Below are 55,031 nucleotides of genomic sequence, written 5' to 3' on the forward strand. Positions count from 1 at the left end.
TGGCGTTTTAATCAAGTTTTCTGTTAAGACGGTCGTCACCCTGAATTTATTTCAGGGTCTTTCACGCTAAAAAGATGCTGAAATAAATTCAGCAGGACGATAAAGCGGGATTAGGCGTAAATAAGATATAATTTTCAGCAAATAATTATCGAACTCAGGTTATTAATAAACAGCAGGTATTTATTTTTCGCATCAGGTATTTTTCCCCAATTTTCAACACTTGCAATTACATAATCAGTTCCTTCAACTTCTGTCAATTTATTGAAATGAGTATAATTGTTTTTGTCCTGACCGTAAGAGTTCAGGGTGAAAATGCTTAAGATCGTTATGAATATTTGCTTCATTCTTATTAGACCTATAATGTTTTATAGTTATTTGTTTGTTTCGCTTTTCCATTCATGCTCAACATTTGTCATAAGCAGCGCATTGTCAAAAGTCACCGACCCTGGGGGGAAAAGATCTTCGTTTTCAAAAAAACTTGATTTTACTTTCAAAACCTCAAGTGGTCTAACTTTCCAATGGTATGCTTTTAATCTCAAACCATCAAATTTGTCTTTATTTGGTGAATATCCAAGGTCGCCGTTTTCAAAAAAGTCAGATGCATTTGCTAGTGTTTTAAAAATTGATTTATTGTTAAACAAAGGAGTCTCAATAGCATCAATTAATGTCTCGGTATTGTCTGAGCTCTTAAACCTAATTTGGTAATTTCCGTTTTCTTCTTCTATGTTGAATTTTGCATGAAAGTGTTTGCCTGGAAATATTCGTCCACCAACGAGCGCATTTAATTTTAGCGAGGTATCCCGACGTGGTATATAAACTCCTGATTTTGTTACACCGTCCTCATCCCATTCAACTGCAATTCGATGAGCACCATTTTCAGAATTTACACCCATAAAGTTTGGTAACCCCTTTGGTTTTATATTTTTTAGTCTGATTAAGCATATTCCAACAATGGCCTTTTCCATATAAACTTTTGGTCTAAAAGGAAAGGGAATCAGCTCTTTCACAATCTTTGGGTCGGCTGTGAAGTTAATTAAGATTCTTCTGTCAATATATCCATGTATTGTTGGGATTCTCATTCCGTTTTGATTTTACGCTAACTAAAGTAAATATAGTCGAAATCACAATAAAATAATGTTGTTCAATTAAGAGAATAGGTATTAATAATTCTTTCTGGAAATAATTACCTTAAAATTGTTTTGCTGATGATCGGCCGCCTCTAAGCTTACAAACAAAATACGCCTTTAAGTTGAACTTAAAGGCGTATAAAATACTAAAAATGAATTTTACGATTTTATCGCTTAAAACGAATACGTTAATCCTCCGAAAATATTAAATCCGTTTACCTGGTAGTACAAATATTTGCTGTAGTTTGTATTTAAGATATTGTTTGCTTTAGCAAAAACAGAGAATTTTTTGTTGATGCGGTAATCAGCACCAAGACCTAAATCTACATAACCTTTAACCGTTTTAATTTCCTCTATCAATGGATTTGGAATTAGATACTGAGCAGGCTTAACTGGGTTAGCAATGTTTACTTTTGCTTTTATATCATCCTGAATCACCACACCAGCGTTAAAGCTTAGTTTTTTATTGTAGGTATAAACCAAGTTCGAGCTTACTTTTAAACCTGGTTTAAACCAAGAGTAAGTCTCTGCTGCGGGCTTCCAATCATCGAGGTTTAATTTACCTGTCCATTTTAAGGCATCGCTTACCTGAACAGAAATTTCACCTTCTAAACCTGTTAATTTCGTTTTACCGAAATCGTATATCACATCAAATTTGTTAAAATCAGTAAAGTTGTTGATGAACAAAGGCATATCGTCAAACTGTTTTACATATACACGCGCTTTGTAACCAAAACCTGGCCCACCAGTACCTTTAATACCAGCACTGAAACTTAACTTTTCAACCGTGTTTCTAACTACAATATTGCTGTTTAACCAAGGGTTTTCATCGGTAAAGCCTTTTAGCGAGTTTCTGTTTACATCACCTTTAACTTCTCCAAAAACCTGCAAGTAATCTGGAATTAAAGTGAAATCGGCGGTTATGGCAGGGAATATTCTAGAGCTGCTAACAGCGCCAAATTCTTGTACAAAATTAATACCCGCTGTAATTTTAGCGCCTTTAACCTGTAAACGGATATACGGATTTAAGCGCAACAGGTTATTGCCAACGCTGGTTAAAGCATCTTTGCTGTTACCAAATTCGGTTGATGCGGCCAAACCTAAGTTTAACGAGTTAATACGTTTGTTTACATAACCGTTTAAGCTCAGGTAGTTTTCTTTTGCGCTGAATTTATCATTCCAGATATAACCATTGGCTTTTAAAGCATAACTAAAAGCATCTTCATCCTCTGTAAAGTTTTTTACCAGCTCACCTTCCAGTTCAATGGTGGTTAAGGCCTGTTTATCAGGGTTAGGGTTAAGCGTAGGTCTGGCATCATCTATACCATAAAAGTAGGTGCCATTACGTTCAAAATTGATGCGGCCACTAACGGTATTCTGCTCTAAAATACTGCGACCAAAAATGCTTAACTGTTGGTTACTGCTATTCTGTTTGTTCAGCTTTCCTTCCTGACTAAAATGTTTAAAGTATCCACCAACCTGTAAACCTTCATCTTTACCGGTGTTAAAATAAGCTTCGCCCAAAAGGGTAGCCAACGACCCGAATGCACCTTTTACATAATTGTTAACCAATATGCTTTCTTTTTCTTCTGCCAAAGCTTGTGCCTGTAACTTTTGGATATCGCTGTTCAACTCCAGCTTTCTGTCCAAAATGCTGTAGTTCAATTTGGCCTTGTAAGTTTTAACATCATCTAAATTTGGGCTTCTTCTCAGCTTTACAGCCTCTGCCAAAATTGGTTTATATGGGCGCACTACCTCAATCTCTTCGTTTACAACCCCTTTTTCTTCCGTTTTTTTATCCTGCGCCTGTGCAGTCATTAATCCAGCAGCTAAAAAAAACAGTGAACTATATATATATTTAATCGATTTCATAATGCTACTTCTTCTGGTTTAGTTTTTCTAGTTTTTCTTTGGCTGTAGGGATAATATCATCCTTGCCTTCGTAGTTATCAATTATACTGAGAAGAGTGCTTTTTGCCTGTAAATTATCCTTCAGGGCCACATAGTTATCAGATAAAAGGATAAACGCCTTTGCTACCCAGTAATCGTAAGCAGCCATGTTGTTAACCAGATCGAAACAGGTTTTAGATGAAGTTTTGAAATCACCCTTGTTGTATTCCAATAAAGCTAAATTATATTTTGCTTCTGCGGCAGCAACTGTTTTTGTTTTGGCCACTACATTTTTAAACTCCTTAATTGCTGTGGTGGTATCGCCTTTTAACAAGTAAGCCTTACCAGAGAATAAGCTCGAACTGTTTTTTTCTTCCTCAGAAGCTTTTTCCGATTCTTTAGTCAGCTGTGCATATTTCAACATGTCATCGGGCATGTTTAAAGCGGTGTAAGCCTTTAACAAATTGTTGATGGCAAAACTATAGTGCGACTTGTAATCGGTAGTAGTTTCTAATCTTTTCAGGTACACAATGGCCTCGTTGTATTTCTTCTGATTTAAGAACAATGTTGATATACTTACCAAAGAACGTTCAGTGTAATCGCTCGTCCAGTCGTTTAAGATAAATTCGTAATCAGGAATGGCTTCATCAGGCCTGCCCAGTTTCACCAGCGATTCTGCCCTGATAAATTTAGCTTCTTTTTCATGGTTCGCTTTAGGGAATTTATCAAAGTAAGCATTTACCGCCTGGAATGCGCCATTGGCATCGCCCTTTAAATAAGTGTTATTGGCTGCGGCAAAAACGATATTGTCTTGCTCCGAGCCCGAATAATTTCCAAGCGGGGTAGTTGCTGCGTAAGCGATAAAACCATTTGCATCGCCGCGATCTACATAAATGTTTTTGATCGATTCCATTGCCTGTTTGGCTTCATCGGCAGTAGGGTAATCGCGGATTACCTTTTTAAACGATTCTAAAGCGGCATCGTCCTGATCCTGGTTGTATTGAACCAAACCGATGGTTACCAACGCTTTTGCTACATAACTGCTGCGTGGATATTTAGCTACCAGGGCTACAAGGTCTGATTTAGATTTATCAAAATCGCCCTTGTTGAAATACGTATAAGCGGTTTCGAAACCAGCATCATCAGCGTAATTAGAATTTGGAAAAGTATTCAACAGGCTCTGCATGGTAGCAATTTTTGCATCATACTGCGTTTCCAATCCCTGGATCATTCCTTTCTGGAAAGTGGCGTAATCTTCTGAAGTGGTTTTGCGGCTGATGATCTTGTTGTAATTTGCCATTGCATCACCATAGTTTTTGTTTACGAAATATGAATCGGCTAAACGGATGGTGGCATCATCAATCGTTTTTTGGTCTTTATCACTACCCGCGAGGAATTTTTCGAAATAAGTAGCTGCTTTGCTGTATTTCTCATCTTCGAAAGCTGCATAGGCCAAAGCGTAGTTCGCAAAATTGTAAACGCCGGTTTTATCGGCATCTGGCATTTTTAAGAATTTTTCGAAAGTGGTAACTGCTTCGCCGAACTTACGCAGCTCGTACATCGATTCAGCTTTCCAGTAAGTGTTTAGCGCATTGATCTCGTTGTCTTCAGGGAACTTTTCAGAACGTAAAAACATCGATAATGCATTCGGGAATGCTCTTTCGTTATAAAATTCTAACCCGCGGAAATAGGTTACTTTTTGGTAAGCTTCTTTAGCTTCAAGGTTTTTATCCGGAATAGGTTCTAAAATATCTACAGCCGCCTGATAGTTTTTGGTGGTTAATAAAACTTCACCCAATAAAGTTTTGGCTTCGTTTATTTTACGCGATTTCGGGAAAGTTTTTAAAAAACCCTGAGTGGCCTCTAGCGCCTGCTGATGGAATTCTAGTTCGTAACTTAATTTGGCATAATTTAACCATGCTTCTTCCTGTATACCCTTGTCAAAACTTAAACGCGATGCCCTGAAAAAAGCACTCTGCGCTTTTGGCTTATCGCCCAATTGAATAAAGGCTTTACCCAAAGTATGCATACCATTTTGAAGGTAAACATCATCGGTATTTAGTTTTTCTAAAACAGCAACAGACTCTTTATATTTCTTATTCTGGAACAAAGAGTACCCGTATTGGTAAATGAAGAGGTTGTTTTTAGTTTCGCTTTTATCTTTTGCATAATATTCGGCGAAATACTTTTCAGCATTTTTGAATTCAGATTTCGCAAAGTACGATGCTGCGACCAAACTCAACATTTCTGGTTCGAACTGTTGTTTGGTTTTTTGAATGGCTGCCAAAGCATAGCTGATTACATCATCATAACGCTCGTCAAGGTAATACATCGAAGTGATGTAGTATGGATAACTCGCCTCATAAGTAGGAGAGCCCTTTAACTTTTCGAAGTTGGCCAATGCCGTTTTATACTCTTTGTTTAAGTAATTGATGTAAGCAAAGTAATAGGTGGCGCTTTCCTGAAAATCGCCTTCTTCTTTTTTAACTTTTTCGAATAAAGGTTCTGCTTTGTCGTAGTCTTTAAGTTCGAAATAAGCGTAACCTTGTTTAAACTGGTATTCGTTTCTTTGTTTGCCTGAAAGCGTAGAAGGATCTGTTTTTTCGAACCATTCTAAAGCTTTTTTATAGTTTTTTTGGTTGAAATAAGTTTTTCCAACATAGAAATAAGCCAGTTTGGTGTTCGGGTTTAACGGATAATCGCGGATAAATGCCTGAAATAAACTTTCAGCATCGCTATTGGTTAACTCTAGTGCACAAACAGCAGCGTAAAATTTTGCATTCTCTTTCAGTAAAGATAATTCGGCATTACTCTCCGTTTGGGTAGAAGGTTTATAACGTTGCAGCTCAACAAGTTTAAACTGTTGTGCAGCTGCGGTGTATTTTTCTTTGTCTAATAATTCTAAGCCCGTTTGATAGTTTTTGTTGAGGTTTTGCACTGCGCTAACCTGAGCGTAGGTGCTAAAACTTCCTGCTAAAAGTAGCGGAATTAGTAAGTATTTTTTTTGCATTGGTTTCAAATATGGTTGGTACTAAATTAGAAATAGTATCAAAGCTTATCAACAGAAGTAATTAACATCTGTTAATAACACAAATTAACGATAGGATTTTTGGTTTGGTATTAAGGGGTGAACGAATGTGGAAAAAAGGGCGGTTCATTGGTCATTCGTTCATTTGTCATTGGTGCCGCCGCATCTGGTAGAGGTTCACTGGTTCATTCGTCAATAGTTCATTGGTGCCACCGCATCCGGTAAGGCCCATTGGTTCAATTGTCATTAGTTCATTGGTACCGTTGCATTTGTCAATGTATGTTGGTTTTTTCCCAACGAGGCCTGCCTACTACAGGCAATCTTTGTCGAAATCGAGTAGAAGGGTTAACTGCTTAATTGTTTAAGATCGGTTAATCGTATAGATTGGTTAATTGTCTATGCTATCAACAATGAACTGTCTGCCTTAGTCCTTTCGGCAAAATGCTAGTCTATGTAACCTGCACTAATAAACCAATGACCAATGAACGATTGAACTAACCTATCCCTGGCTTGCCAGCAAGTACAGCACAGCCATTCTTACTGCCACTCCGTTTTCTACCTGTTCTAAAATGATCGATTGTTTACTGTCGGCCACATCGCTGGTAATTTCAACACCTCTGTTTATCGGGCCAGGGTGCATGACAATGATTTCTTTATCGAGGTTATCTAAGATCTGTTTATTTAAGCCGTACATCATAGCGTATTCCCTTAATGATGGGAAATATTTAATGTCCTGGCGCTCTAATTGAATACGGAGCATGTTTGCTACATCGCACCAGTTCAGGGCTTTAATTAAATTATGCTCAACTTTTACTCCAAGTTGGTGGATGTGCTTAGGGATTAATGTTGTAGGTCCACAAACCATTACCTCGGCACCTAAACGCTGCAGGCAAAGGATGTTCGAAATGGCTACACGTGAGTGTAAGATATCGCCCACAATTACCACTTTTTTGCCAGCTACATCACCCAATTTCTGGCGGATAGAGAAAGCATCAAGTAAGGCTTGTGTTGGATGTTCGTGCGCACCGTCTCCGGCATTTACAATCTGCGCTTTAACGTGTTTGCTTAAAAACTGACCAGCACCCGCATAAGGATGGCGCATCACCACCATATCCACTTTCATCGATAAAATGTTGTTTACGGTATCGATCAGGGTTTCACCTTTGCTCACCGATGAAGAGGAAGCGGCAAAATTGACCACATCGGCCGAAAGCCTTTTTTCAGCAAGTTCGAACGAAAGTTTGGTACGGGTAGAGTTTTCGAAAAAGATATTGGCAATGGTAATATCACGGAGTGAAGGAACCTTTTTTATTGGTCTGTTAATCACTTCCTTGAAATTATCTGCAGTTTCGAAAATCAATTCAATATCATTCCGGTTAATATCTTTAATGCCTAAAAGATGTCGGGTTGATAGTTTTTCTGCTGCCATTTTTATTTAGTATTTTCGGATATTAAAATCACTTTATCTTCACTTCCTTCGCTCGCCCAGGTTACTTTTACCTGTTGCGAGTTTAAGCTATCTACTTGATGCCCAATGTAATCGGGCTCGATAGGTAAGTGTCTGCTAAACCTACGGTCTATTAAAACCAAAAGTTCAACTTTCTCTGGGCGGCCATAGGCAAGTAGGGCGTCAAGCGCTGCTCTAATGGTTCTACCGGTCCAAAGTACATCATCAATTAAGATTACTTTTTTGCCTTCGATAATAAAATCGATCGAGTTACTGCTTGCGGTAACCAATCCGTCTTTACGGCGGAAATCATCTCTAAAGAAAGTAATATCAAGGTTTCCCTTTAAAATTTTCTTGTTTTTTAGAATCTGTTGAAGATCCTGATGAATGCGATCTGCCAGAAAAATACCCCTTGGCTGGATGCCAATTAAAACGGTATTTGCGAAATCGTCGTGGTTTTCAATTAATTGATGGCAGAGCCTCTTAATTGTAATCTGAATTTTTTGTCCGTCAAGAAGTGTTTTCTTTTGCATTGAAGAAGGATTGGGCAAATATATAAAAATGTTTTAAGGTAAGAAAGTTGAAGATCGATTGTTTTATTTTTTGATAGTTAAATTGTTCTGTTACAACATTTAAAAATCGGTTTTTCTTTTTGCAATGTTTTTTGGAAAGCAATAGCTGTTTTTCATCTTAATGTTGGTCCGGCTGTACACTTAGTCCCGATTTTCAATCGTGAGCTGCCGTTTCCATCCGGTTTAGCGGGTCAGTTTCTGCAATTATTCGGGGGCAAAACCAATGTGTTATATTTATCAAATATTTCTGCCTCCACTTATCAATTAATGTTTATTAGACATTCCTCAGATATTTATTGGATTAAAAAGCTTTATTTTTATAGCATATGATTCAGCAACCAATAATCTTTTTCGATGGTGTTTGTAATCTTTGCAATGCATCGGTTCAGTTTGTTATTGCGCATGATAAAAAAGATCAGTTTAGATTTACTGCGCTACAAGGTGATTACGCCAAAGAAATTCTACCGCAATTTAACGCTGATTTAGGAAAGTTGAATACCATTTTATTGCTGGAGGATGGAAAACTCTATACTAAATCTTCAGCGGCATTGCGTGTAGCCCGAAAACTCAATGGATTAATTCCGCTTCTTTATGCATTTATCATTGTTCCCAAATTTATCCGCGATTGGGTTTATGATATTATTGCCAGAAACCGTTACAGATGGTGGGGTAGGCAGGAGAGTTGTTGGGTACCAACACCCGATTTGAAAAGTAAGTTTATAGCTTAATTTTGTTGATCATTTTTCTTTCTACCCGGCGACCAAAGCCAAAGTGTTAAAATGATTAACGGTATGGTAATGCTTAAAGCAATTACAATCATAATGGCTTTTTGCTTAACCATGTCTGCTTCAGTAGAAGTAAATACATACACCGTTTCTTTAATGGCAAATAAGGTTATGATGGTAGAAAGGACGGCAAATAGTTTACGCATGGTTTAATTTTTAGTACAAAGATTGCATAAATTTTTAAAAACAAGAAGGATGCTGAACTAAATTCAGCATGACCTAGCGGAACCAAAAATTCAGCCCGATTTCTTTAAACTGACTTAACCTTAACTAAATAAATGAGAATATTTTGCTGTTATCAGGGCATTTAAAGATGGTTGGGATTACGCTGGGTGCATATCAATCACAGGTGGCAAATCAGCTAATCCATTAAACCGTTTATCTTTTCGTTAAGTTCTTTTAAAGGCTTGGCGAATACGCTGTCGTTCATCTTTTTCCCGATGTAGATAAACGGTATGCCGACTAGCATAAGCAAGACCATCTGAATGAAAAAATGTGGTAAACTGAATACCTTCTCAAAGGTTTGATGTACATATAACCGATATGCCAGTAGACCGGTCGGACCTGCCAGCGGGATAAAAATGTAGCTGTAAATGATTTCCCCTCTTAATATCCGCTTAATGGCCGTTAGATTGTTGATCAAAACCTGTTTTGTATTGGTGTTATAGTCTACGCTGGTCTTGATTTTTTTGAAGTTATTTAAGCCCATAGCCCTAAAAATTTCATAGGTGATAAATGAAAAGACCAAGAGGTATTTTAAATCGCCTTTTACAAAAAACGCCATTGTTAAAGTGGGTATGTCGATAATCCTGATCCATCTTAATTTCCATTTCAGCTTAAATAATAAATCCTGTAAAAGGCTGTGCGATTTTTCATCTATGGTAATATTGGCAATGGCGGTCTTCTCCACTTCTGAGTTAAACTCTACGCTCAGGTTTTTCCATTCTTGTTCCAGGTCCATATTATTTTCGGGTTAGGAGGGTGGTTAATTGTTGTTTAATCCGGTGCAGTTTTACGTTGGCGTGGTTTCTTGATAGGCCTATCATCTCGCTTATTTCGGTATTGTCGAAACCATCCAGATGGAGCATGATTATACTTCGGTCTATTTCGGTTAATTGTTTTATGCAACGGTAAAGCCAATCGGCGCGTTCTGATAATTCGGGCGGCTCAAAAAAGTGGTCGAAAGCACTTTGTTCCTTTGTGCGGTTGTGCTTTTTTTGCCTGCTCAAAAAAGAAAGTGAAACATTTAAACTGAGCTTGTACAGCCAGGTAGAAAACTTAGCATCGCCTTTAAATCTGCCATAAGCACTCCAGCTTTGAAAAACGATTTCTTGATACAAATCTTTGCGGTCCTCTTCATCATCTGCATAAAGGTTTACCATTTTATAGATAATGCCTTTATGTACTTCCAGTTTGTCGAGATAAGATTTTTCAATCATATGCTATTGCCTACCTGCTTTTCGATAATTGATTCGACTTGAATGCTTTCTGGTACTGGTAAATTCCGAGGATTAACGAAATTGCAGCCACCGTTAATAAGAAATACTTGGTATAGCCTTGAACGCCTGTGGTATTCGCGACAATACTTAAAAATGCAGCGATACCTAATTTTGAGTTGTTATTTTCCATTGCTAATTTAATTGATTTGAACAGTTAATATGTAGGAGTACGGAAAAATTACAGCAATCGAAAATTAATTTTCTAAGTACCTTTTAGAATAAGTAATCCCCATTAAATCGTAGCGTTTAAACTGTGTTTTTAGCCTTTTTTGAAAATCTGGATAATTCCGTTTTTCTTTCGGACTCCATAAAATTTCGCTCAAGGCATCTAATCTTGGAAAAAGCAGGTATTGTACTTTTGCCGGATTGGTAATGTACTCACTCCATAAACAGCCCTGTGCGCCCCAAATGTATTTAGCCTGCTCGGCACTTAATTCAGCCGGTACGGGTTCATAATTGTAAACATCAATTAAGGGCGAAAACTTATTTGCAGCCAAGCTATCTTCTTTTACAAACTGACCATGATTGAAATACATCTTATCTTCAGGTGTCATAATGGCTTTGTGGTTTTGTTTTGCCGCATCTATACCACCTTTTTCGCCTTGCCAGCTCATTACAACTGCATTCGGGGCTAAACCACCCTGTAAAATTTCGTTCCAACCGATAATGGTTTTGCCTTTACTGTTTACAAATTTTTCCATCCTGCGGATGAAATAACTCTGTAACTCACTTTCATTTTTCAAACCATTGGCTTTCATAATCTGTTGCGAAACAGCAGATTGTTTCCACCATACTTTAGAGGCTTCATCGCCACCAATGTGGATGTATTGCGAGGGGAACAAAGCCATTACCTCAGTTAATACATTTTCCAGAAACTTAAAAGTTGTGTCAGACGCTTGAAGTACATTGTTGTATTTGTTCATCATTCCCCAGGTTTGCGCAACTTCATATTTTTTATCAGGCGTTGTTCCCAACTCTGGGTAAGCAGCCAATAAGGCCATGCTGTGTGCAGGCATTTCAATTTCAGGAATAATGGTAATGTAACGTTTAGCAGCATAATCAACCACATCTTTAATCTGTTCTTGCGTGTAATAACCACCGTGACGGATACCATCGGTTTTAATAACGGCATCTTTTGGCGTAATTTTTACGTCTGCTGGCAATACCTGATATTTTATGTGCTCGTTTCCTTGTCCGGGCCATAAACCAATAATGCTACCATTTCTCCATGCACCAATTTCCGTAAGCTTAGGATATTTTTTGATTTCGATCCGCCAGCCATGGTCATCAGTTAAATGCCAATGAAAATAATTCATTTTATGAAGCGCTAGATAATCGATGTACTGTTTTACAAAAGCAACATCAAAAAAATGGCGACTTACATCGAGGTGCATGCCTCGATAATCGAAGCGGGGATAATCTATAATAGAAACAGCCGGGATTTGTAATAATTGAGATTTTGTCTCAGGTATCAACTGAATTAATGTTTGAATACCGTAAAAAAGTCCATTTTCTGAACATGCATAAACTATTATCTGATAGTTGTTGCTTATAAGCTCGTATTCGTTTAAGTTTTTTAATAACCGACTAATTATTTCTAATTTGATTACGTTTTTTTTGTTCGTTGAATTAGGATTAATTCGAAGCTTTATATTATAATATTGTTGAATATAATTTTGCAGAAATAAAGCTGAATTTGATAAAGAATCATTTGAAATAATTTCTGTGTGTTGATCAATGATAAATTTTTCCGTGTTTTTTCCTGTTTTAATACTTACAGGTTGTGGGATTATGTTTACTTCCTGTGCAGAAAGTTTAAACGAAATAATTGATAAAAACAAAAAGATAAATTTCTTCATTATAAGGGATTTTCCTTTTCAAAAGTAATAATTATAGACGGATGAAAGGGAAGGTTTGGTAGAACGAAAACTTATGTTACATAAACCCGATAGGATGAATGCCGTTTTTCACGGTAGAAAGTATAGCGGGGCAGGAGTTGCCGATGAGCAGTTGCTTTGGTTTTCTAATTATTATTTACCATATAAGGCATTTGAGAAAATATAAGCTCTTGTCGTGTTTTTAATTGCATTAATGAGATTGCTTCGTCGGCTGAAAAAGCCTTCTCGCAATGACGATTCATCAAGGAAATCCGTGCACTCCGTGTTTGCGTGGCTATAATACCGATGAGCAGTTGCTTTGGTTTTCTAATTATTATTTACCATATAAGGCATTTGAGAAAATATAAGCTCAAGTCTTGCTCAATTGTATTAATAAGATTGCTTCGGCTCGCTCAATCCCTGCCTCGCAATGACGATTGATGGGAGAAAGTCCGTGCACTCCGTGTTTGCGTGGCTATAATACCGATGAGCAGTTGCTTTGGTTTTCTAATTATTATTTACCATATAAGGCATTTGAGAAAATATAAGCTCAAGTCTTGCTCAATTGTATTAATAAGATTGCTTCGGCTCGCTCAATCCCTGCCTCGCAATGACGATTGATGGGAGAAAGTCCGTGCACTCCGTGTTTCCGTGGCTATAATACCGATGAGCGGTTGCTTTCGTTTTCAAATTGTTATTTACCATGTAGGCATTTAAGAAAATATAAGCTCAAGTCTTGCTCAATTGTATTAATAAGATTGCTTCGTCGGCTGAAAAAGCCTTCTCGCAATGACGATTCATCAAGGAAATCCGTGCGCTCAGTGTTTCCGTGGCAAAAAAATAATCAAAAAAAATCCCGATAACTTTCGCTATCGGGATTAATATGATCAGTTAAAAAGAACTAGCCTTTTTTAGCTTTGCTTTCTTCGCCTTCTAATTGCGATTTCAATTGAGCCAATACGTCTAAGTCTCCTAAAGTAGATTTCTCTACAGAATCTTTAACTTTTTTAACCGCAGTTACAGCAGCTTTAGCTTCTTTTTTCTTAGTTGCTCTTTCTTCAGCAACAGCTTCAGCTTTAACTTCTTCCCAAATACGGGCGTGAGAAACAACGATGCGTTTAGCTTCTTTGTTAAACTCGATGATTTTGAAGTCGTTAGTTTCTTCAGCTTTAACTGATGTACCATCTTCTTTAACCATGTGTTTAGTTGGTACGAAACCTTCTACACCATATGGTAAAGCAATAACAGCACCTTTATCAGTTACTTTAACAACTGTACCTTGGTGAACCGAATCTAAAGTGAAGATCGTTTCGAAAGTATCCCAAGGGTTTTCTTCCAATTGTTTGTGACCTAAGCTTAATTTACGGTTATCAACATCAAGTTCTAAAACAACAACGTCTAATACATCACCAACTTTAGTGAATTCGTTAGGGTGGTTTACTTTTTTAGACCAAGATAAATCAGAGATGTGGATTAAACCATCAATACCTTCTTCGATTTCAACAAAAACACCGAAGTTAGTCATGTTTTTAACAGTTGCTTGGTGCTTGCTTCCAACTGGGAATTTAGCAGCAACTTCTTGCCATGGATCGTTAGATAATTGTTTAATACCTAAGCTCATTTTGCGCTCGTCTCTGTCTAAAGTTAAAACTTCAGCTTCGATCTCATCACCAACTTTTAAGAATTCTTGTGGATTTCTTAAGTTTTGTGACCAGCTCATTTCAGAAACGTGGATTAAACCTTCAACACCTGGGATGATTTCTAAGAAAGCACCGTAATCTGCAACAGTTACGATTTTTCCTTTTACTTTAGAACCAACTTGGATGTCGGTGCTTAAGTTCTCCCAAGGGTGTGGAGTTAATTGTTTCAAGCCTAAAGCGATACGTTTTTTCTCATCATCGAAATCTAAAACAACCACGTTGATTTTTTCATCTAATGATAATACTTCTTTTGGATGCTCTATGCGGCCCCAAGAAATATCAGTAATGTGAAGTAAACCATCAACACCACCTAAATCGATGAACACACCGAAATCAGTAATGTTTTTAACAGTACCTTCCAATACCTGACCTTTTTCTAATTTAGAAACGATCTCTACTTTTTGGCTTTCTAAATCATCTTCAATTAACACTTTATGAGAAACGACTACGTTTTTAAACTCATGGTTAATTTTAACAACTTTGAATTCCATTGTTTTACCCACGTATACATCGTAATCGCGGATAGGTTTAATATCAATTTGAGATCCTGGTAAGAAAGCTTCAACGCCCATGATATCAACAATTAAACCACCTTTAGTACGGCTCTTAACGAAACCGTTGATGATTCTATCATTTTCAAGAGCCTCGTTAATTGCTTCCCATGATCTTTGGGTTTTTGCTCTTTTGCGAGAAAGGATCAATTGACCGTTAGCATCTTCTGGTGCTTCAACGAAAACGTCAACTGAATCGCCGATTTTAAGATCTGGTGTATCACGGAATTCAGAAGTAGAAACTAAACCGTCTGATTTGAAACCTACGTTTAATACTACATCTTTGTTGTTGATTGAAACAACGATACCGCTGATGATTTCACCTTTAGTGATCTGATTGAATGTTCCAGCATACATATCTTCAAACTTTTTACGGTCTGCATCATTGTAATTACCGAAAACTTTTTCATCTGCATCCCAATCGAAATCTTCCGATGGTGTAGCCAATGATGATTTGATCGATTCGATCGAAACTGAATCAGCTTCTGATTCAATAGTTTCTTTTTCAGTTAGGCGTCCGCCTTCTCCCTGAAGTTCAGCTGTTTTAGCTGCTAATTCTTTTTCTGCTACTTGTTTTTTAGCCATTAATTAATTATCTCCTTTTTCCCCTATTTAGGGACTGCAAAGGTAAAAATATTTTAATTAATAGAAAAGATTTTTTTAATAAATATTGCTGATTTTTAGCACTTTATAATTCCCCTCCTTTGGAGGGGTGCCTGAAAGGCGGGGTGGTTATTTAAATTTGTCAGATGCGCTTTTAGAATATGAAACCAATATATAGTGATTTTAAGGTTAATTATTTGAAAATGAGCGCTCCGTATTTCTTCGGGAGCAGCAGCCCTGCTATCGCTTATAGTCCTCACTACGTTCCGGGCTATTCCGCTCTATCAGGTTTAAAAACAAGGGTTGTGCACAAATACCTACCAAACGTTCCTACGGAACGAAACACAAATAACATCGGTTATTTGCTACCTAGCAAGCGTCCCGATGGGACGGCATGTAAAGTTGCTAAAGTTGCCAGATCGGCTTCAATTTGCAAATCGCCCAATTAGGCGGTGTGTGGTTATTTGTTAAGACTAAGCGTCCCATAGGGACGATTCATGGGTAGAAAAAAAAGTTCCGTAGGAACGTTTGATGTGATTTTGGAAATTCTATTTTTTTGTAAAAGTTCCTCTTGTAAAACCTTCGCCAATTAATGTTTGATCATCTCTGATCAATAGCATTATGGTGTTCTGCTGATCGTAAAGTTTGATCATATCCCCCTCAATAATGTATTTCGAGGTGAAAATGGAATCAGTATAGGCATCGGTAACGGTTACCGAATCTTTCGATTTAAAATTGAAGGTTTTATACTGTATATCTTCGTTGCTTGCAAAAGTACCTGTTACCACTTTTGCCTGTATAAAAGTAATGTAGCAGAAATAGCCGGTTACCAGAATCACAATTACCGAAAAACCGATCAAAAATTTATTGCCGCTGGCATATTTGATCGAAAAGTATAAAATGGTAATCAGTATTAAGGCCACAACCGCAAAAAAGATAATGTTCGTATAATCTTTGTTTTCTTGAGGTACCGATGCCGCAATGTTTGTTTTTTCGGCTGCTGCTTTTACAGGAGAAACCCTGACCAAAAACTCTTTACTCACCCATCCTTCACCATTGGTAACCTTAATTTTATAAAAGCTGGTATTTGATGAATCGATCACAGCGACATTTTCACCTTTAGGTAGGTGTCCAACAATTTTGCTTTTCGGATCAGCTTTTTCCCTAACCCTCAAATCATCAGCAGTTGCGCGATACATATCAGTGCTTGTTGCCGTTTGAGGGGTAGCGGCCGGCTGTGCAGTATTTGGCTGAGGAGTTGATAGTTTAGCAGCAGGAGCAATTTTTTCGATGAAATCTTTGCTTACCCAGCCTTCGCGGTTTTTAAACTTTACTTTGTAAAACTTGGCATTGCCTGCATCTAAAACCGTAATGTTTTCATTTTGAGCAATATTTCCAATCACCTTGCTTTTCGGATCGCTACTTTCCCTTACACGCAATTTGTCTGCCTTAACACGATAAGTTTCTTGTGCATTCAAACGGTTAGTGAAAATAAAAAGAGCGATGAGGAGGAAGAAAATTCTAGTCATAGGTATGGGATTCTGCAAAGCAGTTTAGTAAATATTGCAACGACGCTAAGAGCAAATATCGTGCTAAGTGAGCCAAAATTATGAAATACTTTTAATAGGTGAGGATAAGATTGAAAAAAGGGTACAAATCTCCTCCATTTATAGTATTACGCCCAGTAGCTCACTTTTTTTGATAAAACCAATGTATCTAGAGTCTCTAGCGTTGTTTCTATTGTCTCCAAGCACAAAAAAACTGTCATTTGGAACTAAGGCAGGGCCGAAATTATCCACATTCCACTTCTTAGACCATTGTTGCTCAATTTGCTCATCGCGGTATACAGGCATTTTTACTTCTTTATATTGGTAAATGCCAGCTTTTTTTGCTTGAGCATCAATAAGATCCATATGTGTCTCATCTCCAATAGTATACGTGTTTTCTCCAGCTTTTATTTTGCCTGAACCAATTAAGGCGTTATATATTTCATTACTGAAATTATAGCTGTGTTTGGTGTCGTAATTTTGAAGCATCAACTTGCCGTTTAAATAAACTTCTCCCATCTTTACTTCAATTTTATCTCCAGCGAGAGCACAAAGTCTGTAAATGCAACGCTCACCGCTCGTTTTTACCACAATAAGATCACCTCTTTTGGCTTCTTTTAAATTGGATGCCATTACAATCTGATCAACGACAATATTGGGTTCGTTTGCAGCGGAAACATTCTTGTAGGTGTTAAAAATTCCCAAAAACCTGATGCTGATCCACAAGCATACAAGAAGGATGAAAAATCCTGAAAAAATGAAGATGATCTTTTTCATAGTTTATTTTTTTAATCAATTACCAGCTTCCGCCAGTACCGCCACCGCTGCTACTGCCGCCACCCCAGCTACTGCTTGATGATGAAGAGCTGCTTGAAGAAGAGGAACTTGATGATGAACTCGATTCGACCAACATGGCCAATGTGATCCACTTTATAAATTCTGTTTTTTTACAAAAACTGCATTCATTTATCAGCTTTGCCTGCCCTTCGTGACTGTAAGTGGCCTGTTTAACTGTAACACGTTCATTCAGTTTGTATGTCCTAAAAGCGCATTCGGGGCATTCTGTATAACTGTTGTGTTTTTCCGCTGGCCATGCCTTAATAATGTGTTCTTTATGGTCTGTGCTTTCCCAAATATCATAATCATAAGCTAAAACCACTTCCTCTTTACGTTGTCCTGCTGTTAAAAATGGTTTCCCTTCTATATTGATATCGCGATCTACCCGGATCATCGGGTTGTTTTTACTATCCAAAACTGGCTTGAAACGATCAATGGTTTTAACGCGCTTGATAAGGTGGAGTATAATTGCAATTAAAATTATAGGAGAGAAAAGAACTAACCACCAGTTCTTTTTGTGGAAAGCCACAACGGCATCAAAGAAATTTTTATCATCCTGGTGGGCTTTTCTTAATGCCGACAAATAGAAAAGGTAACGAAAGAAAAGCAATATGGCCAGGATAGAAAAAAGAATGTAAGGGATATGTGCTAATTTTATCTTTTCGAACAGCTCAAAAGCACCAGTAAAAACAAAAATAAAAATAGAAACAAACACAATAAAAAAAACCACTCCACAGCCTTTAGCTATTATGGTAGCATCATAACTATTTTTGTTCTTGTCAAAGCCTTTTAGATTTAAGCCATTTTTAGCTTGCCTGTTTACAATTTTGAACACCCCAAAAAATGCGAGCAGGATAATTCCAGTAGGAAGCCAAAAATTTTCGAGTGAACTGTTGCTTTCGTGTTGGGTGAAAAACTGATTGAGCTCTGATTTATTTTCAGGGTTTAAAATAATTACCCCAATGGCATTAAGGGTATTGGTAATTCCTGTACTGAAATCGTTTTCTCTAAAAGCAGGTAAAAGGTTCTGCTCGGCAATATGTTTAAGCTTTACATCTGGCAATACACCTTCAATTCCCGTTCCGGTAATGAACCGGTACTTTCGCCGATCTTTTGAGATAAATAACAATAAGCCATTATTGCTGGTTTTTGAACCAATTCCCCAGGTATTAAAAAGCTCAAATGCAAAATCGAAATCTTCTTTATCATGGTCGAAATCGTTAACAATCACCACTGCTACCTGAACATTGGTTTCATGTTCAAACTGGGCAATGGTATTATTTAAACCCGAAACCGCACTATTTCCCAAAATGCCGTCAGGATCACTTACATAACCTCCTCCATTGTTTTTTGGGTCTGGTATGTCTTTTACTTTGTAAGCAGTTTGCCCAAAAGTAATATTGGCAACTAAAAGAAAGAATAGTAGGGCAACGGGTTTAAATAAATAGGTGTTGAGCATCGTATAAATTTAGGTGTAAGGTTTTTACATCATCATTTAACAACTGAGTACCAATATGGCTTACTCTTTTAATATTTTAGCCAATACCTTATCCAGTTTTGCTTTATCTTTCATGTAGGCTTCCAAATCGTAAAGTTGCACGGTTTTAAATTCTATCGGGTGGCTTTCGCTCTGTAAAGAAATATAACCTGATGTTAATGGTTTGCCATCTATTTTAACTTTTGGGTCGAAATTAGAAACGCTGCCACCACCAATTTGAGGTTTAGTATATTCTAATACTACTTCGCCAGCAATAATATGTTTGATAACCGAATCACCTAACACTAAAAATTCTGCGGTTACCCATTGGTCGCCAGCGTAAGTTTTCGATTTAGAATCCAGGCAGTGCGGTGTAAATAATTTGCCATTATAGTTAATTAATGTGCCAGGGGTACATACGTTGCTGGTGTGACGTTCATGCTCTCCATCACCACCCAGAATCTGTCCTTCAATTGAAATCGGGAAATCCTGATCTTTCAACATCGTTGCCGGGTCTTGGCAATGTAACATGGCACCACTATTTCTGGTTGCCCAACCTTCACCACCTTTAGCCTGATCGCCAACAAAACGATAAGTTACTTTTAAAAGATAGGCCGAAAACGGTTTTTTGTAGAAAATATGTCCGTATTGTCTGTCAAATTCGTTGTATCCATCATAACTCACTTTCATCACGCCATTTTCTACGCGAAAAGTGTTGGCATAATTTTCTTTGTATTCGTGTTTGGCGATTTTAATGTTCCAATCTTTTAAATCTTTCCCATTAAAGAGATTGATCCAGCCTTTTTGAGCGTTTGCATTCAGAATAGTAAGCGATAAAAATAATACCGCAAGATAAATTGATTTTAATTTCATAGTAACATTTGGGTTGAATGCTAAAAATATGAATTTTTTTTTGAAGTCAAAGGTCAATAGCCAGATAGCTCATGGTTGATAGTCTTGTAGCCCATAGCTTGGAACAAGTTAACCGATTAACAATTACCTTAGAGATACGTCATTTCGACTGAAGCACCGCGGAATGGAGAAATCTATTTAGTCTAAAATTCCTAGTCTTAAGACGATTACCTAAGCTATGGTATTTGGGATGCAGCGATAGATATCAGTTAACCGATTTAAACAATTAACCATTGACCAATGAACTAATGACTAGTGAACCGATGAACTAATGAACCAAAAACGGTTGCACTCTTTCCAATGCAAAACCTAATTGTTCTTCCTGTGTAAGATCGGTATTATCTAAAATAATGGCATCATCAGCCCTAATCAACGGACTTTCCTTACGGGTGGTATCGGCATAATCGCGATGGGCAAGGTTTTCAAAAACCTCTTCCAGAGTAGTTTCGTTATTGCCTTTGCTCTCCAGTTCCTTAAATCTGCGTTCAGCCCTGATTTTCGGATCAGCTGTCATAAAAAATTTCACAGGGGCATCAGGGAAAACCGTAGTGCCAATATCACGGCCATCCATCACGATGTTTTTCGATTTACCCATGCGCTGCTGTTGCTTCACCATTTCATGACGCACAATTTTATGTGCCGAAACCTCGCTTACATTTTCAGAAACAGGCATTAAGCGGATTTCATCAGAAACCTCTTCACCATTAAGGGTAATATGGGATTCGTAATCACGGGAGTGGAAATTCAGTTCGATGTGCTGTAAAGCATCAACAATTTTAGCATCATCAGTAATATCGATGTTATTTCTTAAGAAGTATAGCGTAACGGCACGGTACATCGCTCCGCTATCTACATAAATAAAACCTAATTTTTTAGCCAGTGCTTTTGCTAAAGTACTTTTTCCGCAAGATGAGTAGCCATCTATTGCTATTACCAGGTTTTTCTTCATCGTAGCGCAAAGGTAAAAAATAGAAACAGAATGCTGAATTTTTTTAAAGGTATAAAGATAGATTCTAAACAAGATAATGCTAAAACATTGATTTGCTGGATGTGTTTAATTATAAAATAAAAACACGATTATGTTGTTATCTGAAAGAATGTTGGAGGCGCTGAATAACCAGGTTAAACTGGAAGCCGAATCGTCGCAAGTTTATCTGGGAATTGCTTCATGGTTAGAAACCCAGCCAGGTTTAGAAGGTTATACCGAATTTTTCTACCGTCAGAGTGAAGAAGAACGTCATCATATGCTTAAGCTGATTCATTATATCAATGATCGTGATGGGCATGCGATGATTACTGCTCTTGAAATGCCCAAAAACTCTTTCGGACAGGTTATAGAGGTATTTCAGGATTTTCTGGATAATGAATTATTGGTATCTAAAAGTATTAACGATTTGGTAGAACTTTCGCTGAATGAGAAAGATTACCTTACATTTAAATTTTTGCAATGGTATTTAGATGAACAACTGGAAGAGGAAAAAATGGCGAAAACGATGTTAGAGAAACTTCAATTGGTGGGCAGCGATAGGGGAGGTATTTACCAATTGGATAAAGATATTGTAGGTTTACGTAGCAAGGTCAGCGAATCGAAAGAGGAAGAATAATCTGTTTTTATTAAATTCCAAATTATTACTTTTGCGGCATGTTGCCTACAAGAGAAGAAATTTTACGGTCTGTTACTTTCAAAACTTCCAGAAGTGGGGGTAAGGGTGGACAAAATGTAAATAAAGTTTCGAGTAAGGTAGAATTAATTTTCGATCTGGAAACAGCTTTTTATTTAGACGAAGATGAAAAGACACGCTTAAAGGAAAAACTGGAAAATCGACTAGATTCTGAAGGTCTGTTACATATTGTTTCGCAAGAGGATAGGAGCCAGCTTTTAAACAAAGAGAAAACCATTGTAAAACTTATCGATTTATTAAAACGATCGCTTGTTGTACAAAAAAAACGAAAACCCACCAAAATACCTAAAGGCGTTATAGAAAAAAGGCTAAAAAATAAGGCCTCTACAGCTGAAAAGAAAAAAAATCGAAAAGTAACTGATTTTTAATGCTTTATATATTTATTATTAATCTGAGTTCGATTAATAATATCTTTAATCATCTTTTGACGATCGCTTGGGACAATGAACTATTCAACAATGAAACAAAATTAACAATCAAACAATTGCCTAACTCTTCCCAAACCGATAATACAAACTCAAACCACCGTAATTCTGTGCTTTAGCCACACTTTTAACTTCCTTGGTTTTAAAAATGATATTGAAATCGGCAGTAAATCTTTTTGAGCTATAATTTACACCAAACTGTTGCTCAAAAACAATCGGTTTTACGCCAAAAGTTAATGGACTGTTGTCATTAAAAAGACTTCCCTGTATAGTGGCATCGTAGGCAACAAAGTTTAGCTGTGGTTTTACGTAAAAGAAAAATTCCGAGCTGTTTAAGCTTTTGGTTTTTGAATTTCCGATCACCGCGTTGTGATAGGCACTGTTGAATAATTGATTTAGTTTACCGGCCCTAAAAAGCACCGATGCACCCAAACCCGAAAAAGTTGTTCCTAAATTGGCATAACCCTGTGCACTGATATCCAAGATAGGGTCTTCAGGTCTAAGCAGCAGTTTGCTATAATTTGCGGCAAGGTTTACGGCCAGTTCGTTTTTAATCTGGTAATCCCAACCTGCAGGGGTATAAAACCCTACGGTTTTATGTAGGAAACGCTGTGCTGTTTGGGCAAGCGAGTTAGGGCCAACTGTTCCCAATTCTACACTGGTTTTTAAAACGCTCTCATTTTTATAGAAAACAGAATATGCACCACTGGCATAAAGATAACCCGCAAAAGGCCTGTCCTGGTCTTCCTTGTTAGGAACCTGGCCCCAATAAGGCGTATACATTTTCTGCCCGGCAGAAATTTCATAGGTCTTTTTCTCTATTTTATCTGATAGCTTTTCAGTATTAATGGCATGGCGGAAGTAGATAAATAATCCGTTGGTATAATATCGATCGTTTAAAGTAGCCAAATAAGCATCGTTTTCAGTTTTAAAACCGAATTCGTTTTTAAAAGATTGAGCGAAACTGGTTGAAACAACCAAACAAAAAACTATAGTGAATAAAAATGATCTCATAAAAAAAGCCCAGGCAATTTACCTAGGCTATAAAAGTATTTATTGTAATTGGATTTTTGATTGTTAATCCAAAAGAATTAGCAATTAGTTTACAATCGGTGCAATTTTAACACTTAAATCTAAAGGTTTTTTAACCTTGTTTTTGGTTAAAGCCAACTCAATTACTTCACTCATTTCGGTTACATAATGGAATTTTAAATCCTTGATGTAACTTTCTTTAATCTCTAAAATATCCTTACGGTTGCTTTTGCAAAGGATAATTTCTTTAATGTTTGCTCTTTTTGCCGCTAGGATCTTTTCTTTGATACCACCAACCGGAAGTACTTTTCCCCGTAAAGTAATCTCACCAGTCATAGCTAAATGCTGTTTCACCTTACGTTGTGTAAATGCCGACGTTAGGGCGGTAAGCATCGTTACCCCGGCCGAAGGTCCGTCTTTTGGTGTAGCACCTGCAGGCACGTGAACGTGAACATCCCAGTTGTCAAATAAACTGTAGTCTATATCAAATTCGGCTGCATGGGCGCGTAAATAAGCTAGCGCGATAACCGCTGATTCTTTCATTACATCGCCAAGGTTACCTGTTAAGGTTAATTTTCCTTTTCCTGGGCTTAAACTCGATTCGATGAATAAAATATCACCTCCTACGCTTGTCCAGGCTAAGCCAGTTACTACCCCAGCTACTTCATTGCCTTCGTATAAGTCTTTATCGTAAATAGGCGCACCTAAAATACGCTCTACATCATCATTGCTTAAATTGGAATCGTAGGTTTCTTCCATCGCAATTTTTGTAGCCACACCACGTACCAAAGAACCTATTTTTTTCTCCAAACCACGCACACCAGATTCTCTGGTATAATCTTCAATCACTTTTTCGATCAGCGGCGTTTTTAGGTTAATATCCTTGGTTTGTAAACCATGGTTTTCTTTCTGTTTAGGCAACAGGTATTTTTTAGCGATTTCTATTTTTTCTTCAATCGTATATCCATTTACTTCAATAATCTCCATACGATCTAACAAAGCAGGTTGTATGGTGCTTAAAGAATTTGCTGTTGCAATAAACAGGATGTTGGATAAATCGTAATCCATTTCTACATAATGATCGTAGAAGGCGCTGTTTTGTTCAGGGTCTAATACTTCAAGCAAAGCTGATGATGGATCGCCGCGGTGGTCGGTTCCTACTTTATCAATCTCATCCAAAACAAAAACAGGATTATCTGCCCCCGCTTTTTTAATAGAGGAAATAATACGGCCTGGCATTGCACCTATGTAAGTTTTACGGTGGCCACGGATTTCTGCTTCATCGCGGATACCGCCTAAAGCCATACGTACATACTTACGGCCTAGCGCTTTCGCAATAGATTTTCCTAAAGATGTTTTACCAACTCCCGGAGGGCCAACCAAACATAAGATTGGCGCTTTCATATTACGCTTTAATTTTAAAACGGCTAAGTATTCTATAATGCGTTGCTTAACTTTTTCTAAACCAAAGTGATCTTTATCTAAGATACGTTGTGCTCTTTTTAGGTCGAAATTATCTTTCGTAAACTCGCTCCAGGGTAAATCTAAAAGAAGTTCCAAATAATTTAACTGAACAGAGTAATCCGGTGCAGCAGGGTTCATTCTACCCAGCTTATCTAGCTCCTTATCAAAATGTTCGGCAACTGCTTTTGCCCATTTTTTCTTCTTGGCTTTTTCTTGCAAAGCATCGAATTCTAAATCGGCAGAGCTGCCTCCCAATTCTTCCTGAATGGTTTTTAGCTGTTGGTTTAAAAAATAATCACGTTGTTGCTTGTCTAAATCCGTACGTACTTTCGATTGGATCTGATTTCTCAGCTCCAGCATCTGCAATTCGACCATTAAAAGCTCCATTACCTTTTGCGCTCTTTCCTGCAATTTATCCATTTCAAGGATTTTTTGCTTATCGGCCATTTCGGCATTCATATTTGACGAAATGAAATTGATCAAAAATGAATTGCTCTCGATGTTTTTAAGTGCAATACTGGCTTCACTCGGAATATTTGGTGATAGCTGGATAATCTGAGCAGACATTTCGCGGATAGAAGCGATTAATGTTTTAAACTCTTTATCTGCTTTGTGCTTTTGTTCTTCGAATTTTTTAACAACTGCTTTAATGTAAGGTTCGTTCTGTACCTCTTCAATTAAGCTGAAACGTTGTTTGCCCTGGATAATTACTGTGGTATTCCCATCAGGCATCTGCAATAGCTTAATGATGTTTGCAACCGTACCAACTGTGTTAAGTTGCTCAAACGTAGGGTCTTCAATGGAAACGTCTTTTTGAGAAACAACCCCAATAATCTTATTTCCTTTGTAAGCTTCCTTAATTAATTTAATCGATTTATCTCTTCCAACTGTAATAGGAATAACTACTCCTGGAAATAAAACTGTGTTTCGCAAAGGCAATATAGCCAACGTTTCGGGCGTTTCCTCATTGTTCATTTCCTCTTCGTCTTGTTGAGACATTAAGGGAAAAAATTCGGTATCCTCATTTATGATTGGCATTGCTGTATGGAAATCAAATATATCTTGTTTACTCATTATCACATTTTCCGCTAACGACAAACTGGCAGTTTAATCGTATTCACTTTGTTTAATTTTGGTATTAAGTTAATAAATTCAACTCTTGTGCCAAAGTGAAAATAATATTAATCTTATGTTAAAAAGGCAGCGTAATATAAATATTTTTGCCAATATCATATAAAGCATATTTTAGCGTTTAAGCTAGTGTTTAGGGTATTTGGTTTTGAATGAAAGAAAATTAAAAACTTTTAAATTATCAGAATAGGATTATATTGCAAAAAATTTCTCCTATAAATTTGGTTAGGCGTTAGATTTGTTAAACTTATTACTCATACATGAACTATTTTAAAAAGGCGATTTTAGGATTAATTATTTTTACATCAACCAGTAGTTTCGCACAAAGCAATTACGATAGAAGCATGCAGGCTATTATGAAAGGTGATTATAAAACTGCCGCTATACAATTAGAAAAAGCTGATGCTAAAACTCCTGACAATGCAACCGTACTCCAGATGCTTGGATATTCTTATTTCCAAAATCGCGAATACGAGAAATGTATTGCAACTTACAGCCGTTTATTAACCATCAAACCATCTGAAGTTTCTGCATATTATTACCGTGGGATAGCAAGATTAAAAATCGCTAACGATCCCAAAGAGTCGTTAAATACTATGCGCGAGAATTTTTATTTGGCATCTCTCAAAGATTTTACAAAAGCCATTGAAATTAATGGTGATGAAGATGCTCAAATGTTTCAGAACCGTGGCTTAGCTTATAAGGATTATGCAATTTTCAGATCTTTTAAAGCGAAGAAAAAAGAAGAAAAGGCGGCTTGCGTAGCTTTGTTCAACAATTCTATCGCTGATTTTCAGAAGGTATTAACCTTGCAGCCCTTAAGAAAAGATATTATTGATTGGGTAACCTACGATAAGGCGCAGATTGCTAGCCTAAAATAAAATATAACCTTTAAAGAAAAATGGGACTTGAATATTTCGGGCCCCATTTTTTTTATTTCAGCTTTCCAATAACTGAATACTTCTTTTCGCTTAGCAATCTAATTTTCTGTTGCTTTTTAATTGTGTAAAGGCTATCTGGACAATAGGTTAAAGTATCCTGAGATTGGTATAAGATATTTTTATTATCGATGATGATCTCTATTTTGCTAGCTTTCTGGCCTTTCCAGGTTATGGAAACCTTCTTAATAGGGATTTTTTTATTGTTGGAAGTATAAATATCTACCCCATCTTGTTCTTTTGTTTTAAAACTTCCTTTCCACGATGTTTTATTGATGTCAGCGTTGACAAAAATGGCTAATTCTTTTGCCCAGTCAGCAATTTTAGACGTTTTGTTTTCGGCTGCTCCGTTTACACTAACGGTTTTATTTACAATAGGATTTAGCTTTTGTAAACGCGAAATTTCCTTTCCAAAATATCCTTTTACATCAAAGTACAATAAATCGGTATTTGCTTCAGCTTCTTTTCTCTGATTGCAGGAAAACAATGCCAAAGCAAATACCAGGATATGAAGTTTTTTAACCATTATACTAAAATGTTTCCTGTCATTTCTGCTGGAATGGCGACACCTAATATTTTTAGAATAGTAGGGGCAATGTCGCCTAATTTACCATCTGCAATGGTTTTATAGTCCTTATCAATTAAAATACAAGGAACCAGGTTGGTGGTATGCGCAGTATTGGCAGAACCATCTCCATTTACCATAAATTCAGAGTTACCATGATCGGCCAAAAGAATAAACGAATAACCATGTTCCAAACCTTTGTTTACCACCGTTTCTGCACATTTGTCTGCAGTTTCTACTGCTTTTATTACAGCTTCAAAAACACCTGTGTGACCAACCATATCCGGATTGGCAAAATTTAAGCAAATAAAATCAGCCCATCCGGTTTCCATTTCTTTGGTAATGGCATCTGTAATCCCCGCGGCACTCATTTCTGGTTGAAGATCATAGGTGGCTACTTTTGGTGAAGGAATTAAAAGGCGTTTTTCATTTTTAAATTCGGCTTCCCTTCCGCCCGAGAAGAAGAAGGTTACGTGGGGGTATTTCTCAGTTTCCGCAATACGGATCTGATTTTTATTGTTGTTGGCCAGTACTTCGCCAATGGTTTGGGTTAAATCATCTTTGGTGAAAATTACATTTACCTTTTCAAAACTCTCATCGTAAGTAGTCATGGTAACATAATACAATGGTAGTTTATGCATCTGCTGTTCTGGGAAATCTTTTTGTGTTAATGCAGCGGTGATTTCACGCCCTCTATCGGTACGGAAATTAAAACAGATTACTACGTCATCATTTTGAATCGTAGCAACTGGTGCGCCATTATCCTGCGTTAAAACGATTGGTTTTAAAAACTCATCAGTTACGCCATCGGTATATGATTTTTTGATTGATGCTAAAGCATCCTGGGTTTTTTCGCCAATACCGTTTACCATTACGTCGTAAGCTTGTTTAACACGCTCCCAGCGGTTATCGCGGTCCATTGCATAATAACGGCCAACCATGGTAGCCAATTTAGCATTGGTGTTTTGGATATGGTTTTCCAGATCAGTGATAAAGCCCAAGCCGGAGTTTGGATCAGTATCACGGCCATCTAAAAAAGCATGAACAAAAGTGTTCGGTACGTTTGCTTCATTTGCGGCATCACATAAAGCTTTTAAATGTTCGATATGCGCATGCACACCGCCATTTGAAACCAGACCGATGAAGTGAACTGCTTTGTTATGCTGCTTAGCATAATCGAATGCACTTACCAAAACCGGGTTGCTGTGCAATTCTCTGTCGGTAATCGATTTGTTGATTCTTCCAAGCTCCTGGTAAACTACCCTACCTGCGCCTAAGTTCATGTGCCCAACTTCGGAGTTACCCATCTGCCCAGCTGGCAAACCTACAGCTTCACCAGATGCTTCAAGCTTTGAATTAGGGTATTTCTGTAATAACGAATCGAAAAAAGGAGTGTTGGCGGCATATGCAGCATCAGAATTATCTTGTTTTCCGTAGCCCCAGCCATCTAGAATTATAAGCGCGAGTTTTTTATCGTTTACCATTTTTATTGTAAAATTTATTGATCCACATTAAAACATTTTCATGTATAACATGTTTTAGTGTTTTGTTTATATGGCAAATATAACTTTATTGATGTTTATACAAATGAAGAAATCCTTTTTTTGATACGCTAATGGCATAATTTTAGCTATAGGGTTCTGTATAAAATACAGAAATGATCCGGAGCTTATTTTTACTCATTATTAGTTTGTCATCATTATATCATCCTATAGCTCTTCAGGCAGATATTATTGATGATTTATCCTCGTATTTTAAGGCTGGCAACTCAAAAGAAATTGCGAAAAATTTCGCCTCAACTATTGAGCTTATTATAGTTGATGAAGAAGATGTATACTCAAAAGCACAGGGTGAACAGATTTTAAGAGATTTTTTTGTTAAACATCCGCCAATAAAAACAAGTATTTTTCATAAAATTAATACGAATCCAAATTATCGTTTTGGCGTAATTATCCTAAGTACCGCCAAAGAAACCTTCAGGGTTTCTATTACCATGAAAAAATTCAATACCAGCTTTTCGATTACTGAATTAAGGATCGAACCGGCAAAGGATTAATTGGCTAGGCAGTACTTGCGAAGTTATGACACCACTATGCCTGTGCCAACTTCATAAGTCGCGGAGGCTAGAAACTTCTGATGTTAACAAATCACTTTAACGCTTAAGTAAATTGTCTGCTAACAAATATTTCTTATTTTTGCGGCATAAAATCTACATTTTGGATACTCAACTTATACATCAATTCATAAAAAATGCCCTTGCCGAAGATGTTGGTGATGGTGATCATACTTCACTGTCAACAATTCCACCCGGAACGCAGGGAAAAGCAAAACTGATTATCAAAGAAGATGGTGTTTTGGCTGGAATTGAACTGGCTCTTGAGATTTTTAAGGAAGTTGATGATACTTTAAAGGTTGATGTACTGTTGCAGGATGGTGTAGCGGTAAAAGTAGGCGATATCGCCCTAACCGTTTCAGGAAGTACACATGCTATTTTGATTGCAGAGCGTTTGGTTTTAAACTGTATGCAACGCATGAGTGGTATTGCAACTAAAACCCATCGGATTGTTTCTTTATTGAAAACAACTAAAACCAAAATTTTAGATACCCGTAAAACCACTCCAGGACTTCGCTATTTAGAAAAATGGGCAGTAAGGATAGGAGGAGGTGTAAATCACCGCATCGGTTTATATGATATGATCTTAATTAAGGATAATCATGTAGATTATGCAGGAGGAATTTCAAACGCCATTACAGCCGCTAAAAAATATCTGATTGATCAAAATAAATCACTTCAGATCGAAATTGAGGTGCGTAACCTGGAAGAGTTGTCTCAAGTTTTGTCTATTGGTGGCGTAGACCGTATTATGCTTGATAATTTCAGTTTCGAAAACCTAAGAGCTGCGGTTAAATTAATCGACGGTAAATTTATTACAGAAGCTTCCGGAGGGATTACTGAAGAGAATGTTGCCGAATATGCTGCTTGCGGAGTAGATTTTATTTCGATGGGCGCGCTTACACACTCTGTGAAAAGCCTGGATATGAGTTTAAAAGCATACTAAAGTGATTTGCTATAAAATTAAAAGCTTATTTTTTGTATCATTGTAGGCTATGGTTACGGTTTATTCTCTCAGCGCGTTATTAATTGCCTACCTTTTTGGATCTATACCAACAGCTGTATGGCTTGGTCAGGCCTTTTATGGGGTCGATGTAAGAGAGTATGGAAGTGGCAACGCTGGCGCAACCAATACCTTTAGGGTATTGGGCAAAAAAGCCGGAATTGCTGTAATGATCATCGATATTGCAAAAGGTTATACCGCAACCAATCTGGCCTATTTAATCGGCATGTCGGTAACCGGACCACAAAATTCAGTTGTTTTTGTCAATTATCAACTTGCACTCGGTGTAACCGCAGTAATGGGACATTTATTTCCTGTTTTTGCAGGTTTTAGAGGCGGAAAAGGTGTTGCTACACTTTTTGGAATGATTTTGGCAGTTAACTTCGAAGCATCTATGCTTTGTGTTCTGGTTTTTGTGGTTGTGTTGTTGTTAACTAAATATGTTTCATTAAGCTCCATTTGTGCAGGATTTACTTTTCCGCTCAGTGTGGTGTTCTTGTTTCAGGTTTCCATCAAATCGGAAGTGCTTTATGGCATGGTGGTTTGTATTTTAATCTTAGTTACGCACCAAAAAAACCTCGAAAGATTGCTGAAAGGCAAAGAATCTAAAGTGTATTTGTTTAGGAAGAAAACTAATTAATTAACAAAACACATTTCATTAAAACTTATTTATAGGCTTACTGTTTAATCTACGGTTTTGCTTATCAGTATTTACTAATCATTTAAAATCGCATTATGAAAAAGTTATTTTTAACAGCAAGTGTTGCTGGAGTATTATTATTTAACTCCTGTTCTACCGTTCCTTTAACAGGCCGTAGTCGATTTGATTTAGTGAGTAACGACCAGGTTTTGCCAATGGCTTTCCAGGCTTATAGCACCTTTTTAACGGAGAATAAAACTACAGTTTTACCAGCCTCGAATGCGCAGGCTTTGAAAGTTAAAACCGTTGGTAGTAGATTAATTACGGCTGTAAAATCGTATATGAACAGCAATAATTATGGTAACCTGATTGCAGATTATCAATGGGAAGTTAATGTGGTGCAGAACAACGAGAAAAATGCCTGGTGTATGCCAGGAGGAAAGATTGTAGTTTATACAGGTATTTTACCCATAACACAAGACGATGCAGGCTTGGCCACCGTAATGGGCCATGAGATTGCCCACGCCATTGCAGGTCACTCTGCAGAACGGATGTCGCAGGAAATGGTTGCCCAGGGTATTGGTGCAGCAGCAGGTGTTGCATTGTCTAAAAATCCAAAAACGCAATCTATTTTTAATACCCTTTATGGTGTAGGTACACCAGTGGCGATGTTAAAATTCAGTCGCAATCAGGAATTAGAAGCCGATCGTTTAGGCTTGATTTTTATGGCCATGGCCGGATACAATCCACAAAATGCTACTGCTTTCTGGAATAGAATGTCGGCGGCATCGGCAGGGGCGCAGAAACCAGCTGAATTTTTAAGTACCCACCCAAGCGATGCGACACGTATTGCACAGATCCAAAAATATTTACCTGAAGCGCAACAGTATTATAAAAAATAAGGTGTAGGGCTTAAGGTTTAAGGTGGAAGGTTTTGCATAATGCAGAATTTTCCACCTTTTTAAAGTGTCGTCATGCTGAATTTATTTCAGCATCGTTCTTGCTATTAAGATCTTATCGAGCTTGTATCATAAAGATAGATTTGTCATCCTGAGCTTGTCGAAGGACCCGCTTAAATACCCTCTAAGGTGTTTCGACAGGCTCTCCGTAGGAGTCCTTTGGACAACATGACAGCATCTGAGGTGAAATCGCCTTTATGATACACCCTCTTTCCTGTCTTCCGCTGTTTTTTAAACCCTGAATAAACGGTGCTGATATTTAGGGAGTTATGTGTTAATTTTTTGTTTTTTGGGTGTCCCAGAAGGATTTTGACTTATATTTATCTTAGTGTTTGTCAGAAAGAAACGGAATCAAAACGGCTTAATCAGTATTCAGGTTAATAATTTATAATAAAATTTAAAAAGGCTCTTTATTTTCTGGTTTTAATGATTACTTTATGTCCAACTAAATAACAAAATGATTAAGCAATGAAAATTTTAGTCATTGAAGATGAACAGGCTTTACTAGAGAGTATCCTTGCCTATTTTACAGGAGAAGGGAATATTTGCGAGCATGCTTCAGATTTTGCCGCTGCCTATGAGAAAATATCGCTTTATAGTTACGATTGCATTCTATTAGATTTGGGCTTACCTGGTGGGGAAGGACTGGAATTATTAACCAAACTTAAACAACTGAAAAAAAGAGATGGTGTACTCATTATTTCTGCGCGCCATTCTTTAGATGACAAACTTGCAGGGCTCGATCTTGGTGCCGATGATTATTTGGTTAAGCCTTTTCATTTATCGGAACTAAAAGCGCGTGTAAGCGCTATTATACGCAGAAAGAATTTTGATGGCGCCAATATTATTGTTTTCAACGAGATCACTGTAGATGTTTCGGCAATGAAAATTACTGTTAAAGGAAATCAGGTAACACTTACTAAAAAAGAGTTCGATCTGCTGGTGTATTTTCTTTCTAACCGTAATAAAGTCGTCACCAAAAATGCAATGGCCGAGCATCTTTGGGGCGACGAAATGGACTTATCGGATGATTTCGACTTTATTTATACCCATGTTAAAAATCTCCGTAAAAAATTGCTCGAAGCCGGAGCAGCAGATTATCTTCGTTCTGTTTATGGGATAGGCTATAAATTTGGCGACATATGAAACTCTCTAACCGTTACAACAAGGCAAATATTTTAACCTCTATCGTTGTATTAATCATTACGGGGATTATTTACTATGTTGTAATCCATTTTATTTTAACCGAAAAATTAGATCGCGATTTAGCCGTTGAAGAAAATGAAATTAACCAGTATGTAAACACTTTTCATAAACTCCCACTGCCTGCAAGTTATCTCGATCAACAGATATCTTATAAAACACTAAGTGGGATTATTTCTGAAAGAGAATTTCTAAACACAATTTATTTTAACCCGAAAGAACGTGAAAACGAACCTGGGAGAAGTCTGATTACGGTTGTACACTTAGATGGTAAAACCATTGAGGTAACAATAACCAAATCGAGGGTAGAATCAGAAGACCTTATTAGAATAATTCTTTTAATAACACTCGGAATTACAGTTGTTTTGCTTTTATCCTTATTGCTGATCAACAGATTTGTACTGAGCAGACTTTGGCGTCCCTTTTATTCTACTTTGAACCGGATGAAAGCTTTCGAAGTAACCCGGATGGATACTATTGAACAAGAGCTAACTAAAATTGATGAGTTTAACGAACTTAACAAGTCTGTAAATGCCATGGCCGAAAGAGTACGGCAAGACTATAAGGAACTTAAAAGTTTTACCGATAATGCTTCGCATGAAATGATGACTCCATTAGCCGTAATTAATTCTAAATTAGATTCTTTGCTGCAAACAGAGTCGTTTACCGAGCAGCAGGGCGCATTATTGGAAGATATTTATCATGCTACAGGCAGATTATCAAGATTGCATCAATCACTCTTATTGTTGGCCAAAATTGAAAATAACCTGATTCCCGATTTTCAGAATATCGAACTCAAAGAAATGACAGAAGCTAAGAGCCGTCAGTTTCAGGAGCTATTAGAAAAGGACGGACTGGTGTTAACTGAAAAGCTTGTACCTGTGGAAATCAAAATGAGCAGGTATCTTGCTGATATTTTGCTAAACAATCTTTTTAGCAATGCAGTGCGGCATAATGTAAGTGGTGGACACATTCATATCCAACTTGATCAACAGGCGCTAACCATTTCCAATTCAGGGAAAGCCAGTCATTTACAAACCAAAATCTTCGATCGCTTTTCAAAATCTGTAGATTCTGAAGGCATGGGACTTGGGTTAGCCATAACTAAACAGATCTGTAACCTTTATGGCTTTCGTATTGATTATCACGAAGAAAGTGGCGAACATGTTTTTACTGTTTATTTTGGTGGTTAATGATTCGTCATTGCGAGCTGAAGGGTAGGATTTAAGGTAGTGGGGGTGAAGCAATCTCCACAATGATCAACATTTTCTATGTAGATTAGTTATATCTCCGGGAGGCTTAAGATGAAGCATTTTGTCATATTTTTTATTGCCGCTGATTTAAGATGATTTCCGCAGATTTTTTAGTGGTGATAGGTGTTACCACCTGTCACTATCGATTACCCCTTGCTGATGTGGTGATAGGTGTTACCACCTGTCACTATCGAATTATCCATTTCGAATATCTAATTTAAATAGTTTCATTCACTCATAACTTCAGAATTTCTCCATAATTCGATTATAGTTTTGATTAAAATTTAAACTATGAAAAGGTTTTTAGGGCTGTTGTTGATTATGGTAAGTTACAGAAGTCAAACTTATGCTGCTGCCGTTATTGGGTACACTCAAAATATAGATTCGGTTAAAAACATCCCTGCAGATTCTCTAGGACGATGGTATGCTGATAATCAGATCCTGAAAAGAAGGTTTCAGGTAACGACATTTATTGCGCCTGTTTTATTTGCTGGTTATGGTTTTGCCGCTGTTTACGATCATGGTGCATTAAAACAACTGGATGTAAGTACCAAAGCAGAATTACAGGAAGACCATCCTTTATTTGCCGCTCATGTTGATGATTATCTCCAATTTGCACCTGCTGCTGCAGTATACGCACTTAATTTGTCGGGTATAAAAGGCAAGCATAACCTGTTCGATGCTTCTATGTTATATGTAACCTCGGCTGCAATTATGGGTGTTTCTACTCATTTTGTAAAACAGGGCATGGGTAGAGAGCGACCAAATGGAAGTGGAGAAAATTCTTTTCCCTCCGGGCATACCGCGTCTGCATTTATGGCGGCAGAATTTCTGCATCAGGAGTATAAAGATGTGAACCCTTGGATTGGTTATGCAGGTTATTTTGTCGCCACTGCCACCGGAACATTGCGGATGTATAACAACAAACACTGGTTTAGTGATGTGGTGGCCGGCGCTGGATTCGGGATTGCTTCTACAAAGCTATCTTATCTTATTTATCCTTACATCAAAAACCTTTTTACCACAAAAAAAGATGGAAATTTTACGTTTATGCCCTTCCATCAACAAGGTAACACGGGTTTAATGCTCTCGGGCAGATTTTAATGTTGTTCAATATTTTTTGAGTTGAAATCATCCAAAAATGAATATAAAGTTGAAATGCCTGATTATATGCTTGGTTAGCTTTTGGGCGGCAGGGGCAGTGGCTCAAGTCCCGTCAAAAAGTCTTGATTATTATTTAAAACAGGCTGAATTTACAAGTCCTGTACTTAAAGATTTTCAGAACCAACAACGTTCGGCAGGGATAGATAGTTTGATTGTTCGGGCTACCGGAGGGCCACAGGTTACAGCCAGTTCTGCCGGAATGTATGCACCAATTGTACGTGGTTATGGTTACGATGAAGTGCTTACCAATGGGCAGGCGCTAGAAGCACTACTTAATGTGAATTATGATCTGTTGAACAAGAAACGCATCAATAACCAGCTCGAGGGCATTAAAATCCAAAGCGATTCAATTAAATATGCGGGGCAACTCTCGCTGTATGATTTGCAAAGATCTATTGCCGATCAATATATTCTAGCCTATGCCAGTCAAGAACAGGTATATTTTAATCGGGAAGTGGTTACGCTGCTCGAACAAGAAGAAGCACTGCTTAAAAAATTAACCAGAAGCAATATTTACAAGCAATCAGAGTATTTAACTTTCCTGGTTACGCTACAACAACAGCAATTGGTAGTAAAACAGGCCGAACTGCAGTTTAAAAATGACTATGCCACGTTAAACTATCTGGCTGGTATTTCTGATACCACACAGGTTAAGTTAGCCGACCCCCAATTGCAGACCGCCTACACCTCAATGGATCGAAGCTTTTTTAATAAACGTTTTGATATCGACAGTTTAAAAAACAGCAATCAAAAAAACGCGATCAACTTTAACTATAAACCCAAACTTGGGGTGTATGCAAATGGGGGTTATAATTCTTCATTTGTTTTGCAGCCCTATAAAAATTTTGGGGCAAGTATTGGTTTTACTTTTTCCGTTCCGATTTACGATGGTCATCAGAAAAAAATGCAGTATAATAAACTCAGTCTTTCTGCTAAAACCATATCCAGTTACCGCGATTTTTTTGTCCGCCAGCAACAACAACAGCTAAACCTGATCCGTCAGCAGATTAACCAGACCGATGCGCTCTTTCCAAAAATTAACGAGCAGATCCGTTTTAGCAAGGGTTTGATTGAGGTAGACAGTAAACTGATGCACACTGGCGATTTAAAAGTGGCTGATTTTGTTATTGCGATCAACAACTATATGGCAGCTCAAAATTTATTGCGCCAAACCAATATTAACCGTTTAAAACTGATCAACCAATTTAATTACTGGAACCGATAACCATGAAAAGCTATCTAAAATTAATATGTAGTGGTATTGCCACGCTGTTTGTTTTTTCGGGATGTAATCATTCTGCCCCTGCAGAAACTGTAGATGAGCCCTCGCCAATTACCCCAGTTCAGGTGACTACTGTTCAAGATAGTTCTCTTTCAGAATTTGTGGAGCTTTCGGCAGTTTCGGCCTATCTGGAGAAAAGTTTTGTAAAGGCAAATATCAACGGTTATGTAGAAAGTGCTCAGGCCGTATTAGGCAAGCAGGTGGGGAGCCATCAACTGTTATTTAGTTTAATTACCAAAGAAGCAAAATCGATTGGCAATAGCGTAAATAAGCTCGATGCGGGGTTTAAATTTTCTGGTATTTCCAATATCAGAGCCGATCAGGCCGGAACAGTTATTCAGGTAAGTCATCAAAAAGGAGATTATGTGCAGGATGGAGAAGCTTTGGCCACGATCAGCAACCGCAATAGTCTTGTTTTTCTGCTCGATCTGCCTTACGAATACAATCAGCTGATCAGTCAGAATAGAAGCCTGGTTATCCTCCTACCGGATGGAACTAAAATGACCGGAACAGTTTCAGGAACAATGCCTGCTGTAGATTCATCAGCACAGACCCAACGTTATATCCTTAAAGTGGGGGCAGCCAAAGATATTCCCGAAGGTTTAATCGCAAAAGTCAGGTTAACGAAAGTAAACCATGCACAGGCGCAGGTATTGCCAAAATCGGCGGTGTTGGCCAACGAAACCGAAGATGAGTTTTGGGTAATGAAACTGATCAACGATTCAACGGCAGTAAGAATAAATGTAAAAAAAGGCATCGAAAACCAAAACACAATTGAAGTGCTCGATCCTAAATTTTCGAAGACCGACCGGATCATTACATCTGGGAATTATGGAATAGCAGATACTGCCAAAGTTAAAATCCAGAAGAGGCCATGAACAAGTTTTTTATTTCCCATAAAAACCCAATCCTGGCAGTATTGCTCATTGTACTGGTTGGCGGAGTATATGCTTTCAGTCAGTTAAAAACAGGGCTTTTTCCAGAAATTACTTTTCCAAAGATCAAGATTATTGCCGATGCAGAATTACAGCCGGTTGATAAGATGGTGGTTACGGTAACGCGGCCTTTAGAAAATGCGGTAAAACAAGTGCCCGATCTTCAATTGGTTAGGAGTACCACCAGTAGGGGCAGTTGTGAGCTTTCTGCATTTATGAACCCCGGTGCCGATATCGATCTGAGTCAGCAGCGGATAGAATCGCAGATTGCCAAAATCAGTGCTTCATTGCCAGCTGGGGTTAATATTTCGGTAGAGAAGATGAATCCCTCTATCCTTCCTGTAAGTGGATACAGCTTAGAAAGCCACAATTATTCGTCTGCTGAACTGAAAAAAATTGCCACCTATACCGTAAAACCTTTTCTTTCGCAAGTTGATGGCGTTTCTGAGATCCGTGTAATTGGTGGTAAAAGCAAAGAATACTGGCTGGAGCTCGATGTACAGAAAATGCAGACGCTGGGTATCGCCCCAGATCAGATCGGCAATACACTCAGCCAAACCAATTTTATAAAATCTAACGGCTACCTCGCCGATCACAATTACCTGTACCTATCCGTAACCGATGCTACTGTAAAAAACAAAAGCGATTTGGAAAATCTGGTGTTGAGCAGGAAGGGCAACCGAATTATTAAGGTAATGGATGTTGCCAGGGTAAATATTCAGCAGAGTGTAGAATATACCCGAATTAATGCCAACGGGAAAGATGGAATCCTGATTGCAGTAATCAAACAACCTAATGCCAACCTGGTCGATCTTTCTAACGAGATGTTTACCAAGGTAGAGCAACTGAAGCGCATCCTGCCAGCCGGAGTAAGTATTAAACCTTATTACGTACAGGCCGATTTTGTAAACGAATCGGTAAAAAGTGTACGCGACAGTTTATTAATTGGTTTGGCATTGGCCATTTTAGTAGCTGTTATTTTTCTGAGATCGTTCAAAGCAAGTGCTACCATTTTAATCACCATCCCGGTTACGCTTTGTTTAACCGTAATTGTGCTTTATTTCATTGGGTATTCACTCAATATCATGACTCTTGGCGCCATTGCAGCAGCCATAGGTTTAATTATAGATGATGCTATAGTGGTGGTAGAGCAGATTCATCGCACACATGAAGAACATCCCGAAGAGCTTACCATGAGGTTATTAAGCAAGGCGGTGACTTATCTTTTCCCGGCCATGTTAGGTTCTTCTATCAGTACCATCGTGATATTTGTTCCTTTTGTATTGATGACGGGTGTTGCAGGTTCTTATTTTCAGGTGATGACCAATACCATGATCATTACCCTGGTCTGTTCCTTCTTTGTTACCTGGATTGGCTTACCTGTGATTTATCTTTTGCTTACCCGTAAAGGGGGTAGTCACGCAGCAACCGGCAAAAAAGTAGTGGTACATGAGGTTAAATCGCAAAACTGGGTACGTTATTTTATACAACGACCTTATATTTCGATCATATTTATGCTCGTGCTGATCGCATCGATTGTGCTCGTTTTCCCACGTTTAGAAACCGGATTTCTCCCCGAAATGGATGAGGGTAGCATTGTATTGGATTATGCTTCGCCTCCAGGTACTTCGCTCGAAGAAACCGACAGGATGCTTAGAGAAGTGGAAAAGGAGATTGTTAAAATTCCAGATGTTCAGGCGTATTCGCGGAGAACCGGAACGCAGATGGGCTTTTTTATTACCGAACCAAATACTGGCGATTACCTGATCCAGCTGAAGCATAACAGGACAAAAAGCACAGAAGAAGTGATCTCGGAGATACGCACGCACATCGAAAATACACAACCTGCATTGGTAATCGATTTCGGACAGGTAATTGGCGATATGCTGGGCGATTTAATGAGCTCTACACAGCCCATCGAGGTGAAAATTTTTGGCAACGACCAGGAAAAACTGCAGGCTTTATCTAAAAAGGTAGCCGATCTGGTTTCGCATGTAGATGGTACAGCCGATGTGTTTGATGGCATTGTACGCTCTGGGCCAACGGTAAATATCCAGCCGAATTTTACTATGCTGGCACAATATGGTGTTAGTCCGGTATCTTTTCAATCGCAGCTCCAAACCGCAATGCAAGGAACTTTAATCGGCGATTTATACGATAAACAACAGCTTTCACCTATCCGCATGGTGTACCCCGGAAGCAGAACTTTTAGCGTGGCCGATATCAACAAGCTTAAAATTTTCTTGCCTGATGGAACAGCGGTGCCCATTCAGCAAATGGCAAAGGTTGACCTTAAAGCAGGAATTGCCGAAGTGGCTAGGGAAAACCTGCAAACCATTGGGGTAGTTACCGCAAGGCTCGATAACCGAGATCTGGGAAGTGTAATGAAAGATCTTCAGAAAGCTGTAAATGCCAATGTAAACCTGCCTTCGGGTTACCACATCGAATATGGTGGTGCATATAAAGAACAGCAACAATCGTTCTCCGAACTGCTCACCATTCTTATCGCATCGAGTTTGTTGGTGTTTAGCGTAATTTTATTTCTATTTAAAGATTTTAAAATTGCTTTTCTCATTTTATTGATCTCGGTGCTGGGCCTTTCTGGGAGTTATTTAGCCCTGTTTTTAACCCATACCCCCTTAAACGTAGGAAGTTACACCGGGTTGATCATGATTGTGGGTATTATCGGCGAGAATGCCATATTTACCTTTCTACAGTTTAAAGAATCCCTTGCCAAACAAAGTGTTGATGATGCCATAACCTTTGCCATCTCTACCCGGTTACGGCCAAAATTAATGACTGCACTTGGGGCAATTATCGCCTTAATGCCTTTGGCTTTAGGTATCGGAGCTGGTGCACAATTGCATCAACCGTTGGCTATTGCCGTAATTGGCGGTTTTATAGTAGCCATGCCTTTATTGCTCATTGCTTTACCAAGTCTGATCAGACGATTCTACAAATTGGCCAAACCTGAAGGAGATGCAATTTAAGCGTAACATATTTTAAATCCATATCCTAAAAATATTAAAACGAAAAAAATGAAAAGGAAATTATTAAGCATGGTGGTTCTTTTTGCAATGTCAATTGCTGCAAATGCCCAACAAAAAAGCGGCCTGCACGTATTGGCAGTCCATAAAATACAAAGCGACGGGGGTTGGGATTATATAAGTATCGATCAGCAGCACAACAATCTTTTTGTTTCTCATGGTAATCAGGTAAATATATTAAATAAGAACAGTGGCGATTCGGTGGGCGTGATCCATAATACACTTGGTGTACATGGAATTGCAATTGCAGGTCCGTTTGGGAAAGGGTACACCACCCCTGTCTTCCGCTGTTTTTTAAACCCTGAATAAACGGTGCTGATATTTAGGGAGTTATGTGTTAATTTTTTGTTTTTTGGGTGTCCCAGAAGGATTTTGACTTATATTTATCTTAGTGTTTGTCAGAAAGAAACGGAATCAAAACGGCTTAATCAGTATTCAGGTTATTGAATCAAAGTTAAAAGATTTCTCCTCCAAAGGAGTTCCTTTGGAACACTGCGGTCGAAATGACGATACTTCAAGACCATTCACCTGTTTTATCCATCTGTTATTCATATTGATTTTTACAAAATAAATTACCCCTCAGTGTGACAAAAATGTTAGATAAGTAAAATAATTGTAGCAAATTTAAACAGGTTCTAAATAGTTCTTAAATTTTAGCCATGGAGCATCTTATTGTACTTTTAAAAACCAAAACTACAATTTTTCATATCTGCCAACTTTTTTGTGCTATTATAATCTGATCGAGGTAGTCTAATCAAAAATTACCTTGGTTTTTGATCCGTTTTTAAATAATTTTTTTCTCTCCAAATCTTCGATTATAGCTTGTTGTAATGTGCTTTTTTTACAATAGCTTATGTTATTGTGTCGGCTATGTCAATTAAATGTAAAAAAGCTTTTTGTAATATTGTAAATTTTTTTAACTTAGGGCTAACTAAAATAATGTTATTGAATCGGTTCCTTTGCTGGTTTTTTAATATTGACCTATTCTCCCAGAAATTTACATATGAATAACTTCTCCTTTAACGCACTGGTTTTTACACTTGATTTTTTAGCTTATAAGAAAAATTGCGGGCGATATGCAAAATTGATAATATGGTCTCTGTTATTAACCCTATGCTGTGGAAAACAAGCCCTCGCACAATCTCCTGGTGGGGTTGCAACCGGTCTTGTATCATGGAATAGTGCAGATAACCCCCTCAACGTTGGGACAACTACCAGTATAACATCATTGACAGATAAGGTGCCTGTTGTTCCTGCTCGTGTATGGACTAGTCTATCAGGCGCACGTACTATAAACCCTAGCGGAATCAACTTCAACCCTTCCATTATCTTTCCTGGTGGTGGTGGTAATTATTTTAATACCACAACATTTTTAGATGCATTAACGGCTGGAGAAGTATTCTGTGTACAGTTCTCTAGTTTGCCCAACACCAGTACCACTCCCCAATATCCCTTTGAGTTTGGAGGTACAAATCCCAACCCTCCCACATCTTCTACCGTATCTACGTATACCTCGAGTACCAATAGTCATTTTACTTATTTTGGTAGTACTACTCGTCAGGGTTTTACTTACCCTACTACTTCGCCTACTTACCCAACTACAGTAAATGTGCTTAATGCGCACCTGCTGAATATTTGGAGTGCAACCAATGATTGGGCTGCCGGCATTGATGGCAGGGTAGTGGCATCAACATTAACCAATGTGGTAAATTTTGTCACACCTGTACCACCAGCAGCTAGCACAAGAGGTAATTACATCGGGGCCGGCCATGGTAGTCTCTTCAATGGGCAGTTAGCTGAAATCATGATTTTTAGCCAAAAGCTAAGCAATATAGACCGCCAGCAAGTGCAATCTTATTTGGCCCTTAAATACGGCCTTACCTTGGGTATTGGTACGCCTATAGACTACCTGGCCAGTGATGGTACCACCAAAATGTGGACTGCAAGCAATAACATTGGCTATGCCAAGCACATCACGGGAATTGGTCGTGATAATGCCATTGATGGCAGTGTCCTCAATCAGAAACAATCATTGAGTGCAGATACAGGCATCGTTACCCTTGCCTTGGGTAGCACTGTTGCTACCTCCAATGCGGCTAATACAGCTACCATTACCAACAATCTTTCCTTTCTTACTTTCGGTGATAATGGGGCAACTACCCCTTATCGAACTCCTGTTGCCGGTGTTACCGGAGTTAACAGCAGAATGGCCCGCGTTTGGAAAGCCCAAAAAAACAACTGGGCGGACCAAAATATAACGCTTAAATTAACTGGGGGCAATGCGTTGATTTATCTGTTGGTCAGTACTGACGATACTTTTGGTACAGGTGATGTTGCTTATGCCCTGGATGCAACAGGTTCGGTTACCCTAAGCAGTAGTTTACTGCCCGATGGTGCATACTTTACGTTCGCAAAGACTGTAAAAGGACCGAATACCGTTAGCACTGGACTTACTTTCTGGCTACGAGCTGATGATGGGGTGTCTACCCTTAACCAATGGAATGATTATAGTACCAATGGCAATCATGCCATACAGAACACGGCGGTTAACCAACCCAGTATCAATGCCCAGGGCCTCAACTTTAACTATAGCAGGAATTTCAATGGTAATACTAACATTACCAGTAGCAGCTATATGGACATTACAACCGCCCGTATTGACCCCAGTACCGCTACTGTTTTCGCAGTAGGCAGTCCAGGCACAAACTTTACAAGTGGTCCAATTGCCAGAGAACTGGTTAGCAGTGGTAGTGGACAATCACTTTCCGATCAAGGAACGGAATTTCGACTTGTCGGAAACAACTTGGATTATCTGGAATCTACTGGCCAGTTCCCGACTCAAAAAGGTTCGATAACAGGTGTTAAGGCCTACGTGGCCAATCAATCTTATGTCTTCAGTGCAACCCAGACAGATGCGACCAATGGTGTTAGCCTGTTCCAAAATAATGTTTTTGACAAGCAGGGTAATATCCTCTTTACGCCTAATACCGCCAATTTTACTTCTATAGGTATTCGTTCTTTTGGTGGAAGGCAATTCCCCTGGTTAGGCCAAATAGGCGAGGTTATCGTTTATGACCGTGTATTGTCTGACACCGAACGACAAACCGTTGAGTCGTACCTCTCCCTGAAATATGGGATCACGATGAATGCGGGGGGCAGCAACTACCTTGGCAGTGATGGGGCTGCCTATTGGACGACTACAGCGGCAAATGGCATCTATAAGAACAACATTGTGGGCATAGGAAGGGATGATGCTACTGACTTCAACACCAAACAATCCCGTAGCGTTAACACGGGCGCCATCCTGACCGTTGGGTTAGGCACAATTGCGGCTTCGAATGTAGCCAATACCAATACCTTTGCTCTTGACAAGAGTTTTTTTGTGTTGGGTAGCAACAGTGCCGAGCTAACTACAATAACTACAGATATTCCTGTGGGTAGTTGTATCAGTCAGCGCCTTAGTCAGGAATGGGAAGCGCAGCTGACAAATTTTGATGCCACCACGCATCCATTGCGCCTGCAATTTGACCTCACGGGGGTTTCCCAAACAGGCTCCGCACTTAGCGATTATAAATTATTGATCGATCTGGATGGTGATGGCAACTTTGCCACAGGCACGGTTACGCAGATTTCCGCTACAGACCTCAATGCAGGCGTGGTAGGTTTCAGCAACGTAACCGCCCTAACCAACGGCGTGGTGTTCACGCTGGCTACCGGCTTCCCGCCGGCCAGGCCGCCTGTGCTGGTTGCTGATGGTACCGTTAAAACGGTAGTTTCAACGTGTATTGATGGCAATACGATTTATTTCTTAGATCCAGCAGATGCAGGTAAATATATTGCGGCTATTGACCTGAATGGAAATACACTCGACGTAACGAAGTTGTCTGGTCTGATAGACGTAAACCGGGATATGATTACCGCTTTAGGTAAGAACAGCGGTACGACCTATGGTACGCAGTTGATGCGTAGGTTACTGCAGATCACTTACACAGGCCCGGCACTTACCGTAAACGGTGGAGTGAAAGTTCGCCTGTTCTGGAACCCAGCTGAACGCACTAATGCCGAAACCACCCTATCTGGAAGCCGTGGTGTAACTGGTGTTCAAAAATGGATCTGGTTTAAACATACCGGTGATATTGCCACTACATTGGCTGACCTTTCGCCTGAAAAATTGGCCAATATAACGGAACTCACACCTTCGGCCACTGGCCAGGCAAATGGAGTAGATTATGTAGAGTTTAGCGGAATACAGAGTTTTTCTACTTTTGGTGGGCTTACCACGGCCACCCAAATACTGAGCATAGCCAAGGTGCAGGATGGAACAGAGGGGGCAACGAATGGAAGCTTCAGTATCAGCCTTCCTGCTGGTGTACTGGCCACAGAAAATGTAACGGTAAACTATACCATCAGTGGGACAGCTACAAATGGGGTTGATTATACGACATTGAGCACCACGGCGATTATACCTGCCGGAGGGAATTCGGTGACCATACCTGTAACGGTAACAGATGATAATTTGATTGAAATAACAGAAGGTGTTACGGTTACTTTAACTGGAGGAACTGGTACTACCAGCGGTGCCTATCAGGTAAACAGCACGGCAGCGAATGCCACGGTAAATATTACTGATAATGATAATACGCCTGCAAACCGCACGTTGAGCGTTGTGTCAACGGCCGCAAATGGCGCAGAGCCATCTACCAACGGTAATTTCAGCATCAACCTTCCGCCAGGTATAACTGCTTCAGAAGATATTACAGTGAACTATACCATTGGTGGCATGGCAACCAATGGCACGGACTATGCGTCACTAGGAGGTACGGTTACCATAGCTGCCGGACAGAACGCTGTAGACGTACCGGTAATGGTAACCGACGATCAGCTGATCGAGAACCCAGAGACGGTCATCCTTACCTTGACCAATGGCACATCGGCCAGTTTTGCCTTTACGGCAAGCACCACAGCGGGGAATGCCACGGTGAACATTGCAGACGATGATAACACACCGGCAAACCGCACATTGAGCGTTGTGAAAACAGCAGATGGTGCAGAGCCGTCTACAGATGGTAGCTTCACAATCAGTCTTCCTGCGGGTATATTGACCACCGAGCCGATCACAGTGAATTATACAATAGGCGGCACGGCAACCAATGGCTCGGACTATATTACATTGGGCGGTACAGCTTTAATCGTTGCCGGACAGAACAGCATAACGGTACCTGTAAGGGTAACTGACGACCAGTTGATAGAGGGCGGCGAGACGGTTATCCTTTCGGTGACCAATGGCACATCGCCTAGCTTCGCCTATACGGCAAGTACCACGGCTGGGAATGCCACGGTAGACATCACGGATAATGACAATACGCCGGCAAACCTTACGTTGAGCGTTGTGAGGACGGCTGACGGTGCAGAGCCGTCAACCAACGGTAGTTTCAGCATCAGCCTACCAACAGGTATAACGGCCACGGAAGATGTTACGGTAAACTACACGATAGGTGGCACGGCCACAGCTGGTAGCGACTATGCAGCACTAGGTACGGTGACCATACCTGCCGGGCAGAACTCGGTTGACGTAGCGGTAACGGTAATTAACGACCAGCTGATCGAGAACACCGAGACAGTGATCCTTACCTTGAACAGTGGTACCTCAGCCAGTTTCGCCTATACGGCAAGCACCACAGCGGGGAATGCCACGGTGAACATTGCAGACAATGATAACACGCCGGAAAACCGCACCTTGAGCGTGGTGAAGACAGCAGATGGTGCAGAGCCGTCTACAAATGGTAGCTTCACAATCAGTCTTCCTGCGGGTGTATTGACCACCGAGCCGATCACAGTGAATTATACGATAGGTGGTACGGCCACAGCTAATAGCGATTATACTGCTTTGAGCGGTACGGCGACCATAGCTGCTGGACAGAACAGTATATCTGTACCAGTAACGGTAATCAATGACCAGCTGATTGAGAATAACGAAACCGTGGTGCTCACATTAACAGGGGGCACATCTGCAAACTTTACTTATAGCCTAAGCACCACGGAAGGAAATGCCACGGTGAATATTGCTGATGATGACAATACTCCATCGAACCTGACATTGAGCGTTGTGGCAACCACTCCCAATGGTGCAGAGCCATCTAATAACGGTAGTTTCAGGATCAGCCTTCCATCGGGTATAACGGCCACAGAGGATATCACGGTAAACTATTCGATCAATGGGACAGCTACTAATGGCACGGATTATGCGCCACTCGGCGGTACGGTTACCATAGCTGCCGGACAGAACTCGGTAAACGTACCGGTAATGGTAACAGACGACCAGCTGATTGAGAATACCGAAACCGTTGTACTCACATTAACCAGTGGCTCATCTACAAACTTTAGTTATAGTGCAAGTAGTATCAATACGGCCACGGTGAACATTGCAGACAATGATAACACACCGGCAAACCGCACATTGAGCGTTGTGAAGACAGCAGATGGTGCAGAGCCGTCTACAGATGGTAGCTTCACAATCAGTCTTCCTGCGGGCGTACTGACCACCGAGCCGATCACAGTGAATTATACAATAGGCGGCACGGCAACCAATGGCTCGGACTATATTACATTGGGCGGTACAGCTTTAATCGTTGCCGGACAGAACAGCATAACGGTACCTGTAAGGGTAACTGACGACCAGTTGATAGAGGGGGGCGAGACGGTTATCCTTTCGGTGACCAATGGCACATCACCTAGCGGTAGCGACTATGCAGCACTAGGTACGGTGACCATACCTGCCGGGCAGAACTCGGTTGACGTAGCGGTAACGGTAATTAACGACCAGCTGATCGAGAACACCGAGACAGTGATCCTTACCTTGAACAGTGGTACCTCAGCCAGTTTCGCCTATACGGCAAGCACCACAGCAGGAAGTGCCACGGTGAACATTACAGACAATGATAACACGTCAGCAAACCGCACCTTGAGCGTGGTGAAGACAGCGGATGGGGCAGAACCATCAAGTAATGGTAGCTTCAGTATCAGTCTTCCTGCGGGTGTATTGACCACCGAGCCGATCACAGTGAATTATACGATAGGCGGCACGGCCACCAGCGGCACCGATTATACCGCATTGAGTGGTACGGTTATAATACCTGCCGGCCAAAACAGCGTGAATATACCTGTACAGGTAATTGACGATACGTCTATTGAGCCAAGCGAAACGGTGATCATGAACATCAGCGGTGGCAGTGATGGACAGTTTACTTACACTGTGGCATCGGGGGCAGGAAGTGCCACTGTGAACATCGCCGACAACGATATTGCAACCAGTAGCACCCTGGTACTGGTAACTAAAGTATCCGATGCGATGGAGGGCGGGGTCAACGGTCAGTACCGCATCGGGCTCCCACCAGGGGTTACCAGTTCTGAACCTGTTACGGTGAACTATACCATCAGTGGAACTGCTACAAATAGCATTGATTATACAACATTGAGTGGCACGGTAGTTATACCTGCCGGTGCTAACGAGGTGTTTATCGATGTGGATGCGCTTACAGATGCTGTAGTGGAAGGTCCAGAGAGCGTGGTACTGACCCTTAACAGTGCAAGCTCTATCAGCTATCCGTTCGCGATCGACCCATCGAGCAGCAGTGCAACAGTGAACATCATCGACGCCAATGGCGCTAATAGCACACTACTACAGGTAGTGAAGATTAGCGATGGCAGTGAGCCGGCCACCAATGGCCGCTTCAGGGTACATTTGGCTGGGGGGGCAACCTCGAACTTCGATATTACCGTTGGTTACAGTCTTTCGGGCACGGCCACCGCAGGGGTAGACTATCAGGGACTGGGCACAATTGTGATCCCAGCGAATACCAACGGCGTTGATATAGACCTGAACGTGCTTGATGATCAGTTCATCGAGCCTACCGAGACAATGATATTCAATCTGATCTCGGGCAGTGCATCCGACGGGACAAATGCGTATGTATTCCCTGCGGACCAAGCATCCAGCCAGGTGACAATCAACATTGCCGATGATGATAATACAACCACTAACCGTGTGCTTTCGGTGGTGAAAACCAATGATGCGGGCGAACCAAGTACCCATGGTGCCTATACCATCAGCCTGCCAGCAGGCTACTCGTCTAGCTCCGCCATCACGGTGAACTACACGATGAGCGGTACAGCAACCAATGGAACAGATTATACCATTGGAACAGTTACACTTCCTGCCTATGCCAACTCGGTAACGGTACCACTAACGGTAACCGACAACCAGCTGATAGAAAACACAGAGACAGCTATCCTTACCCTAACCAGTGGTACATCAGCTGGCTTCGCCTATACGCCAAGTGGCACAAACGGAGCTGCTACGATGAACATCACAGATGATGATAATACGCCAGCAAACCGCACGTTGAGTGTTGTGAGGACGGCTGACGGTGGAGAGCCATCAACTAATGGTGGTTTCAGCATCAGTCTTCCAACAGGTATAATAAGCACAGAGGCCATCACGGTGGGCTATACCATAGGCGGCACGGCAACAGGTGGTAGCGACTATACTACATTGAACGGCACGGTGGTTATACCTGCTGGGCAGAATTCGGTAAGCGTACCCGTAACGGTAATGGACGACCAGTTGATAGAGCGCACGGAGACGATCATCCTTACCTTGACCGATGGCGCATCAGCCAGCTTCGCTTATACGCCGAGCACCACCAGTGGGGCTGCCACGGTAAACATTACAGATGATGACAATACGCCAGCAAACCGCACGTTGAGCATTGTGAGGACGGCTGACGGTGGAGAACCATCAACTAACGGTGGGGTCAATATCAACCTTCCTACTGGCATACTGGCTACAGAAGATATTACGGTGAACTATACCATCAGTGGTACAGCTACTAATGGAGCTGACTATATTACGTTGGATGGTACAGCTATAATAGCTGCAGGACAGAACTCAGTGAGTGTACCTGTAATGGTGACCGACGACCAGTTGATAGAGAACACAGAGATGGTGACCCTTACTTTGACTGGTGGTACATCAGTCAGCTTCGCCTATACGCCAAGCACCACCAGTGGGGTTGCCACGGTGAACATCACAGACGATGATAATACGCCAGCAAACCTCACGTTGAGCGTTGTGAAGATGGCTGACGGTGAAGAACCATCGGCCAACGGTAGCTTCCGCATCAGTCTTCCAACAGGTATAACGGCAACCGAGGCGATTACGGTGAACTACACGATAGGAGGGACGGCAACAGCTAATAGCGATTATACCGCCTTGAGCGGTTCGGCTATCATAGCTAACGGACAAAACAGTGTATCGGTACCGGTACAGGTGATTGACGACCAGCTGATTGAGAATAATGAAACTGTGGTACTTAGCTTGACCAATGGCGTATCTACCAGCTTTAGCTATAGCGCAAGCACTACTAATGGGGCTGCCACGGTGAACATTGCTGATAATGACAACACGCCAGCAAACCGCACGTTAAGCGTGGTGAAGACAGCGGATGGGGCAGAACCATCAAGCAATGGTAGCTTCAGTATCAGTCTCCCAACTGGTATAACAGCAACCGAGGCCATCACGGTGAATTACACGATAGGTGGCACGGCGACAGCTAATAGCGACTATACTGCCTTGACTGGTACGACTACAATAGCAGCTGGACAGAACAGTGTATCGATACCGGTAACAGTTACCAACGACCAGCTGATTGAGAATAATGAAACTGTGGTGCTCACATTGACCAGTGGCGCATCAACAAACTTTAGTTATAGCCTAAGCACTACCAATCGGACTGCCACGGTGAACATTGCTGATGATGACAATACTCCATCGAATCTGACATTGAGCGTTGCGAAGACAGCAGACGGTGCGGAACCATCTAATAACGGTGGTTTTAACATCAGCCTTCCTACAGGTATAACAGCCACCGAGGCCATCACAGTGAACTATTCGATAGGTGGTACTGCTACTGATGGCAGCGATTATGCATTGTTAAATGGTACGGTGATTATACCTGCCGGTGAAAATAGTGTATTGGTACCGGTTACGGTAACAGACGACCAGCTGATCGAGAATACCGAAACCGTGGAATTAACATTGATCAGTGGCTCATCTACAAGTTTTAGTTATGCAGCAAGTAGTGCCAATAAAGCTACGGTAAGCATAACAGACAATGATAACACCCTGGCAAACCTGACGCTTAGCGTTGTGAAAACAGCTGATGGAGCAGAGCCATCTACTAATGGTAGCTTCACGATCAGCCTTCCTCCTGGGGTATTGACCACCGAGGCTATTACGGTGAACTATACGGTAGGCGGCACAGCAACCAATGGCACTGACTATATTACATTAGACGGTATGGTGATTATACCTGCCGGGCAGAGCAGTGTGTTGGTACCTGTAAGGGTGACCGATGACCTGCTGATCGAGAACCCAGAGCGGGTGATCTTAACGGTAATCAATGGTATCTCTACTAATTTTAGTTATACACCAAGTGCTACTAATACGGCTACGGTGAATATAGCAGACAATGATAGCACACCAGCAAATCTCACATTGAGTGTGGTGAAAGCATCAGACGGTTCAGAGCCATCTGCCAATGGAAGCTTCAGCATTAGCCTTCCTACTGGCGTACGGGCTACAGAAAATATAACGGTAAACTATACCATCGGTGGGACAGCAACAAATGGAGCTGACTATGCGACATTGGGGGGTACGGTGACGATACCTGCTGGGCAGAACTCGGTGAGCGTACCGGTAATTATACTGGACGACCAACTGATCGAGAATACCGAAAACGTGGTACTCACATTGACCAATGGCACATCAACCAGCTTCACCTTTACGCCAAGCGCCACAGCGGGGAATGCTACGGTGAATATAGCAGACAATGATAACACCCCAGCGAACCGCACATTGAGCATTGTGAAGACTGCTGACGGTGAAGAGCCATCAACCAATGGTAGTTTTACTATCAGCCTTCCAACAGGGATAACGGCCACTGAGGCGATTGTGGTGAACTATACCATAGGTGGAACTGCTGCAAATGGAGTTGATTATACAACATTGGGCACCACGGCCACGATAGCTGCTGGCCAGAACAGTGTTTTGGTATCGGTACCAATCATCGACGACCAGTTGATAGAGAACACCGAGACGGTTATCCTTACATTAACCAATGGTGCATCGGCCAGTTTCGCCTATACGGCGAGCGCCACGGCTGGGAATGCCACGGTGAATATCTCGGATAATGACAACACCCCTGCAAACCTGGAACTGAGCGTTGTAAAAACAGCTGATGGAGCAGAACCAGCTACTAACGGCAGCTTCAGCATTAGCCTTCCAACGGGTATAATGGCTACAGAGGCAATCACGGTAAACTATACCATAGGTGGAACTGCTGCAAATGGAGTTGACTATGCGACAATAGGCAGCACAGTGACTATACCTGCTGGACAGAATTCGGTGAGCATACCAGTAACGGTAACCGACGACCAGTTGATCGAGAACGTAGAGACAGTAAACCTTAGGTTGAATGGTGGCACATCGACAAGCTTCACCTTCAGGGCAAGTGCCGCAAATGGGGCCGCCACAGTGAACATCATAGATAATGAGAACACGCCTGCAAACCGCACCTTGAGCGTTGTAAAAACAGCGGATGGGGCAGAACCATCTACCAATGGTAGCTTCAGCATCAGTCTTCCTGCTGGTGTATTGGCCACAGAAGATGTGACGGTGAATTATACCATCAGTGGAACCGCTACAAATGGAGTTGATTATACCTCATTGGGTGGCATGGCGATTATACCTGCCGGGCAGAACTCGGTGAGCGTACCGGTAACGGTAACCGACGATCAGAAGATAGAGGGAACCGAGACCGTGATACTGAATCTTAGCAATGGCGTATCAGCCAACTTCGCTTTTACAGCAAGTGCCACGGCAGGAAGTGCCACGCTGAACATTACGGACAATGATAACACGGCTACCAATCTGACACTTTCGGTGGTGAAGACCAGTGACGCAGCAGAGCCAGGCACAAACGGTATCTTTACCCTTAGTCTGCCAAGTGGTATTACCGCATCAACAGACGTTACGGTGAGCTACACGGTAGGCGGCACGGCCACCAGTGGTACCGATTATAGCGCATTGAGTGGTACGGCGGTAATACCTGCTGGCCAAAACAGCGTAACCATACCTGTTCAGGTAATAGACAATACGATTATCGAGCCAACCGAAACGGTGATCATGAACATCAGCGGTGGCAACGACGGACAGTTTGCCTATACAGTGGTATCGGGGGCAGGAAGTGCCACTGCCAATATCACCGACAACGATATTACGGTCAGCAACAAACTGGTACTGGTTACCAAGGTATCCGATGCGATAGAGGGTGGGACTGGCGGTCAGTTCCGCATCTCGCTTCCACCAGGGGTTATCAGTTCTGAGGATGTGGTGATCAACTTTACCATTGGCGGTACTGCAACGTTCAACACAGACTATTCGCTTACAGGCGTTACGGGTAGCACGGTTACCATACCTGCTGGTTCAAATGAGGTATTCATCAATGTGAATGCGGGTAATGACGGGACTGTGGAAGGTTCAGAGAGTGTAATAGTGACCCTTACCAGTGCAAACTCTGCCAGCTATCCGTTCACGATCGACCCATCTAACAGCAGCACGACAGCGACCATTATCGATGTCAACGGTGCAAGCAGCACACCGCTACAGGTAGTGAAGGTTAGCGATGGTAGCGAGCCGGCCAACAACGGCCACTTCACTATACAATTGGCTGGGGGCGCAACGTCTGCCTACCCGATCACCGTTGGTTACAAGGTTTCGGGCACGGCCACCGCAGGGCTAGACTACCAGGGATTGGGCACGATCGTGATCCCGGCGAATACCAACAGCATTGACATAGACCTGAACGTGCTCGACGACCAGTTCATTGAGCCTACCGAGACGATGATATTCGATCTGATTTCGGGCAGTGCCTATGATGGAGTGAATGGTACTGCTTTAGTATTCCCTACTGACCCTGCGTTTAATCAGGTTACGATAAACATTGCCGATGATGACAATACGGACGCCAACCGCATACTTTCGGTGCAGAAGACCAACGATGCGGGCGAACCAACTACCCATGGCACCTATACCATCAAGCTGCCAAATGCTTACTCGTCTAGCACCAATATCACGGTAAGTTATGTAATGAGCGGTACGGCGACCAGTGGGACAGATTACACTATAGGCACGATTACGATCCCTGCCTATACCAACTCGGTTACAGTACCATTAACGGTGATCAATGATGAAATTATCGAGGGACCAGAACAGGCGACATTGACCATTACTAACAGTACCGATGCCAATGGGTTTGTTTACTTGCCTGATGCCACCATTAATGGGGCAGTGTTAACCATTGCCGATGATGACAACACAGCAAATAACAACGTATTGTTTGTAACCAATGCCGCAAATGCTGCAGAACCTGCTACCAATGGTTCTCTTCGTATCAGCTTACCAGTTGGTGTAACCAGCAATGAGGCGATTACGGTGAACTATACGGTTGGCGGTTCGGCCACCAGCAGAACCGATTATGTGGCATTAAGCGGCACGGTGATCATACCTGCCGGGCAGAACTCAGTGAACGTGCCGGTAACAGTAATCGACGATCAGAATATAGAGATTTTAGAAACGGTTGTTTTAACCGCCACAAGAGGAAATAGTAATAGCTTCAGTTTCGGGCCAGCGCCAGGTAACGCGGTGGCTACGGTGAACCTTGCGGATGATGATAGCAACAGTGCTAATCAGGTGCTGAGCATTGTTAAAAAGACAGATGCTGCTGAACCATCAACAGCTGGCAGCTTTACGGTGAAACTTCCAACTAATATTACAGCAGCAGAACCTATAAACGTAAGCTATACAATTGCAGGTACTGCTGTAAATGGCGGTGATTATGTAAGCTTGAGTGGTAATGTGATCATACCTGCAGGAAGTAACAGCGTAGACATACCTGTTACAGTAATTAATGACCAACTCATAGAAGATAACGAAACGGTAATCGTAACCCTTAGCGGTGGCGTTTCACCTAGCTTCGTCTTTACCGTTGATGGGGCGGCCAACAGTGCCACGGTTGATATTGCCGACGACGACAACATTCCTGCGAACAGGGTGTTGGCTTTAACTAAGGTGAGTGATGGGGCAGAGCCATCTACCAACGGAGCGTTTAGGGTAAGTCTGCCACCTAACATTACGGCAATAGCACCAGTTACCGTAAATTATACCATAAGCGGTACAGCAACCGCTGGTAGTGATTATGCAACATTAAGCGGTACCACTGTCAT

38 protein-coding genes are annotated in these 55,031 nt (G+C 40.5%); 17 read left to right on the forward strand and 21 right to left on the reverse strand.

The genetic code is table 11. The features are described 5' to 3' along the window. Positions 1-134: 134 nt before the first annotated feature. The 6 genes from AW17_RS19935 to pyrR form a co-directional block, all read right to left on the reverse strand. Complete coding sequence (locus AW17_RS19935; protein WP_029279347.1) at positions 135-344, reverse strand: hypothetical protein; 210 nt, start codon at positions 342-344, stop codon at positions 135-137. A 27-nt stretch (positions 345-371) separates the two neighbouring features. Further along, the gene (locus tag AW17_RS19940; protein ID WP_029279349.1) at positions 372-1,079 is read right to left on the reverse strand and encodes a DUF2071 domain-containing protein; all 708 of its coding nucleotides are present in this window, start codon (positions 1,077-1,079) and stop codon (positions 372-374) included. A 222-nt stretch (positions 1,080-1,301) separates the two neighbouring features. Continuing rightward, on the reverse strand, positions 1,302-2,999 hold the full coding sequence (locus AW17_RS19945; RefSeq protein ID WP_029279351.1) for a porin family protein: 1,698 nt from the start codon (positions 2,997-2,999) through the stop codon (positions 1,302-1,304). A gap of 4 nt (positions 3,000-3,003) precedes the next feature. Beyond that, on the reverse strand, positions 3,004-6,027 hold the full coding sequence (locus AW17_RS19950; RefSeq protein ID WP_029279353.1) for a tetratricopeptide repeat protein: 3,024 nt from the start codon (positions 6,025-6,027) through the stop codon (positions 3,004-3,006). Between the two features lie 517 nt (positions 6,028-6,544). Next, positions 6,545-7,474: an aspartate carbamoyltransferase catalytic subunit gene (locus AW17_RS19955; RefSeq protein WP_029279355.1), complete on the reverse strand. Its 930-nt coding sequence runs from the start codon at positions 7,472-7,474 to the stop codon at positions 6,545-6,547. Between the two features lie 2 nt (positions 7,475-7,476). Beyond that, positions 7,477-8,025: a bifunctional pyr operon transcriptional regulator/uracil phosphoribosyltransferase PyrR gene (gene pyrR / locus AW17_RS19960; RefSeq protein ID WP_029279357.1), complete on the reverse strand. Its 549-nt coding sequence runs from the start codon at positions 8,023-8,025 to the stop codon at positions 7,477-7,479. Between the two features lie 365 nt (positions 8,026-8,390). Between pyrR and AW17_RS19965 the strand changes: the two genes are divergently transcribed. After that, a complete protein-coding gene (locus AW17_RS19965; protein WP_029279358.1) occupies positions 8,391-8,792 on the forward strand; it encodes a thiol-disulfide oxidoreductase DCC family protein in 402 nt (133 codons plus the stop codon). Here AW17_RS19965 and AW17_RS19970 read toward each other — a convergent pair. The 5 genes from AW17_RS19970 to AW17_RS19990 form a co-directional block, all read right to left on the reverse strand. Next, positions 8,789-8,995, reverse strand: coding sequence for a hypothetical protein (locus AW17_RS19970; RefSeq protein WP_029279360.1), 207 nt, complete (start codon positions 8,993-8,995; stop codon positions 8,789-8,791). The genes AW17_RS19965 and AW17_RS19970 overlap by 4 nt on opposite strands. Positions 8,996-9,210: 215 nt before the next feature. Continuing rightward, positions 9,211-9,810 carry a hypothetical protein gene (locus AW17_RS19975; RefSeq protein WP_029279362.1) on the reverse strand — a complete coding sequence of 200 codons (600 nt, stop codon included), beginning with the start codon at positions 9,808-9,810 and terminating at the stop codon, positions 9,211-9,213. 1 nt (position 9,811) lies between these two features. After that, positions 9,812-10,288 carry an RNA polymerase sigma factor gene (locus tag AW17_RS19980; RefSeq protein ID WP_029279364.1) on the reverse strand — a complete coding sequence of 159 codons (477 nt, stop codon included), beginning with the start codon at positions 10,286-10,288 and terminating at the stop codon, positions 9,812-9,814. Between the two features lie 10 nt (positions 10,289-10,298). After that, positions 10,299-10,478, reverse strand: coding sequence for a hypothetical protein (locus tag AW17_RS19985; protein ID WP_029279366.1), 180 nt, complete (start codon positions 10,476-10,478; stop codon positions 10,299-10,301). A gap of 64 nt (positions 10,479-10,542) precedes the next feature. Continuing rightward, on the reverse strand, positions 10,543-12,207 hold the full coding sequence (locus AW17_RS19990) for a beta-N-acetylhexosaminidase (RefSeq protein WP_029279368.1): 1,665 nt from the start codon (positions 12,205-12,207) through the stop codon (positions 10,543-10,545). Between the two features lie 73 nt (positions 12,208-12,280). Between AW17_RS19990 and AW17_RS25195 the strand changes: the two genes are divergently transcribed. Beyond that, positions 12,281-12,412 carry a hypothetical protein gene (locus AW17_RS25195; protein WP_280740054.1) on the forward strand — a complete coding sequence of 44 codons (132 nt, stop codon included), beginning with the start codon at positions 12,281-12,283 and terminating at the stop codon, positions 12,410-12,412. A 714-nt stretch (positions 12,413-13,126) separates the two neighbouring features. Here AW17_RS25195 and rpsA read toward each other — a convergent pair. The 6 genes from rpsA to cmk form a co-directional block, all read right to left on the reverse strand. Beyond that, positions 13,127-15,061: a 30S ribosomal protein S1 gene (gene rpsA, locus AW17_RS19995; protein WP_029279370.1), complete on the reverse strand. Its 1,935-nt coding sequence runs from the start codon at positions 15,059-15,061 to the stop codon at positions 13,127-13,129. Between the two features lie 566 nt (positions 15,062-15,627). Next, positions 15,628-16,608: an SH3 domain-containing protein gene (locus AW17_RS20005; RefSeq protein ID WP_029279374.1), complete on the reverse strand. Its 981-nt coding sequence runs from the start codon at positions 16,606-16,608 to the stop codon at positions 15,628-15,630. A 138-nt stretch (positions 16,609-16,746) separates the two neighbouring features. Next, the gene (gene lepB / locus AW17_RS20010) at positions 16,747-17,403 is read right to left on the reverse strand and encodes a signal peptidase I (protein WP_029279376.1); all 657 of its coding nucleotides are present in this window, start codon (positions 17,401-17,403) and stop codon (positions 16,747-16,749) included. A gap of 19 nt (positions 17,404-17,422) precedes the next feature. Then, positions 17,423-18,922, reverse strand: a complete 1,500-nt coding sequence (locus AW17_RS20015) for a TPM domain-containing protein (protein WP_051691989.1) — start codon at positions 18,920-18,922, stop codon at positions 17,423-17,425. 60 nt (positions 18,923-18,982) lie between these two features. After that, positions 18,983-19,813 carry a 3-keto-disaccharide hydrolase gene (locus AW17_RS20020; RefSeq protein WP_029279380.1) on the reverse strand — a complete coding sequence of 277 codons (831 nt, stop codon included), beginning with the start codon at positions 19,811-19,813 and terminating at the stop codon, positions 18,983-18,985. Positions 19,814-20,120: 307 nt separating this feature from the next. Then, a complete protein-coding gene (gene cmk, locus AW17_RS20025) occupies positions 20,121-20,801 on the reverse strand; it encodes a (d)CMP kinase (protein ID WP_029279383.1) in 681 nt (226 codons plus the stop codon). 130 nt (positions 20,802-20,931) lie between these two features. On the opposite strand from cmk, the gene AW17_RS20030 reads away from it, so the two are divergent. Together AW17_RS20030 and arfB are read left to right on the forward strand one after the other, a co-directional pair. Continuing rightward, the gene (locus AW17_RS20030; protein ID WP_209444303.1) at positions 20,932-21,456 is read left to right on the forward strand and encodes a ferritin; all 525 of its coding nucleotides are present in this window, start codon (positions 20,932-20,934) and stop codon (positions 21,454-21,456) included. 38 nt (positions 21,457-21,494) lie between these two features. Next, entirely contained in the window at positions 21,495-21,902 is a 408-nt protein-coding gene (arfB, locus tag AW17_RS20035; RefSeq protein WP_029279386.1) for an alternative ribosome rescue aminoacyl-tRNA hydrolase ArfB, read from the forward strand. Between the two features lie 120 nt (positions 21,903-22,022). Here the strand turns inward: arfB and AW17_RS20040 are convergent, their stop codons facing one another. Continuing rightward, positions 22,023-22,973 carry a lipid A deacylase LpxR family protein gene (locus tag AW17_RS20040; RefSeq protein ID WP_029279388.1) on the reverse strand — a complete coding sequence of 317 codons (951 nt, stop codon included), beginning with the start codon at positions 22,971-22,973 and terminating at the stop codon, positions 22,023-22,025. Between the two features lie 84 nt (positions 22,974-23,057). Continuing rightward, positions 23,058-25,529, reverse strand: coding sequence for an endopeptidase La (lon, locus tag AW17_RS20045; protein WP_029279390.1), 2,472 nt, complete (start codon positions 25,527-25,529; stop codon positions 23,058-23,060). 317 nt (positions 25,530-25,846) lie between these two features. On the opposite strand from lon, the gene AW17_RS20050 reads away from it, so the two are divergent. Beyond that, complete coding sequence (locus AW17_RS20050) at positions 25,847-26,467, forward strand: tetratricopeptide repeat protein (protein WP_029279392.1); 621 nt, start codon at positions 25,847-25,849, stop codon at positions 26,465-26,467. A gap of 52 nt (positions 26,468-26,519) precedes the next feature. Here AW17_RS20050 and AW17_RS20055 read toward each other — a convergent pair whose 3' ends face one another. Together AW17_RS20055 and gpmI are read right to left on the reverse strand one after the other, a co-directional pair. Then, positions 26,520-27,050, reverse strand: a complete 531-nt coding sequence (locus tag AW17_RS20055) for a hypothetical protein (protein WP_029279394.1) — start codon at positions 27,048-27,050, stop codon at positions 26,520-26,522. Further along, positions 27,050-28,573 carry a 2,3-bisphosphoglycerate-independent phosphoglycerate mutase gene (gene gpmI, locus AW17_RS20060; protein ID WP_029279397.1) on the reverse strand — a complete coding sequence of 508 codons (1,524 nt, stop codon included), beginning with the start codon at positions 28,571-28,573 and terminating at the stop codon, positions 27,050-27,052. The genes AW17_RS20055 and gpmI overlap by 1 nt, the downstream gene beginning before the upstream one ends. A gap of 206 nt (positions 28,574-28,779) precedes the next feature. On the opposite strand from gpmI, the gene AW17_RS20065 reads away from it, so the two are divergent. The 12 genes from AW17_RS20065 to AW17_RS24315 all read left to right on the forward strand — a co-directional run. After that, positions 28,780-29,145, forward strand: coding sequence for a DUF4783 domain-containing protein (locus tag AW17_RS20065; protein WP_245235110.1), 366 nt, complete (start codon positions 28,780-28,782; stop codon positions 29,143-29,145). Positions 29,146-29,305: 160 nt separating this feature from the next. Next, the gene (gene nadC / locus AW17_RS20070; RefSeq protein ID WP_029279400.1) at positions 29,306-30,148 is read left to right on the forward strand and encodes a carboxylating nicotinate-nucleotide diphosphorylase; all 843 of its coding nucleotides are present in this window, start codon (positions 29,306-29,308) and stop codon (positions 30,146-30,148) included. A gap of 49 nt (positions 30,149-30,197) precedes the next feature. After that, positions 30,198-30,845, forward strand: a complete 648-nt coding sequence (plsY, locus tag AW17_RS20075) for a glycerol-3-phosphate 1-O-acyltransferase PlsY (protein WP_029279402.1) — start codon at positions 30,198-30,200, stop codon at positions 30,843-30,845. 95 nt (positions 30,846-30,940) lie between these two features. Next, positions 30,941-31,747, forward strand: a complete 807-nt coding sequence (locus AW17_RS20080; RefSeq protein WP_029279405.1) for a M48 family metallopeptidase — start codon at positions 30,941-30,943, stop codon at positions 31,745-31,747. 525 nt (positions 31,748-32,272) lie between these two features. Then, entirely contained in the window at positions 32,273-32,950 is a 678-nt protein-coding gene (locus AW17_RS20085; protein ID WP_029279407.1) for a response regulator transcription factor, read from the forward strand. After that, positions 32,947-34,200, forward strand: a complete 1,254-nt coding sequence (locus AW17_RS20090) for a sensor histidine kinase (RefSeq protein WP_029279409.1) — start codon at positions 32,947-32,949, stop codon at positions 34,198-34,200. The genes AW17_RS20085 and AW17_RS20090 overlap by 4 nt, the downstream gene beginning before the upstream one ends. 351 nt (positions 34,201-34,551) lie before the next feature. Next, positions 34,552-35,364 carry a phosphatase PAP2 family protein gene (locus tag AW17_RS20095; protein ID WP_083488785.1) on the forward strand — a complete coding sequence of 271 codons (813 nt, stop codon included), beginning with the start codon at positions 34,552-34,554 and terminating at the stop codon, positions 35,362-35,364. Between the two features lie 37 nt (positions 35,365-35,401). Then, a complete protein-coding gene (locus AW17_RS20100) occupies positions 35,402-36,649 on the forward strand; it encodes a TolC family protein (RefSeq protein ID WP_051691990.1) in 1,248 nt (415 codons plus the stop codon). 2 nt (positions 36,650-36,651) lie between these two features. Next, positions 36,652-37,584, forward strand: a complete 933-nt coding sequence (locus AW17_RS20105; protein WP_051691991.1) for an efflux RND transporter periplasmic adaptor subunit — start codon at positions 36,652-36,654, stop codon at positions 37,582-37,584. Then, positions 37,581-40,631: an efflux RND transporter permease subunit gene (locus AW17_RS20110; protein ID WP_029279417.1), complete on the forward strand. Its 3,051-nt coding sequence runs from the start codon at positions 37,581-37,583 to the stop codon at positions 40,629-40,631. Before AW17_RS20105 ends, AW17_RS20110 begins: the two co-directional genes overlap by 4 nt. A gap of 48 nt (positions 40,632-40,679) precedes the next feature. Then, a complete protein-coding gene (locus tag AW17_RS20115; RefSeq protein WP_029279420.1) occupies positions 40,680-40,997 on the forward strand; it encodes a hypothetical protein in 318 nt (105 codons plus the stop codon). 694 nt (positions 40,998-41,691) lie between these two features. After that, positions 41,692-55,031 (forward strand): Calx-beta domain-containing protein (locus AW17_RS24315; protein WP_029279422.1); only part of this gene is annotated, 13,340 nt, incomplete at its 3' end.

It is taken from the genome of Pedobacter borealis DSM 19626, assembly GCF_000708285.2.
Classification (GTDB): domain Bacteria; phylum Bacteroidota; class Bacteroidia; order Sphingobacteriales; family Sphingobacteriaceae; genus Pedobacter; species Pedobacter borealis.

What these genes read in the sequence shown, in the direction of transcription:
- AW17_RS19935 (WP_029279347.1), bottom strand. Translation starts at nt 344, where the DNA reads ATGAAGCAAATATTCATAACGATCTTAAGCATTTTCACCCTGAACTCT.
- AW17_RS19940 (WP_029279349.1), bottom strand. Translation starts at nt 1,079, where the DNA reads ATGAGAATCCCAACAATACATGGATATATTGACAGAAGAATCTTAATT.
- AW17_RS19945 (WP_029279351.1), bottom strand. Translation starts at nt 2,999, where the DNA reads ATGAAATCGATTAAATATATATATAGTTCACTGTTTTTTTTAGCTGCT.
- AW17_RS19950 (WP_029279353.1), bottom strand. Translation starts at nt 6,027, where the DNA reads ATGCAAAAAAAATACTTACTAATTCCGCTACTTTTAGCAGGAAGTTTT.
- AW17_RS19955 (WP_029279355.1), bottom strand. Translation starts at nt 7,474, where the DNA reads ATGGCAGCAGAAAAACTATCAACCCGACATCTTTTAGGCATTAAAGAT.
- pyrR (WP_029279357.1), bottom strand. Translation starts at nt 8,025, where the DNA reads ATGCAAAAGAAAACACTTCTTGACGGACAAAAAATTCAGATTACAATT.
- AW17_RS19965 (WP_029279358.1), top strand. Translation starts at nt 8,391, where the DNA reads ATGATTCAGCAACCAATAATCTTTTTCGATGGTGTTTGTAATCTTTGC.
- AW17_RS19970 (WP_029279360.1), bottom strand. Translation starts at nt 8,995, where the DNA reads ATGCGTAAACTATTTGCCGTCCTTTCTACCATCATAACCTTATTTGCC.
- AW17_RS19975 (WP_029279362.1), bottom strand. Translation starts at nt 9,810, where the DNA reads ATGGACCTGGAACAAGAATGGAAAAACCTGAGCGTAGAGTTTAACTCA.
- AW17_RS19980 (WP_029279364.1), bottom strand. Translation starts at nt 10,288, where the DNA reads ATGATTGAAAAATCTTATCTCGACAAACTGGAAGTACATAAAGGCATT.
- AW17_RS19985 (WP_029279366.1), bottom strand. Translation starts at nt 10,478, where the DNA reads ATGGAAAATAACAACTCAAAATTAGGTATCGCTGCATTTTTAAGTATT.
- AW17_RS19990 (WP_029279368.1), bottom strand. Translation starts at nt 12,207, where the DNA reads ATGAAGAAATTTATCTTTTTGTTTTTATCAATTATTTCGTTTAAACTT.
- AW17_RS25195 (WP_280740054.1), top strand. Translation starts at nt 12,281, where the DNA reads ATGTTACATAAACCCGATAGGATGAATGCCGTTTTTCACGGTAGAAAG.
- rpsA (WP_029279370.1), bottom strand. Translation starts at nt 15,061, where the DNA reads ATGGCTAAAAAACAAGTAGCAGAAAAAGAATTAGCAGCTAAAACAGCT.
- AW17_RS20005 (WP_029279374.1), bottom strand. Translation starts at nt 16,608, where the DNA reads ATGACTAGAATTTTCTTCCTCCTCATCGCTCTTTTTATTTTCACTAAC.
- lepB (WP_029279376.1), bottom strand. Translation starts at nt 17,403, where the DNA reads ATGAAAAAGATCATCTTCATTTTTTCAGGATTTTTCATCCTTCTTGTA.
- AW17_RS20015 (WP_051691989.1), bottom strand. Translation starts at nt 18,922, where the DNA reads ATGCTCAACACCTATTTATTTAAACCCGTTGCCCTACTATTCTTTCTT.
- AW17_RS20020 (WP_029279380.1), bottom strand. Translation starts at nt 19,813, where the DNA reads ATGAAATTAAAATCAATTTATCTTGCGGTATTATTTTTATCGCTTACT.
- cmk (WP_029279383.1), bottom strand. Translation starts at nt 20,801, where the DNA reads ATGAAGAAAAACCTGGTAATAGCAATAGATGGCTACTCATCTTGCGGA.
- AW17_RS20030 (WP_209444303.1), top strand. Translation starts at nt 20,932, where the DNA reads ATGTTGTTATCTGAAAGAATGTTGGAGGCGCTGAATAACCAGGTTAAA.
- arfB (WP_029279386.1), top strand. Translation starts at nt 21,495, where the DNA reads ATGTTGCCTACAAGAGAAGAAATTTTACGGTCTGTTACTTTCAAAACT.
- AW17_RS20040 (WP_029279388.1), bottom strand. Translation starts at nt 22,973, where the DNA reads ATGAGATCATTTTTATTCACTATAGTTTTTTGTTTGGTTGTTTCAACC.
- lon (WP_029279390.1), bottom strand. Translation starts at nt 25,529, where the DNA reads ATGAGTAAACAAGATATATTTGATTTCCATACAGCAATGCCAATCATA.
- AW17_RS20050 (WP_029279392.1), top strand. Translation starts at nt 25,847, where the DNA reads ATGAACTATTTTAAAAAGGCGATTTTAGGATTAATTATTTTTACATCA.
- AW17_RS20055 (WP_029279394.1), bottom strand. Translation starts at nt 27,050, where the DNA reads ATGGTTAAAAAACTTCATATCCTGGTATTTGCTTTGGCATTGTTTTCC.
- gpmI (WP_029279397.1), bottom strand. Translation starts at nt 28,573, where the DNA reads ATGGTAAACGATAAAAAACTCGCGCTTATAATTCTAGATGGCTGGGGC.
- plsY (WP_029279402.1), top strand. Translation starts at nt 30,198, where the DNA reads ATGGTTACGGTTTATTCTCTCAGCGCGTTATTAATTGCCTACCTTTTT.
- AW17_RS20080 (WP_029279405.1), top strand. Translation starts at nt 30,941, where the DNA reads ATGAAAAAGTTATTTTTAACAGCAAGTGTTGCTGGAGTATTATTATTT.
- AW17_RS20085 (WP_029279407.1), top strand. Translation starts at nt 32,273, where the DNA reads ATGAAAATTTTAGTCATTGAAGATGAACAGGCTTTACTAGAGAGTATC.
- AW17_RS20090 (WP_029279409.1), top strand. Translation starts at nt 32,947, where the DNA reads ATGAAACTCTCTAACCGTTACAACAAGGCAAATATTTTAACCTCTATC.
- AW17_RS20095 (WP_083488785.1), top strand. Translation starts at nt 34,552, where the DNA reads ATGAAAAGGTTTTTAGGGCTGTTGTTGATTATGGTAAGTTACAGAAGT.
- AW17_RS20100 (WP_051691990.1), top strand. Translation starts at nt 35,402, where the DNA reads ATGAATATAAAGTTGAAATGCCTGATTATATGCTTGGTTAGCTTTTGG.
- AW17_RS20105 (WP_051691991.1), top strand. Translation starts at nt 36,652, where the DNA reads ATGAAAAGCTATCTAAAATTAATATGTAGTGGTATTGCCACGCTGTTT.
- AW17_RS20110 (WP_029279417.1), top strand. Translation starts at nt 37,581, where the DNA reads ATGAACAAGTTTTTTATTTCCCATAAAAACCCAATCCTGGCAGTATTG.
- AW17_RS20115 (WP_029279420.1), top strand. Translation starts at nt 40,680, where the DNA reads ATGAAAAGGAAATTATTAAGCATGGTGGTTCTTTTTGCAATGTCAATT.